Here is a 57,671-nt window from a genome sequence, read left to right on the forward strand (position 1 = left end):
CGGCGAGCAGCGGGAACGGCTCTGGCCGGGCGGCGACGCGTGCTTGTCCGCCGACGAGACCGGGAGGAGAATGTGACCATCACGGCCGTCACCGCCTCGGGGCGGCACGGGGGTGATCGAGCCGGCACCGGATGGGTGCAACGCCTCGACCAGCGGGCCCACCATGACGCGAGTCTCCCTCCTGGGAGAGCAGCAGATGCGTTCGGGGCCGGATGACGCTCCGGTCCCGGTGCCCGGGCGCGCGGGTGCGCTCCTGGCCTTCCTGGTGCTGAACGAGGGGCGACCCCAGGAGCGTGCCCACCTGGCGTCGATGCTCTGGCCCGATTCGTCGGCCGGTCAGGCCAGGACGAACCTGCGCCGGGAACTGCACCGTCTGCGCGCCATGATCGGCACCGTCCCGTCGCTGGTGGTCACCGACTCGGCCCTGACCTGGCACGGCGGGCCGGACTGCCCCGTCGACGTCCTGGACTTCCGGTCGCACCGGCGCGCCGCGCTGGAGGCCGACAGGTCGGGGGACGCTCCTGGTTTCTCCCCCCGTGCCGAGGCGGCCCTCGCTCTGTACCGGGGCGAACTGCTGCCCGGCAGCAGCGACGACTGGCTCGACCACGAACGGGCACAGCTCCGGCGCGAGTACGTGGAGCTGGTGCTGGCCACAGCCGTGGCGCGCCGCGCGGCGGGCGACGGCGACGGTGCGGCCGAACTGGCCCGCGTCCACATCGAGCTGGAGCCCCTGGACGAGGCGGGCTACCAGCTGCTCATGGAGCTGCAGGCGTCCGCCGGCCACCGCACGGAGGCCATGAGCACCTATCACCGGTGCGCGGCCGCACTCGAACAGGACCTGGGGGTAGAGCCGGGCAGCTCGATCACCGGCGCCTTCGAACGGCTCCTCCTGGACGGTCGCACGCCGGCCGGTGGCACGGCGACCCCGGGGCGGACGAGCACGGAGCTCCCGGTGCACACCGCAGCCGGGAGGGGCCCACGACCGGTCCGGCTGTCGGCGCCGCCCCTGGTGGGACGCACGGAGGAGCTGGCCGCCCTGCGGCACGCCTGGGGACGGTGCGCCCGCGGCGGTGCCGGGTTCGTGCTGATCCAGGGAGACCCGGGCGTGGGCAAGAGCCGGCTCGCCGCGGTCCTCGCGCACGAGGCGCAGCGGGACGGTGGGGTGGTCGCCGCCGCCCGCTGCTTCGGGCACTCGGGCCGTGCGCCCCTCGCCCCGGTCGCCGAATGGCTGCGATCGCCCGAACTGGCGGCCGGCGGGCGTCGGCTGGACGAGCTGTGGCGGACCGAGCTCGACCGTCTGCTGCCCGCGGCCACCGACACGGTGGACCGTGATGCCGCGGACGGATTCTCGGGCCCGCGCGATCCCACCGAGGCGTGGGGAAGACAACGCTTCTCCGAAGCACTGGTGCGGGCCGTGCGCTCGCCGGCCAGACCGGTCCTGCTCGTCCTCGACGACGTGCAGTGGTGCGACGCGGAGACCCTGGCCTGGCTCCCCTCCTGCCTCGGACACACCGGTGGCCCAGGTCTGCTGGTCCTGGGCACCGCCCGCCCGCAGGGGTTGGAGAGCCGGCCGGCGGTCGACACGGTGCTGCAGAGCATGCGCACCGCCGGTCTGCTGCAGGACATCGTGCTCGCTCCGCTCGGCCGCCAGGCCACGGTGGACCTGGCCGTCCAGGTGGCGGGGAGGGACCTGTCCCCGGACGAGGCCCGTGTCGTCCACGGAGTGACGGCCGGCTACCCGTTGCACATCGTCGAGGCCGGGCACCAGATGCGGTCGGCCGGTGCCGGTTCCCCAGGGATGCGGCACCACGGCCTCGACGGCGTCCTTGCCCGGCGGTTGCAGGAGCTGTCGCCCGCCGCGCAGGAGACCGCTCGGTTGGCCTCAGCCGTCGGTCGCGAGTTCAGCGTGGACCTGCTGCACGAGGCCGGAGGCCTGGACTCCGATCGCCTGGTGGACGCCGTCGACGAGCTCTGGCGGCTGCGGATCCTCCGAGCCGACGACAACACCTACACCTTCACACACGAACTCCTGCGCGAGGCGGCCTACCGCTCCGTGAGTCCCGCCCACCGGTGGTTGCTGCACCGCCGGCTGGCCCAGGCCCTCGAGCGCGTCCACGCCGGGCGGCTGGACCCGGTGTCGGCTCAGCTGGCGGAGCAGTACGACCGCGGCGGCCGACCGGAGCGGGCCGTGTACTTCTACCAGCGGGCCGCTGCCGTCGCCGCGGACGTCTACGCCTACGCGGAGGCGCTGACCCACCTACGCCGCGCCCTGCGGCTCATCAGGCAGGGCGTTCCCGGACGGGAACGGGACACGGCGGAGCTCGTGGTCTTACGCAGCATGGCGGCCCCGCTGACGACGGTCCAGGGATACGCCTCCGCGGAGCTGCTCGGCACGCTCGAGCGGGCCGAGGCTCTCGCCCGCGCCCAGTACGAGACCGAGGTGGTGGTCTCCTGCCTGGTCGCACAGTTCGCCGTCCGGTTTGTGCAGGGCCGGATGTCCTCCTCATACGCCATCGCCTGCGAAGCCCTCGAGCAGTCCGTCGGCGCACCAGAGCTGGCCGGGCAGGCGCACTTCGCGATGGGCGGGGCGGCACTCGCCCTGGGAAGGCACGCCTCGGCCGTGGAACACTTCGCCGCCGGTTTGGAGTCGTCGCTGGGCGCGCGGACGTACATTCTCGGCACGAATCTGGACGTGCACTGCCGTGCGTGGGCCGCCCACGCACACTGGTTCTTGGGGCAGGAGGCGCAGGCCCTCCAGCTCAGCGAGGACGCCCTCCGGCGCGCGCGGACATCCGATCACCCCTTCAGCCTGACGGTAGCGCTCAGCTATGCCGCCGTGCTGCACCAGCTCCGCGGGGATGTGGCCGCCACTGGTGATGCCGTGGAGCAACTGCGCGAGGTCTGCGGGCGCTACGACATCGCCTACTACGACCAGTGGGCCCTGATCCTCGAAGGGTGGGCCACCCCGGGCCCGGAGGGCATCGCCAAGATCCGGCGGGGCATCGACCGGCTGCGCTCGGACGGCTCCTTCGCCCGCATGCCGTACTGGCTGGTACTGCTGTCCGACGCCCTCGCCCGCGACGGCAGGCTCACGGACGCCGCCGGTGTCCTCGACGCCGCAGCCTCGGCTGTGGCCTCCCACCGAGAGCTCTGCTGGTCGCCTCTTGTCGAGGAACGCCGTGCCCGGCTGGCCGCAGAGCAGCGTTCGGGCAGGCCCCCGCAGGCGAACGGTGGCGGAACGCCGGGTCCGTAGCGTGGGCCCTACCGGCGGGACCAGCAGGCCCTGCCCTGTTCGGGAGAACCGATCATGAACACCACATCCTCACAACAGACCACGTTCGCCGACGTCCCGTTCGACACCCTGGCCACGAGCCTGCGGGGTGCCCTGATCCGAAGCCAGGATGCTGAGTACGACGGTGCACGGGCCGTCTACAACGGGATGGTCGACCGGTACCCGGCCGCCATCGCCCGGTGCGCCGACGCGGACGACGTCGCGTCCTGTATCCGCTTCGGCCGTGAACACGGGATCGACCTGGCCGTGCGCGGCGGCGGGCACGGCGCCGCCGGCCTGAGCGTCGCCGACGACGCCCTGGTCATCGACCTCTCCGCCATGCGCGGCGTCACGGTCGACCCCACCCGGCACGAGGTCGTCGTGGACGGGGGCTGCACCTGGGGCGACGTGGACCGGGTGACCGTCGCCGCGGGCATGGCCACACCCTCCGGGTTCATCGCCAGCACGGGCGTGGGCGGCCTGGCACTGGGCGGGGGCGTGGGGTACCTGACCCGCCGTTTCGGGCTGACTGTGGACAACCTGCTCGCCGCCGACGTCGTCCTGGCCGACGGCAGGAAGGTGGTGGCGGACGCGGAGTCCCACCCTGCCCTGTTCTGGGCGTTGCGTGGGGGCAGCGGCAACTTCGGCGTGGTCACCTCGTTCCGGTTCAGCTGCCACGAGATCGGCGATAACGGCGTGGTCTTCGGCGGTCCGGTCCTCTACGACGAGGCGGATCTCCCCGAGGTCATGCGCTGGTACCGGGAGGTGCTGCCGGGCCTGCCGGAGGAGCTCAACGGCTGGATCGGCATCATGGCCATCCCGCCGGCCCCGCCGTTCCCCGAGGAACTGTGGGGCCGCCACGCCTGCGGCATCGTGTGGTGCTACACCGGGCCGTTGGACCGGGCCGAGGAGGTCACAGCACCCGTGCGCGAGTTCGGCACGCCCCTGGTCGTGGGGATGCAGCAGATGCCCTTCGACGTCCTGCAGTCAGCGTTCGACGGCCTGTACCCGGCAGGACTGCAGTGGTACTGGCGCGCCGACTTCTTCGACGAGATCACCGACGAGGCGATCCGGGTGCACCAGAAGTACCTGGCCGCCCTGCCCACGGGGCACTCCTCGATGCACCTGTACCCGATCGGTGGCGCGGCGGCACGGGTTCCGGAGTCCGAGACCGCCTTCGCCCACCGCGGCGAGGGCTGGACCGGCACCATCGTCGGCGTCGACCCCGACCCAGCGAACGCGCAACGGATCACGGAGTGGACCAAGGCCTACTGGGAGGAGCTGCACCCGACCGGGTCCGGCGCGGTCTACGTCAACTTCCTCATGGAGGAGGGCCGCGACCGGGTCCGGGACGCCTACGGCAGCAGCTATGAGCGGCTCGCCAGGATCAAGGCGGAGTACGACCCCGAGAACGTGTTCCACCTGAACCAGAACATTCGCCCGGCCGGCTCCTGATCTCGACGCGGCACGAGGAGCACCCCTTCCGGGCGCCGGCCGCTGCTCACCGTCCGCCTGCGGCGGAGCGCCGGTCCGGTCAGGCGGGCGCCGCCCGGAGGCGGACCGGGTCCAGGGCGGCGGCGGTCTCCTGGGAGCACCACGGGCCCACGGCCCCGTCGAGGAGCAGGTCCGCGGCGGCGTGGGCCATGGCGGTGCTCGTCTGGAACCCGTAGCCGCCCTGGCCGGCCAGCCACAGGAACCCGGGCACTGCGGTGTCGAAGCCGCACACGGGCACGCCGTCCGGGGCCTCGGTGCGCAGACCGGTCCAGGCCCGCTCGATCCCGGTGGCCCCCAGCGACGTCACGGTGTTGAGCCGCGCCAGGAGGTCCTCGACGTCCTCGAGCACCGGCTGCGCGTCGCAGGGCTCGCTGGGCACGGCCTCGGACGGGGAGACGAGCGCCCCCTCCCCGGCCCGCCGGTAGTACCAGCCGCGGTCCGCGGCGACGACCATGGGGTGGTCGGGGGCCAGCGGCTTCGCGAGCCGCACGAGGGCGGCGGTGCGCCGCAGCGGGCGCAGACCCAGCGGGGCCGCGCCGAACAGGGTGGCCACCTCGTCCGCCCAGGCGCCCGCGGCGACCACGACCTGCCGGGCCCGCAGCCGGTGCGCGCCGAGCGTGACCCGCCAGCCGGCGGCGTCGGGCTCCGCCGCGGTCACCGGGGCGCCGGTGCGCAGCTGCGCGCCCGCCGCCGTGGCGCGGTCGCGGTGCCACGACACCAGGGCCGCGGCGTCGGTGCGCACGGAGGTGCTGTCGAGGCGCCCGGCCTCGACCACGTCCGCCGGGGAGCAGGCCAGCTCGGGGCACAGCTCCACGAGCTCCGCGCGGGACAGCGCCCGCGTTTCCGGAGCGGCCTCGGTCCGCAGCCGCTCCTCGGTCCCCACGAGGACCATGCGACTGGGCCAGGCCAGGAGACGGGACGGTGCGGGGCGGGGGTCGAGCAGCCGGGCGACGGTCGCCCCGGTCAGCTCCCGGACGGGCGCCGGGCCGTAGCTGGGGATGAGCTGCTCTGCCGAGCGCCCGGAGGTGTGGTGGGCCAGGGCGTGCTCGGTCTCCGCGAGCACGATCCCCGCTCCGCTCCCCCGCCGGTCGGCCAGCTCCGAGGCCAGGGACAGTCCGGCGATGCCGCCGCCGATGATGAGCACGTCGCACGCAGGGTCCATGGGCCCATGCTCGCACGCCGCGCGGCGAGGGGTCGCGTCCGGAGCACGCCGCGCGGCGAGGGGTCGCGTCCGGAGCACGCCGCGCGGCGAGGGGTCGCCTCCTGCCGGAATCCTTGACAGATTCCCGCAGGAGGCGACCCCTCGGCGGTCCGCGCCGGCGCACGCGGTCCTGCGCCGGCGCGGGCTGCGGTCAGCCCTGGACGCCGAGCTTCTCCAGGATCAGCTCGCGCACCCGGCCCGCGTCGGCCTGGCCGCGGGTGGCCTTCATGACCGGGCCGATGAGGGCGCCGACGGCCTGGACCTTGCCGGCCTGCACCTTCGCCACGACGTCGGGCATCTGGGCCATGGCGTCGTCGATCGCCGCGGTCAGCACGGAGTCGTCGGAGACCACCGCCAGGCCGCGCCGCTCGACGACCTCCGCGGGCGAGCCCTCGCCGTCCAGCACGTGGGCGAGGACCTTCTTGGCGAGCTTGTCGTTGATCTTGCCGGCGTCGATGAGCCCGTTGAGCTCGACGACGTGCTGCGGGGTGACCCCGAGGTCGGCGATCTCCGTCTCCCGCTGGTTGGCCAGGCGGGCGATCTCGCCCATCCACCACTTGCGGGCCGCCGCCGGGGCGGCGCCGGCGGCGACGGTCTGCTCGATCTCGTCGAGGACCCCCGCGTTGACGACGTCGCGGAACTCCTCGTCGGAGAATCCCCAGTCGGTCCTGAGCCGCCTCCGGCGCTCGGCCGGGGGCTCGGGCAGCTCGGCGCGTAGCCGCTCGATCCACTCGTGGTCGGTCACGACCGGCACGAGGTCGGGCTCGGGGAAGTACCGGTAGTCGTCGGCGTCGGACTTGGGGCGCCCGCTCGTGGTGGAGCGGGTGTCCTCGTGCCAGTGCCGGGTCTCCTGCACGATCGTGCCGCCGGAGTCGAGGACCGCCGCGTGGCGCTGGATCTCGAAGCGCACCGCCCGCTCCACGGCGCGCAGGGAGTTCACGTTCTTGGTCTCGGAGCGGGTGCCGAACGTGGCGCTGCCCTTGGGCATGAGGGACACGTTGGCGTCGCAGCGGACGTTGCCGCGCTCCATCTTCGCGTCCGAGATCCCGAGGTTCTTCACGATCTCCCGGATCATGGCCACGTACACGCGGGCCAGCTCGGGCGCGCGGGAGCCGGCGCCCACGATGGGCTTCGTCACGATCTCGATGAGCGGGACCCCGGCGCGGTTGTAGTCGACCAGGGAGAAGTCGGCGCCCTGGATGCGCCCGGCGGCGCCGCCCATGTGCGTGAGCTTCCCGGCGTCCTCCTCCATGTGGGCGCGCTCGATCTCGACCGTGAACACGGTCCCGTCCTCCAGCTCGACGTCGACGGAGCCGTTCTCGGCGATCGGCTCGTCGTACTGGGAGGTCTGGAAGTTCTTGGGGGTGTCCGGGTAGAAGTAGTTCTTCCGCGCGAAGTGCGAGACCGGGCGGATCTCGCAGCCCAGGGCGAGCCCGAGCTTGATGGCCGACTCCACGGCCACCCGGTTCACCACGGGGAGCACCCCGGGCAGGCCGAGCGAGACCGGGGTGACGTTGGTGTTCGGCTCGTCCCCGAAGACGTTGGGGGCGGCGTCGAACATCTTGGTCCGGGTGTTGAGCTCCACGTGGACCTCGAAGCCCAGCACGGGGTCGTACTTCTCCATGGCCTCGTCGAAGGACAGGACCTCTTCGGTGCTCCGGTTCATCAGCGGGCTCCTCCCCGGACGGGTGCGGACAGATCGGGCGCGGCCGGGTCGCCGGCCAGGTCCCGGACCAGGGCGGCGGTGTCCGGCAGGGCCTGCCAGAGCGGTCCGCCCCAGCGCTGCTCGAGCAGGGCCTCCAGGCCGGCGCCGGCGCGGTAGAGCCGGGCGTCCTGGCGGGCCGGGGCCATGAACTGGATGCCCACGGGCAGCCCGTCCTCGGGCGCGAGGCCGCCGGGGACGGAGATCGCGGGGACCCCGGCCAGGTTGGTGGGGATGGTGGCGATGTCGTTGAGGTACATCTGCATGGGGTCGGCGGACTCGTCCACGGCGCCCCGCTCGAACGCGGTGGTCGGTGCCGTCGGGGAGACCAGCACGTCCACCTGCTCGAACGCGGCCGCGAAGTCCCGCTGCACGAGGGTCCGGACCTTCTGCGCCGAGCCGTAGTAGGCGTCGTAGTAGCCCGCGGACAGCGCGTAGGTGCCCAGGATGATGCGGCGCTTGACCTCCGCGCCGAAGCCCGCGGCCCGCGTGGAGCCCATCACGCGCTCGATGGTCAGGGGGCCGTCCTCGGGCAGCACGCGGTGGCCGAAGCGCACGCCGTCGTACTTGGCGAGGTTGGAGGAGACCTCCGAGGACATGATGAGGTAGTAGGCGCCCAGGGCGTACTTGAAGTTCGGGGTGGAGACCTCCACGACCTCGGCGCCCGCGGAGCGCAGCAGCTCCACGGCCTCCTGGAAGCGCTGCTGGACGCCGGGCTGGAAGCCCTCGCCCGTGAGCTCCTTGACGACGCCCACGCGCAGACCCGCCAGCCCGCCCCCGGCGGCACCGGCCCGGGCCTGGGCGGCGAGGTCGCCGACCGGGTCCGGCAGGGACGTGGAGTCCTGCGGGTCGTGCCCGCCGATCACCTCGTGCAGCAGCGCGGCGTCGAGCACCGTGCGCGACACGGGGCCCACCTGGTCGAGCGAGGAGGCCATGGCGATCACGCCGTAGCGCGAGACCCCTCCGTAGGTCGGCTTGACCCCGACCGAACCGGTGAGGGCCGCCGGCTGGCGGATGGACCCGCCGGTGTCCGTGCCCAGGGCCAGCGGCGTCTGGAACGCGGTCACGGCCGCGGCGGACCCGCCGCCGGACCCGCCCGGGATCCGGGACAGGTCCCACGGGTTGCGGGTGTCGCCGAAGGCGGAGTGCTCGTTGGAGGAGCCCATTGCGAACTCGTCGAGGTTCGTCTTGCCCAGCATCGGCATCCGGGCGGCGCGCAGCTTCCGGGTCACGGTGGCGTCGTACGGGCTCATCCAGCCCTCGAGCATCCGCGACGCGGCGGTGGTGGGCTGGCCCTGGGTGACGATGAGGTCCTTGACCGCGATCGGGACGCCGGCGAGCTCGGGCAGCTCCTCGCCGCGGGCGCGGGCGGCGTCCACCTCGGCGGCCACGGACAGGGCCTCCTCGGCGTTGACGTGCAGGAAGGCGTTGAGCCCGGTCTTGCCGCGGCTGCGGTCGGCCGGGTCGACGGGGGCGCCGTCGGTCTCGCGGATGCGGTCCAGGTGGGCCTGGACGGCGTCGACGGAGGTGAGCTCACCGGCGGCGAGCCGCCGGGCGAGCTCGGCGGCGGAGAGGCCGACGACGCCCTGGGGGGTTCCAGTGCTGGTCATGGGGCTACTCCTCGTCCAGGATGGCGGGCACCTTGAACTTGCCCTCGGCGGCGTCCGGTGCGTTGCGCAGCGACTCCTCGGCGGTGAGGGTCGCCCCCACGACGTCCTCGCGGAAGACGTTCTGCAGCGGGATGGGGTGGCTCGTGGCCGGGACGTCCGGTCCGGCGGCCTCGCTGACGGACGCCACGGAGTCGACGACGAGGTCGAGCTCCTTGGCCATGGACCGCAGCTCCTCCTCGGTCATCTCGATGTGCGCGAGCTTCGCCAGGTGGGCGACCTGCTCGCGGGTGATCGCAGACATGCGCGCTCCTGCTCGTGATCGGGGGTGGTTTCCGGTCCAGTCTAGCCGCGCGGCACTCCCCTCCTTCCCGGCCGGAGGGGGCCCCGCAGGGGCATACCCTGGAGGGACGCACCGACCACCGCACAGGAGCACCCGGACATGGCCAAGAGCACCCCCGCCCGCACGAAGAAGGACCGAGGCGCCAAGAGCGGGCGCCCCGGCGCCCGCTCCGGCAAGGCCGCGCGCGCGACCTCCGCGACGGACGCCGCCAACGCGTGGCGCCAGCGGGTCAGCAAGGACGCCGCCGCGACGATCGACACGGTCATGGCCCACGTCCAGGCCGTGGCCGAGCAGCAGCTGGGGCAGCACGGGGCGTTCCCCGCGTTCCTCGTGACCGCTCGCAAGGACGGCGAGTACGAGCTGGACAGCCTGCCCGCCGAGGACGCGGAGGAGCTGAGCCCGGAGGCCGCCCTGGACGCCCTGCGGGCGAGGGCCGTGGAGGTGCGGGACGACGTCCTCTGCGCCGCGGTCGCCTTCCCCGTGACCCTGCCGGACCGGTCCGGGCAGACCGCCGTGGCCGTGGAGACCCAGCACCGGGAGGGCGAGTCCCTCATGGTGATCCAGCCGTACCGGCTCAAGGGCGCGGAGCGCTCCGTGAGCTTCGGCGACGCCTCGGTCGAGCCCGCCGACCCGTGGCTGTGGACCTGAGCCGACCCGCTGCGCCGCCCCGGCGGTCACCGGGCATGCGAAAGGGCCCCTCCGGTCGGAGGGGCCCTTTCGCGTGCTCTCGCGCGGCGCGGCCGCGCGGTGCCTGTCCGGTGGGGATCAGGCGGGGACGGTCAGCACCTGGCCCGGGAAGATCAGGTTCGGGTCGGCGATGATGTCCGCGTTCGCGGCGTACAGGTCCTCCCAGTTCTCGACGCCGAGCTTGTCGGCGATGGAACCGAGGGTGTCGCCGGCGACCACGGTGTAGGACTCGGCGGAGACCGCGGCCGGGGCCACGGGGGCGGCCGGGGCCACGTACTCGACGACCGGAGCCTTCGCGGCGGCCGGGGCCGGGGCCTGGACGGGAGCCGGGGCCGGCGCGGGGGCGGCAGCCGGAGCAGGGGCCGGGGCCTCGACGGGGGCCGGGGCCTGGACCGACTGCGGGGTCACGGACGCGGAGCCCATGGGGTTCGCGGAGGGGGCGGCGGAGCCGGACAGGCCCAGCTTCGCGGAGCAGGCGGGCCACGCGCCCCAGCCCTGGCCGTCGAGAACGTTCTCGGCCACGGCGATCTGCTGCGCACGGGAGGCGTTCTGCGGAGCACCCTCGCCACCGAAGGCGGCCCAGGTGGAGGGGGTGAACTGCAGGCCACCGGAGAAGCCGTTGCCGGTGTTGGTGTTCCAGTTGCCACCGGACTCGCACTCGGCGAGGGCGTCCCAGGTGGAGGCGGGGGCGGCGTTGGCCGGGAGGGCCATGGCGCCCACGGCGGTTCCGCCGAGGATCAGGGCGGCGGCACCGCGACGGACGTTGCGACGAACAGCGGAGGTGTTGGTCATGATGCTCCCTGAGGCCACCTGCGCTCGTTTCCGTCCCCGGATGTCTTCGCGCCGTCGTCTACCCGTGAAAGTGTTGTGGGTAAGTGCTTACAGGTGTCTGCCCTATAGACGACGTGCGGTGTTACGGCAGCACCTAGCATGATCTGGTGGCGTGCCGGAATTCGGATCCCGGGCACACCGGATCCCCGGAGGAATCCTCGGGGAAGCTGTTTATCACGATAGCGTAACGATTTTCGTTGCGCTACCCCTTTCGGGCCGACGTGAGGTATCACACGTTCGGTCGGTGCGGGGTGCCGATCCGTGATCCAGACCGGCGGGGAGAACTCTCGTTCCGGAAGCGGAGGTCATGACACCTCGGGAAGAACGCTTCGAAGATCACGCTATGGCAACTTTTTGGTCTCGGTCAAGTCACGAGAGGTATCTCACACCGGGGGCGGGCCGCGTCCCGCCCCGCGCTCAGCCCGGGATCCCGCGCTCGCGCGCGGTGATCCAGGCCGCGAGGCGGTCGGCGGCCGGCACCTCTCCCGCCGCCGGAGAGGGCAGCTCCGGCCGGGTCACGAGCGCACCGGCCTCCTCGGCGATGAGCGCGCCGGCGGCCCAGTCGTGCTCGTGCAGGCCCTGCTCGCCGTACCCGTCGAGGGTGCCGTCCGCGACCATGCACAGGTCCAGGGCCGCCGAGCCCAGGCGCCGCAGGTCCGTGTAGTGCCGCATGGTGGCCAGGAAGCCCGGCATCTGGCGCTCGCGCCGGGCGGCGTCGAAGGAGAACCCGGTGCCGTAGATCCGGCCCGGCCGGTCCGGCACGGGACCCTCGAGCCGGCGGGTCGTCCCGTCCGCCTCGACCCACGCCCCGGCGCCGCGCACCGCGAACCAGGTGCGGCGCAGGGCCGGGGCGTTGACGGCCCCCACGAGCCAGTTGCCCTCGGCGTCGGCGGCGGCCACGGACGTGCAGTAGTAGACGATGCCGCGGATGAAGTTGGTGGTGCCGTCGAGCGGGTCCACCGACCAGCGGATCCCGGAGGGGTGCTCCGGGCGGTGCGTGCCCGACTCCTCCCCGGTGACCGTGTCGTGCGGGCGGCGGTCCAGGATCGTGCGCAGCACGGCCTGCTCCGCGGCGACGTCGAAGCGGGTGACCCAGTCCCCCTCGCCGGACTTGCCGGTGACGCCCAGCCGGTCGGCGTCGCGGCCCCGCAGGACCTCCGCCCCGGCCTCGGCGGCCGCCAGGGCCAGCTCCAGCAGCTCCTCCAGGTGGGCGCCGGTGGGGCCGAGGCCCTCCAGCGCGTCGTCGTGCCGTCCCATGCTCAGACCCCGTCCTCGTCGTCCGTACCGTTCTCCGTGCCGCTCTCCGTGCCCTCGGCCGCACCGGCGAAGGCGTCCGGCCCCTCGGCGAGGAGCCGTTCGAACCCCGCCTCGTCGAGCACGGGCACGCCGAGCTGCTCGGCCTTGTCCAGCTTGGTGCCGGCGTTCTCGCCCGCCACCAGGAAGTGCGTCTTCTTCGACACGGAGCCCGAGGCCTTGCCCCCGCGCACCAGCACCGCCTCCTTCGCGGAGTCGCGGCTGAAGCGCTCGAGGGTGCCGGTGATGACCACGGTGGTGCCCTCGAGGGTGCGGGGCACGGACTCGTCCACCTCGTCCTCCATGCGCACGCCCGCCGCCGCCCAGCGCTCCACGATCTCGCGGCGCCAGGGCTCGGCGAACCACTCGGTGAGGGCCGCGGCGATCACGGGCCCCACGCCGTCGGCGTGGGCCAGCGTCTCCTCGTCGGCGTCGCGGATCGCCGGCAGCGAGCCGAACGCGGTGGCCAGGGACCGGGCGGCGGTCGGGCCCACGTGCCGGACGGACAGGGCCACGAGCACGCGCCACAGCGGCTGCGCCTTGGCCTTCTCGAGCTCCTCGAACAGCTTGCGTGTGGTGGCGGTGGGCTCGGACGGCTTCTTGGCCGTGCCCTTCGTCCAGAAGTACGGCACGAGCTCGGTCTCGCCCGTGGGCGTGCCGCGCGACCTCTTCTCCCGCCGGATCCGCACCTCGCGCAGGTCCTCGGGCGTCAGGTCGAACAGGTGCGCCTCGCTGGTCAGCGGCGGGACCTCCGGCTCGTCGGGCCGGGTCAGGGCGAGGGCCGCCTCGTAGCCGAGGGCCTCGATGTCGAAGGCGCCGCGGCCGGCGGCGTGGAAGACCCGCTCCCGCAGCTGGGCCGGGCAGCTGCGGGCGTTGGGGCAGCGGATGTCGACGTCGCCCTCCTTGGCCGGGCGCAGCTCCGTGCCGCAGGACGGGCAGTGGGTGGGCATCACGAACGCGCGCTCCGTGCCGTCCCGCAGCGCCACCACGGGGCCCACGATCTCGGGGATCACGTCCCCCGCCTTGCGCAGCACCACGGTGTCCCCGATGAGCACGCCCTTGGCCTTGACCACGTCCTGGTTGTGCAGCGTGGCCATCTCCACCGTGGACCCGGCGACCCGCACCGGCTCCATGAGCCCGTAGGGGGTGACCCGTCCGGTGCGGCCCACGTTGACCAGGATGTCCTTGAGCCGCGTGTGCACCTCCTCGGGCGGGTACTTGTAGGCCACGGACCAGCGGGGCACCCGGGAGGTGTGCCCCAGCCGGAACTGGGTGCGGCGGTCGTCGACCTTGACCACGATGCCGTCGATCTCGTGGATGAGGTCGTGGCGGCGGCGGCCGAACTCCTCGATGAACGCGAGGACGTCCTCCGTGGAGGGCAGCACCTTGTAGTACGGGCTGACCGGCAGGCCCCACCGCTCGAGCAGCTCGTAGACCCCGGACTGGGTGTCGGCGCGCAGGCCCGTGGCGGCGCCCACCCCGTGCACGTACATGGACAGCCGACGCCGGGCCGTGACCTCCGGGTCCTTCTGCCGCAGCGAGCCCGCCGCGGCGTTGCGGGGGTTGGCGAAGGGCGCGCGCCCCTCGGCCACGATCGCCTCGTTGAGGGAGCGGAAGTCGCGGGTGGAGATGAACACCTCGCCGCGGATCTCGACCTCCTCGGGGACGTCCTCCCCGGTGAGCACGGTGGGGATGGACGCGATGGTGCGCACGTTGTGCGTGACGTCCTCGCCCGTGGTGCCGTCGCCCCGGGTCGCGGCCCGCACCAGCTCGCCGTCGCGGTAGAGCAGGTTCACGGCCAGTCCGTCGATCTTCAGCTCGGTGAGCCACGCGGACTCCGGGGCGTCCGGCAGCGCCGCGATGGAGGCGGTGGTCTTCTCCGTCCAGGCGGTCAGCTCGTCGATCGAGAAGACGTCCTCGAGGGAGTACATCCGCGCGAGGTGGGTCACCGGCGCGAACGCCGCGGAGACCTCGCCGCCGACCTCCTGGGTGGGCGAGTCGTTGGCCACGAGCTCCGGGTTCAGCGCCTCGATCTCCTCGAGCCGCCGGTACAGCTCGTCGTACTCCGCGTCCGGGATGGTGGGCGCGTCCTCGACGTAGTAGGCGGTCCGCGCCGCGCGCACCCGGTCCACGAGCTCCGCGTACTGCTCCTTGAGGTCCTCACTGGGCGGGGCGGGGTTGAGGTCCTGACCGGTGGCGTCGACGGGGCGTGCGTCTGTCCTCTGCTGTGGGCTCACCCGACCATTGTGGCCCACGCGCCGGAGGGGACCCGCGTTCCGCTCCGCGGCGGCGGGTCAGCCCTCTTGCCGCACCACCGTCCCCGTGAAGTGCGGGCGCCGGCGCCGCGGGTCCCACCCGGCGAAGCGCGAGCCCCGCCAGCCGGCGCCCCGCCCGTCGTCGGTGATCGCGACCGCGACCGTTCCGGGCAGGGGGACCGGGGCGGCGAACTCCACCGTCCAGCGGAAGGGCACCCCGGGCGGCACCCCGACCTCGGCCAGGGCGCGCGAGGCGGAGTACATGCCGTGGGCGATGGCCTGCTTCATGCCGAGCGCCCGGGCGGTGGGTCCGGAGAGGTGGATCGGGTTCCAGTCCCCGCTCACCGCGGCGTAGTCCCGTCCGGTGCCGCCCGTCAGCCGCCAGTGCCCGGTCGGCGCCGGCGGCACGAACTCCTCGCGCGGGGACTCCTCGACGGTCCCGGGCACGCGCACGCCCTTGGCGAGGTAGGTGGAGCGGCCCGTCCAGACGGGCTCGCCGTCGCCCCTCGTCAGGCGGGCGACGACGTCGACCTGCGCGCCGGAGCGGTGCGGGCGCAGCCGCTCGGCGTGGGCCGTGACGGTCAGGTCCTCCCCCACGGCCACGGACCCGCGGTGCTCGACCTCGTTGGCCAGGTGCACCATGCCGAGGACCGGCAGCGGGAAGTCCGGGCGGGTCAGCACGCTCATGGCCACGGGGAACGCGAGGGCGTGCAGGTACCCGGAGAAGGCCTCGGTCCCGCCGGCGCCCTCGTGCAGCGGCGCGCCGACCGTGCGGCAGAACGCCTCGTGCCCGGCGGCGTCCACGACCACGGCCTCGACCACGTGCGCCACCGCGGGCAGGTCGCCCGGAGCGCCCCCGGTGCCGCGGCGGCGCCCGGGCGCCCGGCCCGGCAGCCGGTCGGTGAGCGCCCGCGGCAGCAGACCGCCGGCCGCGCCCGCCGCGGCGCGGGCGTAGAGCCCGCCGAGGGAGGGGATGTCGGTGAGGACCACGGGCTCGTACCGGTCGCCGTCCATGCTCACGCCCCCACCAGGTTCTGGCCGCACACGCGCAGCGTCTGCCCGTTGACGCCTCCGGCGGCGTCCGAGGCCAGGAAGAGCACGGCCTGGGCCACGTCCTCCGGCAGCCCGCCCTGCTGCAGGGAGTTCAGCCGGCGGGCGACCTGGCGGCGGGCCGCCGGGATCCGGGCGGTCATCTCCGTCTCGATGAACCCGGGGGCCACGGCGTTGATGCTGCCGCCGCGCCGCGCCAGCAGGGGTGCGGCGGCGGCGACCATCCCGATCACCCCGGCCTTAGAGGCCGCGTAGTTGGTCTGCCCGCGGTTGCCCGCGACACCGCTCGTGGAGGCCAGGGAGACGATCCGCGGGGCCGGACCCAGGCCCTCCCCCGCCAGCAGCTGCTCGTTCATCCGCAGCTGCGACTCGAGGTTCACGGCGAGCACCGAGGACCAGCGGGACTCGTCCATGTTGGCCAGCAGCTTGTCCCGGGTGATCCCGGCGTTGTGCACCACCACGTCCAGGCGGCCGAAGCGCTCCCGGGCGAGCCCGAGGATCCGCTCCCCGGCGTGCTCGTCCGTGATGTCGAGCTGGAGGGCCACGGCGTGGATGTCGTTGGCGAGCGCGGCCAGGGGCTCGCCCGCGGCCGGGACGTCCACGACGACGACGTGGGCGCCGGCGCCGGCGAGCGTGCGGGCGATCTGCGCGCCGATGCCGCGGGCCGCGCCGGTGACGGCGGCGACCTTGCCCCGCAGGGGGGCCTCCCAGTCGGCGGGCAGGGCCCCGGCGTCGTCGCCGACCGTCACGAACTGCCCGGAGACGAAGGCGCTGCGCCCGGAGAGCAGGAAGCGCAGGGTGCCCAGCACGCTCGGGGCCTCGGGGTCGACGCCCTCGGCGAGCAGGACGCCGTTGGCGGTGGCCCCGCCGCGCATCTCCTGGGCGGTGGAGCGCAGGAGGCCGACGACCGCCTGGCGGGCCGCGGCGACGGCCGGTTCGAGGGGCTCCGCCGCCGCGGGCGTCGCCGAGGCCGCGCCCGTGCCGATGCCCGGCGCGGGCCGGGACACGGTGACCACCCGGCCGCCGGGGGCGAGCGAGCGCAGCGCCCCGCCCAGCCCGAGCGCGGGCTCGGCGAGGTCCGCCGGCCGCGCGAGCTCGGTCAGGGCCAGCACGACGGCCCCGAACCGGTGGACGTCCTCGGGGTGGCGCCGGACGTCCAGGTCCCAGCCGAGCAGGGCCGCGGCGATCCTGTCGGCCTCCTCCCCCCGCCCCAGCACGAGGACGGGTCCGGGCACGAGCGGTTCCCCGGCACGGTGGCGGCGCAGCCGGGCGGGCGCGGGCAGCCCGAGCTGCCGGGCGAGCCTGCCGCCGGGGCCGGAGCTGACGAGGTCGAGGTAGGTGTCTGCCATGTCAGTGGGGTCCTTGCTGTGGGGGTCGGTGGGGGCGTCGGCGGGCGCGGGCTCAGCGGGCCTCGAGGACCGCGGTGACGCCCAGGCCGCCGGCGGCGCAGACCGAGATGAGCCCGCGGGCGGGGCGCCCGGTCTCGTCGGCGCGCTCGCGCAGCAGCTTGGCGAGGGTGCCGACGATGCGCCCGCCGGTCGCGGCGAAGGGGTGCCCGGCCGCGAGCGAGGAGCCCGTGACGTTGAGGCGGCTCCGGTCCACGGCGCCGAAGGCGCCGTCCAGGCCCAGCCGCTCGCGGCCGAACTGCTCGTCCTCCCACGCGGCGAGGGTGGAGAGCACGGTCGCGGCGAAGGCCTCGTGGATCTCGACGAAGTCGAAGTCCTCGAGGGCCAGGCCCTGGCGCGCCAGCAGGCGGGGCACGGCGTAGGCGCCGGCCATCAGCAGGCCCTCGTCGCCGTGCACGAAGTCGACGGCGGCCGCCTCGACGTCCACGACGTCGGCGAGCACGGGCAGGGAGTGCTCCGCGGCCCAGTCCTCGGAGGCCAGCAGCACGGTCGAGGCGCCGTCGGTGAGGGGCGTGGAGTTGCCCGCCGTCATCGTGGCCTCGGCGTCGAGGGACTTCCCGAACACCGGCTTGAGCCCGGCGAGCTTCTCGACGGAGCTGTCCGGGCGGAGGTTGTTGTCCCGGGACAGGCCGCGGAAGGGGGTGACGAGGTCGTCGAAGAACCCGCGCTCGTAGGCGGCGGCCAGGTGCTGGTGGCTCGCGGCGGCGAACTCGTCCTGGGCCTCGCGGGAGATGCCCCAGCGGGCGGTGGTGAGGGCCTGGTGCTCGCCCATGGACAGCCCCGTGCGCGGCTCCCCCGTGCCGGGGGCCACCGGCTTGAGGTCGCCCGGGCGCAGCCCCGCGAGGGCCTTGAGCTTCTGCGGGGTGCTCCTGGCCCGGTTGAGCTCGAGCAGGGTCCGGCGCAGCCGTTCGCTCACCACCACGGGGGCGTCCGAGGCGGAGTCGACGCCACCGGCCACGGCCGAGTCGATCTGGCCGAGCCGGATCTTGTTGACCAGCGTGGAGACGGCCTCCATGCCCGTGGCGCAGGCCTGCTGCACGTCGAAGGCGGGGGTGCGCGGATCGAGGACCGAGCCGAGCACGGACTCGCGCGTGAGGTTGAAGTCCTTGGGGTGCTTGAGCACGGCCCCGGCGGCGACCTCGCCGATCCGCTCCCCGGCGAGGCCGTAGCGGGCGGCCAGCCCGTCGAGGGCGGCGGTGAGCATGTCCTGGTTGCCGGCGTTCGCGTAGGCGCCGTGCGCCCGGGCGAAGGGGATGCGGTTGGCGCCGACCACGACGGCCCGGCGGGCCACACCGGTGCGGCCGGCGCCGCTGGGGGTGGTGTGCTCGGCGGTGGGCTCGACGGTCTGCTCGGGGGTGGACTCGCTCACAGGGAACTCCTCGGTGGTGTTGTGATGCTGCTCACGTCACGAACGATAATACCTGATACTCTGGGTATCGTGAAACAGGTCGACGCCACTGACTCCACCGCCCCGGGCGGCACGTCCGCCACGGACGGCCGCTCCTCCCGCTGGGCCCGGCACCGCGCCCAGCGCCGGATCGAGCTCATCCGCACCGCGCGCAGCGCCGTGGACGAGCTCGGCGCCCAGGCGTCCATGGAGGAGATCGCGTCCGCGTGCCAGACGTCCAAGTCCGTCTACTACCGGTACTTCGGGGACAAGGCGGGACTCCAGCGAGCGGTCGGCGAGTACACCGTGACGCGGATGCGCGACCGGCTCGAGGAGGCGGCCCGCGCGGCCGGCTCCTTCGAGGACTCGGTCGAGGCGATGGTCGCGGAGTACCTGCTCAGCATCGAGCGCTCGGCGTCGGTGTACCGCTTCGTCGTGGCCCTCTCGCCCGACCCCGGGCGGTCCCGGCTCGAGCGGCACCGGGCCGAGCGGGCCCGTGGCGAGCAGACCCGCGGCGAGCGCTCCGGCAAGGAGGCCGCCCCCGCCGAGGACGGCGGCGAGCGCTGGCTGATCCAGGAGTTCACCGAGTCCGTCAGCGGGCTGCTCGCGGAGGCGCACGTGCGCCACACCCCCGCCGAGCGCCGGCTGGAGGAGCCGGTGCTCAGCTACTGGGCCGCGTCCACGATCGGCATGGTGCGCGGCGCCGGCGAGGCCTGGATGAACACCCCCGAGGGCACACGGCGCCCGTCCCGCGCGCGGATGACGGAGCTGATCGTGGGCTGGGCCGTCGACGGCCTGCGCCCGCCCGGCGCGCCCGTGCCGGAGCAGCCGCCCGCCTGACCACCACCCGGGCCGGCGCGGACCCCGACCGGCCCCGACCACCCCGTGACCGCACCGGCCACCGCCGGTCACCCACGACAGGAGCGATCATGACCACCACCGTCGACCGACCGACCAGCACCCGGGCCACCGCCGGATCCACCGCCCGATCCACCGCCGGATCCACCGCCGCGGACGACGCCGCGATCCCGGCGCCCGCCGTGGACGTCGCCGCCCTCGGCGAGGTGCTGCTCGGACGCTGGGCCGGGATCCGGCGCGAGACGCGCCGGATGCTGCTCGACGAGCGGCTGCACCAGCAGCCGGACCTCGGCCACCACGAGCAGCGCGAACGCGTGCTGGGCCAGCTGCACCTGCTGGTGGAGCACGGCGCGATGAGCCGCGGGCTGCCCGAGGAGTACGGCGGGCACAACGACCCGGGCGGCAACGTCTCGGGGTTCGAGGAGCTGCTGCTCGGGGACCCCTCCATGCAGATCAAGGCCGGCGTGCAGTGGGGCCTGTTCGGCTCCGCCGTGCTCAACCTCGGCACCGAGGAGCACCACCGCCGCTGGCTCGCCGACATCCGGGACCTGCGGATCCCCGGCGTGTTCGCGATGACCGAGATCGGCCACGGCTCCGACGTCGCCTCGATCGGCACGACCGCGACGTACGACCCCGCCACGGAGGAGTTCGAGATCCACACCCCCTTCAAGGCGGCGTGGAAGGACTACCTCGGCAACGCCGCCGTGCACGGGCGCGCCGCCGTGGTCTTCGCCCAGCTCGTCACGCTCGGCGTGAACCACGGCGTGCACGCCTTCTGGGTGGACCTGCGGGACGAGGAGGGGAACTTCCTGCCCGGCGTGGGCGGCGAGGACGACGGCCACAAGGGCGGGCTCAACGGCATCGACAACGGGCGCCTGCACTTCACCCGGGTGCGGGTCCCGCGCACGCACCTGCTGGACAAGTACGGGGCCGTGGCCGCGGACGGCAGCTACAGCTCGCCCATCGCGAGCCCGGGCCGCCGCTTCTTCACGATGATCGGCACGCTGGTGCAGGGCAGGGTCTCCCTCGACGGCGCGGCCGTCCTGGCGAACAAGGCCGCGCTGAGCATCGCCATCCGCTACGGCAGCGAGCGCCGCCAGTTCAACGCGTCCTCCGACATCCAGGAGGAGGTGCTGATGGACTACCAGCAGCACCAGCGGCGGCTGCTGCCCCGGCTGGCCGAGACGTACGCCATGCACTTCGCCCACCAGGAGCTGCTGCACAAGTACGACGACGTCTTCTCGGGCCGCGAGGACACCGACGAGAACCGGCAGGATCTAGAGACCCTCGCCGCGGCGCTGAAGGCGCTGTCCACCTGGAGCGCCCTGGACACCGTCCAGGAGTGCCGCGAGGCCTGCGGCGGCGCGGGGTTCCTGACGAAGAACCGGCTCACCTCGCTGCGCCACGACCTGGACATCTACGCGACGTTCGAGGGCGACAACACGGTGCTGCTGCAGCTCGTGGCCAAGCGGCTGCTGTCCGACTGGGCGGACGAGTTCAAGCAGGTCGACATGGGCGTGATGGCCCGCTACGTGGCGGGCCGGGCCACCGAGGCCACGTACCACCGGTCCGGGCTGCGCAAGCTCGGCCAGGCGTTCCGGGACACCGGGGACGTGCGCCGCTCCGTCAACGCCCTGCGCGAGGAGTCCGCGCAGCGCGCCCTGCTCACGGACCGGGTGGAGACCATGGTCGCCGAGATCGCGGAGAACCTGCGGCCCAGCGCCAAGCTCCCCCGCGCGGAGGCCGCGGCGCTGTTCAACGAGAACCAGCACAAGCTCATCGCGACGGCCCGCGCCCACGCGGAGCTGCTGCAGTGGGAGGCCTTCACCCGCGGCCTGGAGCAGGTCGGGGACCCGGGCACCCGCAGGGTGCTCACCTGGCTGCGCGACGTCTTCGGGCTGCGGCTCATCGAGAAGAACCTCGCGTGGTACCTCTCCTACGGCCGGCTGTCCATGCGTCGCGGGCGCAGCCTCGACGAGTACATCGACCGGCTGCTCGCCCGCCTGCGCCCGCACGCGCTCGACCTCGTGGCCGCGTTCGAGCTCGAGCCGGGGCACCTGCGGGCCGAGATCGCCACGGGGATCGAGGCCCGCCGCCAGGAGGAGGCCGCCGAGCACTACCGGCGGCTGCGCGCCTCGGGCGGCGCCCCGGTCAAGGAGAAGGCTCCGCGCAGGGACTCCGCCACCCCCGCCGCCGGCGCCCCGGGCGAGAAGGCCCCGGAGGAGACCAAGGAGGAGAAGAAGAAGGAGCGCCGGGCCGAGAAGCAGGCGGAGCGCCGGGCCGAGCGCAAGCACGAGCGCCGGCTCGAGCTCAAGCCCCTGAAGAAGGCGGCGCAGCGGGCCGCGGCGGCCGGGGAACCGGCCGCGGACACCGCCGCGGAGCCGGCCGAGGGCCGTGCCGGAACCGCGGCCCGGCCCGCGGGCACCGGGCCCGGCGCGGACACCGCCGTGCGCCAGGACGCCTGACCCGCGCGCCCCGTCCGGACCGCACGGTCCGGACCACACCGGCCCGACCACACCGGCCGGACACACCGGCCGGACACACCGGCCGGACACACCGACGCCGCCGCCCCGGGAGTCCCGGGGCGGCGGCGTCGTCCGGTCCGGTCCCGGCGGATCGGGGAGTGCTCAGCGGGGAGTCGGGCCGGCGAGGAGGCCGTCGATCTGGCCCATGGCCTCGCGCATGCCCTCCTCCATGCCCATCGCCGACATCTGCGCGAGCTGCTCCGCGCTCTCGAAGGTGGACACCGTGGTCATCCGCGTCCGGCCCTCGAGGGCCTCGAACGTCACGACGCCGTGGGTGGCCCCCAGCGTGGGGTCCGGCTCGCCGTCCTCGCCCGCGAAGCCGTCGTCGAACTCCAGCCGGTGCGGCGGGTCCACGGCGGTGACCGTCCACCAGCCCCGGGCCTTCTCCCCGTCCGGTCCGGTCATGTAGTAGCGGCACCGTCCGCCCTCGGAGAGCTCGTGCTCCTCGAAGGTGGCGGGCCACTCGGGCGGCCCCCACCAGCGCTCCAGCTGGCGCGGGTCCGCCCAGACCTGCCAGACCCGCTCGACGTCCGCGGCGAACTCCGCGACGAACGTCAGGGTCAGTGCCTCCGTGTCCTGGTGCACGTCGATGACCGGCATGTCCTGCTCCCTTCCTACTGCGCCCCCCGGTCGCCGGGGGGCACCTCCTCGGCGAGGAGGTCCTCGATGGCGCGGGCACGCCCGCGCCAGATCTGCTCGTAGTCCTCCAGCAGCCCGGCCGCCCGGCGCAGCGTGGCCACGTTGCCGTGCACCACCTGCTCCCGCCCGCGCCGCCGCTTGGTGACCAGTGCGGCCCGCTCGAGCACGGCCACGTGCTTCTGCACCGCCGCGAAGCTCATCCGGTAGTGCCCCGCCAGCGCGGAGACCGACTGCTCCTGCCGCAGCACCCGCGTCACGATGTCCCGTCGCGTCGTGTCCGCGAGGGCCTGGAAGATGCGGTCGACCTCGTCGTCCGTCAGCTCGTTTTCTACAACCATTTGGTTGTATGTTAGGCCGTTCCGCGGCCCGGGACAAGAGGTCGGCACCCGGGGAACGCCGATGACGCGTCGAGGACGCCCGGGGCGGCTCCGGGAGCCGCTCAGTAGAGCCCGGCCGGTCCGGTCAGGTGGCGGCGCAGGCCGTGGGCCACGATCGTGTTGCCGAGCGCGTTGAGGTGCCGGCGGTCCCCCGCCACGACGGAGCGCGGAGGCAGCCCCAGGGCCAGCCACCGGCGGTCCGCGGCCGAGACGCCGATCCGGTGGCGCCGCAGGCCCGGCAGGGACCACAGCGCGGGATCCCGCAGATCGGCCATCGTGTCGTAGAACCGGTCGCCGTACTCCTCCCGGTGGACCGCGTTCACGCCGCGCACCTGCTCCCACCCGGGCGTGCCGGGCCGGTCGGCCACGGTGTGCCAGTGGCCCATCACCACGGACGTGTCCGGCTCGACCCGCCACGCCGCACGGGTGTCGGAGGTGACCTGGTCCTCGTCCTCGATGTTGTTCTTGCCCGTCCACAGCAGGTGGACGTGGCCGCGGTGGCGCTCCTCCAGCGCGGTGCGCCACCGTGCCGCGGACGCGGGCGCCACGTCGCGCTCCGCCCCGGGCACCTCGCGGCGCAGCACCACGGTGTCCCCGTCCCGCGCCACGGCCCGGATGGTGCACGGGATCCCCGAGACGGTGCCCGGGACCGGCTCGTGCACGCTCGGCACCCGGCCGTCCACGGTGGGCACCACCAGCTCCCCGTGGGCCGGGATCCGGCCGACCCCGTAGCCGGAGCCCAGCCGCGGCAGGTAGGGGTGGGCGCGGCTGCGCATCGCCAGGGTCTGCCACGACCGGTCGCCGCTGACGGCGCGCGAGGTCCCCGGCGCCTCCAGCAGCTGCGACAGCAGGGCGTCGATGCGCACCGCCGGGTAGCCCCGCGGGCGGTCGCGGTGGAGCGCGCTGGCCGCCGAGGAGGAGCCCCACAGCACGAACGGGCGCCGCCCCGCCGACGGCTCGGGCAGCATGCCGCCGAAGGCCCCCGAGGCGGTGAGCACCAGGCCGGTGAGGACGAAGGAGCGGCGCGAGACGACCATGTTCTCAAAGGTAAACAGAGCCGGTGGGGGCGGTCCCGATGTGACGGCTGATGATGTCCCCCACTTCGGGGGACGCCGCGTCCCCGCGGGGCGCGGGGCTCAGAACCCGGGGGCGTACTCCCCCGGCCGCACGGCGTCGGCCACGATCACCGTGACGTTGTCCCGCCCGCCGGTGCGCAGCGCGGCCTGCAGCAGCACGTCGGCCGCCTCCTTGGGGTGGGGCACCGAGGCGAGCACCCGGGCCATGTGGGCGGGGCTCAGCTCGTTGGTCAGCCCGTCCGAGCACAGCATCAGCCGGTCCCCGTGCCGGGCCGGGAGCACCCACACGTCCGGCTCCCAGACCTGGCCGGTGCCCAGGGCACGGGTGATCACGTTGCGGCGCGGGTGCACGAGCGCCTGCGCCGAGGTGAGCTGCCCGATCGACACGAGGTACTGCACCTCGGAGTGGTCCACGGTCAGCTGCTCGATCGCCGGCCCGGCGTCGCCCGGGTCGGCCCCCGGCTCGGGCGCGACCAGCTGATAGGTCCGGGAGTCGCCCGTGTTGAACACGATCCACAGCATGCGCCCGTCGATCCGGTGCAGCCACACGCCCGTGACGGTGGTGCCCGCCCGGCCCTCGACGGCGTGCTGGATGTGCTGGTCCGCCTGCCACAGCACCGAGCGGACGCGGCGGACGGCCTCGATCGAGTCGTCGGGGATCTCCGGGTCCAGGCGCAGCTCCCGCTCCACCGTGGCGCGGAACCGGGCGATGTCCCGGGGCGGCTCCGGCTCGAGGACCTCGAACGAGCGGAAGTCCTCCAGCTGGAACAGGGGGGACGCCCCGAGGGTGCGCACGCACAGGGCGCTCGCCACCTCCCCGGCCTCGTGCCCGCCCATGCCGTCCGCCACGGCGCACATCGTGGCCGTGACCACCAGGGCATCCTCGTTGGACTCCCGGCGCAGGCCGCGGTCCGTGGACGCGCCGGCGCGGATGACGAGGGGTGCGCTCATTCGAAGTCGACCTCCAGCCCGGGGCCGGCGCCCTGGGAGAGCGCTACGGGCTGGACGTCGCCGAAGCCCCGCACGTTGCGGGTGGGCTGCGGCAGGAGGATGAAGCGGTCGTCGCCGGAGAGCACCGCCGCGGTCGAGGCGTCCACGAGCACGGAGCCCGGGTCGGTCAGCGCCACGAGCCGGGAGGCGAGGTTCACCGTGGGCCCGTAGATGTCCCCGAGCCGCGGCAGCACGCGCCCCCACACGAAGGACACGCGCGCCTGCGGGAGCTCGGGGTCGTCCCGGATCGCGCGGGACAGGGCGAGGGAGATCTGCGCCCCGCCCTCGGGGGTCTCCGCGAGGAACATGACCTCGTCCCCGATGGTCTTGATGAGCCGGCCGCCGCCCACGGCGATCACCTCCGCGCAGCGGTTCTCGAAGCGCTGCACGAGGTTGGCCAGGGTCCGTTCGTTCATCTGCCGGGACAGCGACGTGTAGGAGACCAGGTCGGCGAAGCCCACCCCGCGCGCGAGCGGGAGGATGGAGGACGCCCCGTCGTCGTCCGTGGGGCCGGTGGCGGTCGAGCCGTCCGGGCGCTCCACGCGCATCGCCAGCCGCTGCACGGCGGCGTTCATCTGGCGCCGCCAGGAGTAGACCAGGAGGTTCTCGATCGCGTCGATGAGGTCCGGCAGCAGGTGCAGCAGCTGCCGGCGCGCGGCGGCGTCGGTCATGCCCCGGTGGACGACCATGTCCTCGACGAGCGCCTCGACCTGCCACACCACCATGCGGTCGGTCATCTGCCCGATCGAGCGCACCAGGGACAGGGCCGCCTCCTCGGTGACCTTCTCCTCGAGCACCATCGTGGACAGCACCCGCAGGGCCTCGGAGTCCTGCTCGGTGAACCAGAGGTCGTCGTCGGTGAGGTTCGGGAAGCCGAGGGCCCGCCACACCTTCCGCGCGGACAGCAGCGACAGCCCGCCCCGGCGCGCGGCCTCCCGGCGGCGCAGATCGCGCTCCGAGCCCAGGAGGGTCTGCTCGAGGGCCTGCACGGCGGCCTTGGACTCGTCCGAGCGGTAGAGGTTCGCCTGGACGGGGTTGTGCAGGTTCAGGTTCAGCTGCGCCGTCTGGGGGCCGAGCGCCGGCTCGCCCTGGGTCTCCGAGTCCTCACTCGCCACACGTCACTCCTCTTCCTGGTGGACGGCCCGTCGGTTCCACGGTCGGCGCGGGGCGACGGACGGGCCCGGGCGTGGTGCCACGACCGCGTCGCGGTCCACTCTAGTGGGAGGGAGCCCCGGCGCACCCCCGCCGGTGCCGGGATCTCCGGCCCGTCCGGCGTCACCGCCCGGCGCCCACTGGTCCTCGGCGGCCCGGCGGATGAGCCCGGCCAGGCGCTGCGCCTCCGGGGCGTGCTCGAGGCGCAGCCCGCCGAGCGGCCCGAAGTCGGCCACCACGCGCCCGTCGCGCCGGCCGAGGGCGGGGCTGCGCCGGCGCTCCACGGAGACCCGGCGCAGCTGGTGCAGGGGCAGCGACACGGTCCTGCGGGCCCCGCCGGGGCGCAGCAGGACGAGGTGGCGGCTGGTGAGCACGTAGCGGGTGCGCCACCAGCGCAGGAGCGGGCGCAGGCAGCTGCGGAGCACGACCCAGCCGGCCGCGACGAGCAGGGTGAGCTCCACCCCGGCGTGCACCGTGGTCCACGGCTCCGCCACGGGGCGCCAGCGCAGCTCGAGGGCCCGCTGGGCGGTCGAGAGCGCGAACACCGTCAGCAGCAGCACCAGGAAGGGCCGGGTCAGCCGCGCGCCGTGCGCGCGCGTGGACACGAGCACGCGCTCCCCCGGCTGCAGGGCGGGACGGGCGGGCACGCTCAGGCCGTCCCGGGGGCGTCCGGGGCGGGGCGCAGGTGCACCACGTCCCCGGCCGTCACCTCGCGCTGCGCGCCGCCGGCCTCGCGCACCAGCAGCCCCCCGTGCTCGCCGAGGCCCGTCGCGGTGCCCGTGACGGGGGCGGCCCCGCCGGGGAGCTCGGCGCGCACCGTGCGGCCGAGGGTCTCCATCCGCTCGGTGATCCGGGCGCGCAGCGGGCCGCCGGGCCGCACGGCGGCGGCCGGGTCGGCGCAGAACTGCCGGTAGAGCGGGACGAACCCGCCCAGCACGGCCCCCAGGACGGCGGCGCGCTCGACCTCGCGGCCGGTGGCGTGCCGGACGGACGTGGCCGTGGCCACGGGCGGCTCCGCCTGGGCGACGTTGATCCCGGTGCCCAGCACCACCGCCGGCGAGCGCTGCTCGTCCAGCACGAGGCCCGCGAGCAGACCGGCGATCTTGCGCCCGTCCACCAGGACGTCGTTGGGCCACTTGATCCGCGCGCCCGCCGCCGCGAGTCCCTCCAGGGCGTCCACCACGGCCGAGGCCATCAGCAGGGTCAGCCACGGGAAGTGCTGGGTGGGCAGCGCCCGGCCGCGGTCGTCGGCCGGGCGCAGCAGGACGCTGAAGGTCAGCGCGGTGCCGGGCTCGGTGGTCCACACCCGGTCCAGCCGGCCGCGCCCCGCGCTCTGGTGCCCGGTGACCACGAGGGACAGGTCGGTCCACGGCCGGTCCGGGCGGGGCCCGCGCGCCTGCCGGGTGACGGCGGCCGTCAGGTGCTCGTTCGTGGAGCCGACCTCGTCGAGGACGTCGATCCGCCCCAGGCCGAGGTCCGCCAGGGCCGCGAGCACGGCGGGGGCGCGCAGGTCGGCGGCGCGGGGGTCGGGCACGGTTCTCCTCGGGTGGGTCGTCGCGGGTCGGTCGTCGCCGGTCGGTCGTCGCGGTGCCGGGCGGACGGTGCTGTCCGGCCGGGCGCCGTCCGCGTAGTCTTCGGACCACATCCACAGTAGTAGCCCGGTTCCCCGGGAAGCGGCTGGACGGTCCCGTCCCGCCGGCGGGGCCGCGGCACGACCCGAAGGAGCCACCGTGAGCGCAGCCGAGAACCGCACGACGTTCGCCGTCACCTACGTCTACGGGGGCCCCGCCGACGTCCTGGCCGCCCGCCGCCCCGAGCACCGGGAGTACCTCGGCGGGCTCGTGGAGCAGGGCCACCTGCTCGCGTCCGGGCCGTTCGAGGACGACGGCGCGCCCGGCGCGCTGCTGGTCTTCGCCGCCGAGGACGCCGGGGCGGTCGAGCGGCTCACCGACGAGGACCCGCTGGTGCGCCACGGGGTGGTCACCGAGCGGACCGTCCGGCCCTGGAAGGTGGTCCTCGGCCGCGTCGGCTGAGCCCTGCCCGGGCGCCCCGGCCCGGGGCACGGAATTTGTAGGAGTTCTACAACGGAGGCCCCGGCGGCCGCGGACTAGAGTGAGCAGGTCCCCAGACCACCCCGGACCGGACCGCTCGGCCCGCCGGGCCGGCCGCGTACCAGACCACGAGGTGCTTGTGACCCACGACCTGACGACCACCGCCGGCAAGATCGCCGACTTCCACGACCGCAGGGCCCGCTCCGAGGCCCCTGCGGGTCGGGCGGCGATCGAGAAGCAGCACGCCCGCGGGAAGAACACCGCCCGGGAGCGCGTGGAGATGCTCCTGGACGAGGACTCCTTCGTGGAGTTCGACGCCCTCGCGACCCACCGCTCGACCGCCTTCGGGATGGCGTCCAAGAAGCTGCCCGGCGACGGCGTGGTCAGCGGCTACGGCACGGTGGACGGGCGCCTGGTGGCGGTCTACTCCCAGGACTTCGCGGTGTTCGGCGGGTCGCTGTCCCAGGCCAACGGGGAGAAGATCGTCAAGGTGCAGAAGTTCGCCCTGCGCAACGGCTGCCCGGTCGTCGGGATCAACGACGGCGGCGGGGCGCGGATCCAGGAGGGCGTGGCCTCCCTGGCGATGTTCGCGGACATCTTCAACATGAACGTCCGCTCCTCCGGGGTGGTCCCGCAGATCTCGCTCATCATGGGCCCGTGCGCGGGCGGGGCGGCCTACTCCCCGGCCCTGACCGACTACATCGTGATGGTCGACAAGACCTCGCACATGTTCATCACCGGCCCGGACGTCATCAAGACGGTCACGGGCGAGTCGGTGGACATGGAGACCCTCGGCGGGGCGCGCCAGCACAACGCGACCACGGGCACGGCCACGTACCTCGCCGAGGACGAGCAGGACGCCTTCGACTTCGTGCACGAGCTGCTCGAGTTCCTCCCGGCCAACAACCTGCAGGAGGCGCCCCTGCTGGACCACGACCAGGAGGACGAGGTCACGGACGTGGACCTCGCCCTGGACACGCTGGTCCCGGACTCCGCGAACCAGCCGTACGACATGCGCGCGGTGGTCGAGGCGATCGTCGACGACGGGCACTTCCTGGAGATGCAGGCGCTCTACGCCCCCAACGTGATGATCGGCTACGCCCGGGTCGAGGGGCACACCGTGGGCGTCGTGGCGAACCAGCCCATGCAGTTCGCCGGCACGCTGGATATCGCGGCCTCCGAGAAGGCGGCCCGGTTCGTGCGGCACTGCGACGCGTTCAACGTCCCGATCCTGACCCTCGTGGACGTGCCCGGCTTCCTGCCCGGCACCGACCAGGAGTTCAACGGCATCATCCGGCGCGGCGCCAAGCTGCTCTACGCCTACGCCGAGGCGACCGTCCCGCTGGTCACCCTGATCACCCGCAAGGCCTACGGCGGGGCCTACATCGTGATGGGCTCGAAGAAGCTCGGCGCGGACATCAACCTGGCCTGGCCCACCGCGCAGATCGGCGTGATGGGCGCCCAGGGCGCCGTGGAGATCCTCTACCGCCGGGACCTCAAGGCCGCCGCCGACAACGACGAGGACGTCGAGGCGCTGCGCGCCGACCTGGTGCGCAAGTACGAGGAGAGCCTGCTCAACCCGTACCAGGCCGCGGAGCTGGGCTACGTGGACGCGGTGATCCCCCCGTCCGAGACCCGGGTCCAGGTGCTCAAGGCCCTGCGGGCGCTGCGCGACAAGCGCGCGACGACGCCCACCAAGAAGCACGGGAACATCCCGCTGTGACGCCCCGCGAGCCCGTCGAGGGCGTCCCGTCCCTGCGCTTCACGGCCGGCAACCCCACCCCGGAGGAGATCGCCGCCGTCACCGCCGTCCTGCTCGCGCGCCCGGACGGGGGCGAGGCCTCCGCGAAGGGCGCCCCGGGGCGGCGGGACCAGTTCCGCCGGATGCGGCTGGGCCTGCGGCTGCGCCCGGGCCGCGGCGCGTGGCGGCGGACCCGCCCGGAGGAGTGAGCCGGCAGGAATGAGCAGGGAGCGGTGAGCCCGGGACGAGTGAGCCCGGAGGAGTGAGTCCTGAGGAGTGAGCTCCGAGCGGTGGGCCCGGAGGGCCCCGCCGGCAGGAGCGGCCTCCCGCTCCCGGGGGCGAACAGCCGGCGTGCCCGGCCCGGGCCCTTCGGGGCCGGCCGGTGACCGTTCACGGCTCCCGGGGGATCCGCCGCGAGGCCACGAGCGCCACCGCGAGGCCCGCGAGGGCGAGCACGGCCGTCACGGCCCACGTCAGGTCCCAGGTGCCCGTCACCTGCGCGACCGACGCGACCGCGGGCGGGCCGGCGAACTGGCCCAGGGCGTTGAACTGCTGGCCCAGCCCCAGCGTGGTGGCCACCGTGGTGGGGGTCGGGGCGACCCGCATGAGACTCGCGATCGCCGTGGTCGGCACCACTCCCCCCACGGCGGAGAAGACCAGGACCGCGCCGTACCGGGCGCCGAAGCGCGCCCCCTCGTCCAGCAGCGGCGCCAGCCCGAACGCGACCACGGCGGCCAGCCCCAGCACGGCGAAGCCCGTGCACCACAGCACCACGGGACGCACTCCGCGCTGCAGGGCCCGGCCCGCGCCCAGGTTGCCCACCACGTTGACCCCCGCGGCGAGCGCGCTGAGCCCCGCCGCGGCGGCCGCCTCGATCCCGGCCTCGGCGTACATGGAGGGCAGGAACTGCACCACCCCGTTCCACTGGGCGGTGTAGAGCCCGAAGACCGCGGCCACCAGCCACGGCCCGGGCGCGCGCAGGGTCAGCCCGAGGCGCTGCCGCACCCCGTGCACCACCACGTGGGCGGGGTCCGGCGGCAGCACGGCGAGCACGAGCAGGGCCAGGAGCGCGGAGCCGGCCGCGGCGGCCGCCCACCAGGTGCGCCAGCCGAGGGTCTCGCTGAGCAGGCCGCCGAGCAGCAGGGACAGCGCCGCGGCGACCGGGATGTGGCAGCCCCACAGCCCCACCAGCAGCGACACCCGGGCCGGGGCCACGGTGCGCCGGATCAGCGCCGGGGCGCAGATCGACACGAGCATGAACCCCACGCCCTCCAGCACCCGGGAGCCCAGCAGCGGGCCGTACCCGGTGGAGAGCAGACCCGTCACGGAGCCCGCGGTGAGCAGGCCCAGCCCGAGGACCAGCCCCCGGCGCAGCCCGATGCGGTCCCCGAACAGGCCGACCACCACGCCGAGCAGCATGCCCGCCACCTGCACGGTGGAGAGCAGGAACCCTCCCTGCACCAGGCTCAGGCCGAGCTCGGCGGAGAGCACGGGCAGCGCCGGGGCGAGCTTCCACACGTGCAGGGCGCCCACCACGCCGGCGACCACCACGAGCAGGGCGGGCGCGGTCCCGGCGGCGCCCGTGGGTCCGTCCGGGACGGCAGGAGGGGCGGAGCTCGCGCGCGGCGCAGGGGCGGTCATGGTCCGCAGTCTAGGGAGCGCCCGGCGCTAGGGTGACGTGCATGACCGTTCATCGGCCCGACCTTCCGTCCACCCCCGGCCGCGGGCCGGCGCCCCTCGGCACCGGGCGGCGCGAGCCCACGGCCGTCGACGCCGTGGCCGAGCGCTGGTTCGCGCGGTCCATGGAGCTGGACCCGGCCCAGGCGACCGTGCACGGCTTCCCCGGGCACGAGAGCGAGTACCGGGACTTCGGGCCCGAGGGGCTCGAGGCCCGGGCCGACGCGGCCCGCCGGACGCTGGCCGAGCTCGGGCGCGCGGACCCGGCCGACGACGTCGACCGGATCACCGGCCACGCCCTGCGCGAGCGCCTCGGCCTGGACCTGCTCCTGCTCGACGAGGGGCTGCGGGGCTGGGAGGTCAACAACATCTCCTCCCCGGTGCAGGAGATCCGGGAGGTCTTCGACGACCTGCCGCGGCGCACCGCCGAGGACTGGGCGCACGTCGCCGGGCGGCTGCGCGCCGTGCCCGCCGCCGTGGACTCCTACGTCCTGGGCCTGCGGCACGCCCGCTCCCTCGGCCGCTCGGCCTCCGCCGCGCAGCTGCGCAACGCGTCCCGGCAGTGCACCGGCTACGCGGCCCGGCACGGCTTCTTCGACCGGCTGGGGCGCAGCCCCCGCGTCCCGGAGGCCCTGCGGCAGGAGGTCGCGGAGGCGGCCGAGGCGGCGCGGCGCGCCTACCGGGGCCTCGCCGCCGTGCTGGGCAAGGAGCTCGCCGTGGACGCGCCCCGCACGGACGCGGTGGGCCCCGACGTGTACACGCTGCGCCTGCAGGAGTTCCTGGGCGCCGTCCTGGACCCGGCCACGGTCTACGCCTGGGGGGTCGAGCAGCTGCGCACGATCGTGGCGGAGCAGGAGGTCCTCGCCCACCGCATCGCCCCCGGCGCCACGGTCGCCCAGGCCATGGCGGCCCTGGACGCGGACCCGGCGCGGCAGCTGCACGGCACCGACGCGCTGCAGGCGTGGATGCAGGACCTCTCCGACGCCGCCGTGGACGCCCTCGCGGACACGCACTTCGAGCTGACGGCGCCCATGCGCCGGCTCGAGTGCCGCATCGCCCCGACCCACGACGGCGGGATCTGGTACTCGATGCCCAGCGCCGACTTCTCCCGCCCCGGGCGGATGTGGTGGTCCGTGCCCGAGGGCACTGCGACGTTCACCACGTGGGAGGAGACCACCACCGTGTACCACGAGGGCGTTCCCGGCCACCACCTGCAGTTCTCCACCGCCCTCGCCAACTCGGGGGAGCTCAACCGGTGGCGGCGGATGGGCGTGTGGGTCTCGGGCCACGGGGAGGGCTGGGCGCTGTACGCCGAGCGGCTCATGGACGAGCTGGGCCATCTGCAGGACCCCGGGGACCGGATGGGGATGCTGGACTCCCAGCGGCTGCGGGCGGCGCGGGTGGTCTTCGACGTCGGCTTCCACTGCGGCTACCGCGTCCCCGCGGAGCTCGGGGCCGCCCTCGGCGGGGCCCGTCCCGGCGAGGTCTGGACCCCCGAGGACGGGTGGCGGTTCCTGCGCTCGAACATCGTGATGGCGGACCCGATGCTGCGCTTCGAGTGGATGCGCTACATGGGCTGGCCCGGGCAGGCGCCGTCCTACAAGGTGGGCCAGCAGCTGTGGGAGCAGGCGCGGGAGGCCGCCCGCGCCGCGGCGGGACCGGGTTTCCTGCTCAAGGACTTCCACTCGCGTGCGCTGCGCCTCGGCTCGGTGGGCCTGGACACCCTGGAGTACGCGCTCGCCCTGTGATCCGCGTCATATCCGCGTCACATTTCGTCACCGTCATTCGGTGATGTATATTTCCGCGCCCTATCGTGGGCACATGATTTCCGCAGAAAGCAATCGACGTCTGCCCCGGTGGATGACCTCCTTCGGCACGCAGATCGTGCTGGCCCTCCTCCTGGGCGTGGCCCTGGGCACCGTCGCCGACACCCTCGGCGGCGACCCCGACACGGACCCGAACTGGCTGATGACCGCGCTGGACACCATCGGCACCAGCTACGTCAGCCTGCTCAAGGCCGCCGTGGTCCCGCTCGTGGTGACCGCGGTGATCTCCTCGATCGCCAACCTGCGGGAGGTCTCCGACGCCGCCCGGCTCGCCTGGAAGACGCTGCTGTGGTTCGGGATCACCGCGCTGATCGCCGTGACGGTCGGGCTCGTGCTCGGGCTGGTCGTCCAGCCCGGGGCGGGCAGCGGCGCCGCCGCGCCCGCCGAGGCGTACACCGGCACGCAGGGCTCGTGGCTGGGCTTCCTCACCGGCATCGTCCCCGCCAACTTCCTGGGCCTGGAGGTCTCCTCCTCGGTGGTGGACCCGGAGACCGTCCGGACCTCCCTCGGCTTCAACGTGCTGCAGGTGCTCGTGGTCTCGGCCGCCGTCGGCATCGCGGCGCTCAAGGTCGGCGCTCCGGCCGAGCCCTTCCTGGCCGTGGTGCGCTCCGCGCTGGCCGTGGTGCAGAAGGTCGTCTGGTGGATCATCCGCCTCGCCCCGCTGGGCACGCTCGGGCTGATCGGCCGGGCCGTGTTCGAGTACGGCTGGACCTCGATGGGCGGGCTCGTGGCGTTCGTCGCGACCGTCTACGCCGGCCTGCTGGTCGTGGCCCTCGTGGTCTACCCGGTGCTGGTGAAGGCGCACGGGCTCTCCGTCAAGCAGTACTTCTCCGGGGTCTGGCCGGCCGTGCAGCTGGGCTTCGTCTCCCGGTCCTCGGTGGGCACCATGCCGCTGACCCAGCGCGTCACCGAGCGCAGCCTCGGCGTGCCCCGCGCCTACGCGTCCTTCGCCGTGCCGCTCGGCGCGACCACCAAGATGGACGGCTGCGCCGCGGTCTACCCCGCGATCGCCGCCCTGTTCGTCGCGCAGTTCTACGGGATCGACCTGGACGTCACCCACTACGTGCTCATCGCGCTCGTGTCCGTGCTGGGCTCCGCGGCGACCGCCGGCACCACGGGCGCCACCGTGATGCTCACCCTGACGCTGTCCACGCTGGGCCTGCCGCTCGACGGCGTGGGGCTCCTGCTGGCCGTGGACCCGATCATCGACATGGGCCGCACCGCGCTCAACGTGGCGGGCCAGGCCCTGGTGCCCACCATCGTCGCCCACCGCGAGGGGCTGCTGGACCGCGGGCTCTACGACGCCCCGCGCTCCGGCGACCCGTTCGCACCCGAGGACGCCGCACCTGAGCACGCCGTCCCCGCCGGTGCCGGCCCCGAGGACGCCGCACCCGAGGACGCGGAGCCCGGCACCGGGTCCCGCACCGCCGGCGCGGCAGGCGGCGCGGAGCCGCACCCGGAGGAGGCTCCGGCGGCGGCCCGCTGACGCCCGGCACCGCAGGGCGTCCCGACCGCGAGGGGCGGGGAACTGGGGGAATGCTCGACGCATTCCGGCAGTTCCCCGCCCCTCGCTGGTGCCGGACGCGTCCCGGGCTACGCTGAGGAGCGGCATGAGAGCTGGGTCACAGCATCGAGCAGGGGGTGGCGCGTGGGCGTACCGACGGACGGACCGAGGACGACGGACCCGCAGCTGCGCCTGTCCTGGGCCCGTTCGCTGGGCCATCTCGCCGCACCCGAGCGCTGCACCCCGCAGGTGGTGCTGGACCACACCGACGTCCGGGAGGCCCGCGCCCCGCTGCGACTGCTGATGCCCGTGCTCGACGAACTGCTCACCCCCCTGGCCGAGGACACCGGACTGGTCGTGGCCGTGACGGACCCCCGCGGGGTGCTCCTGCGGGTCCGGGGCAGCGCCGCGACGCGGCGGCGTGCCGAGGCGATGGGCTTCGTCGAGGGCGCCGACTGGTCCGAGACGGCCGTGGGCACCAACGCCCCCGGCACGGCACTGGTCCTGCGCCGGCCGGTGACCGTGCACCGCGACCAGCACTTCTATCCCGAGGCCCGGCCGTGGTCCTGCACGGCGGCCCCGCTGCTGCACCCCGTCACGGGGGCGCTGCTCGGGGCGGTGGACCTCACCGGCGGGGACGCCGCCGCCGACCCCGCCACGCGGGCGCTGGTCGGTGCGGCGGTGCGCGCCGCCCGGGCCGAGCTGGCCCTCGCCCTGCGCTCCGCGGCGCAGACCCGGGGACCGTCCCCCGCGGCGGGCCGCGGCGCCGCCCCCGCCTCCGGCGCGTTCCTGCGCGTGCTGGGCGACGCCCCGCCCGCGCTGCTCCTGGACGGGCGCCCCCTGGAGCTGACCGAACGCCACGCCGAGATCCTCCTGGCGCTCTCCCGCGCCCCGGCCGGGCTGAGCACCGCGGAGCTGTCCGTGCAGCTGTGGGCCGGCCGGGCGCAGGAGACCACGGTGCGGGCCGAGGTGCTGCGGCTGCGCCGGCTGCTCGAGCCCCGGGGCGGCCCGGCGATCGCCTCGCGCCCCTACCGGCTCGAGGCGCCCCTGGCCTCGGACGCGGGCCGGGTGCTCGAACTGCTCGCCCGGGGCTCGCACCGGCGGGCCCTGCGGGAGTACACCGGGGCCCTGCTGCCGCACTCCGAGGCCCCGTCCGTGGTGGCGCTGCGCCACCGCGTCACCGGGCTCCTGCGCGAGGCCGTCCTGGCCGACGGCTCGGCCGAGGCCGTGCGCGAGTACCTGACGCTGCCGGAGGCCGCCGACGACGCCGAGGCGTGGGAGCTGCTGCTGCGCCTCCTGCCGGCCCGCTCCCCCGCCCGCGCCGGGGCGGTGCTCGAGCTGGAGCGGCTGCGCCGCTGACCTGGCCCGGGACCCGGTGCATCGTGCGTGCAACGTGCGTGCAACGTGGCCCCGCGTAGCGTGAGCTGCATCACACAGCGGCGCGGACGAGACGGTCCGCGCCCGTGCCACTCGCACCGTCACGCACCAGGAGCAGGTCACCATGAGCGTCGAAACCCAGTCCCTCACCACCGTCTACGCGCAGCCCGGCACCGAGGGCTCCAAGGTCACCTTCAAGCCCCGCTACGAGCACTGGATCGGCGGGCAGTGGGTGCCGCCCGTGCAGGGCCGCTACTTCGAGAACATCTCCCCGGTCAACGGCAAGCCCTTCACCGAAGTGGCCCGCGGCACCGCCGAGGACATCGACGCCGCGCTCGACGCCGCGTGGGCCGCCGCCCCGGCTTGGGGCAAGACCCCGGTCGCGGAGCGGGCGCTGGTGCTGCACCGGGTCGCCGACCGGATGGAGCAGAACCTCGAGATGCTCGCCGTGGCCGAGACCTGGGACAACGGCAAGCCGGTGCGCGAGACCATCAACGCCGACATCGCCCTGGCCATCGACCACTTCCGCTACTTCGCCGGGGCGATCCGCGCCCAGGAGGGCACCCTCTCCCAGCTCGACGACAACACCACGTCCTACCACTTCCACGAGCCCCTCGGCGTGGTCGGGCAGATCATTCCCTGGAACTTCCCGATCCTCATGGGCGTGTGGAAGCTCGCCCCGGCCCTGGCCGCGGGCAACGCCGTGGTGCTCAAGCCCGCCGAGCAGACCCCTGCCTCGATCATGGTGCTCATGGAGCTGCTCGCGGACATCCTGCCCCCGGGCGTGGTCAACGTGGTCAACGGCTTCGGCGTGGAGGCCGGCAAGCCGCTGGCCTCGAGCCCGCGGATCCGCAAGATCGCCTTCACGGGCGAGACCACCACGGGCCGGCTCATCATGCAGTACGCCTCCCAGAACATCATCCCCGTGACCCTGGAGCTGGGCGGGAAGTCCCCGAACATCTTCTTCGAGGACGTGGCCGCGGCCCAGGACTCCTTCTACGACAAGGCCCTGGAGGGCTTCGCGTTCTTCGCCCTCAACCAGGGCGAGGTCTGCACCTGCCCCTCGCGCGCCCTCATCCAGGGCTCGATCTACGACCGGCTGCTCGCGGACGGCGTCGAACGGGTCAAGGGCATGGTCCAGGGCAACCCGCTGGACCTCGACACCCAGGTCGGCGCGCAGGCCTCCAACGACCAGCTGCAGAAGATCCTGTCCTACATCGACATCGGCAAGCAGGAGGGCGCCAAGGTCCTCGCGGGCGGCGAGCGCAACGTCCTGGACGGAGACCTCGCCGAGGGCTTCTACGTCTCCCCCACGGTGTTCGAGGGCGAGAACTCGATGCGCATCTTCCAGGAGGAGATCTTCGGACCCGTCCTGTCCGTGACCCGCTTCACCGACTACGCCGACGCCATGGCCACCGCCAACGACACCCTCTACGGCCTCGGCGCCGGGGTCTGGGCCCGCAACGGCAACCTGGCCTACCGCGCCGGCCGCGACATCCAGGCCGGGCGCGTGTGGGTGAACCAGTACCACAACTACCCCGCGCACTCCGCGTTCGGCGGCTACAAGTCCTCGGGCATCGGCCGCGAGAACCACCTGATGATGCTGGACCACTACCAGCAGACCAAGAACCTGCTGGTCTCCTACTCCGAGGACGCCCAGGGCTTCTTCTAGGCCGCAGCGGCCTCTCGCCGCCCACCGCCACCGCCCGTCCGTCCGCCCCGTTCCAGGAGGAGCACCATGAACGCCCAGCAAGCCCCGACCGTCCAGGAGTCCGCCACCACCGTCCCCGCAACGATGACCGCCGCCGTGGTCACCGCCTTCGGGCAGCCCCTCGAGGTCAAGGACCTCCCCGTCCCCGAGCCCGGCCCCGGCCAGGTCCTCGTCAAGCTGATCTCGACCGGCGTGTGCCACACCGACCTGCACGCCGCCCAGGGCGACTGGCCGGTCCAGCCCACCCCGCCGTTCGTCCCGGGCCACGAGGGCGTGGGCACGGTCGTGGCCCTCGGCCCCGGCGTCACGGACCTGCAGGAGGGCGACCTCGTGGGCAACGCCTGGCTGGCCTCGGCGTGCGGGCACTGCCGCAACTGCCGCACCGGCTGGGAGACGCTCTGCGAGGAGCAGGTCAACGGCGGCTACAGCATCGACGGGTCCTTCGGCCAGTACATGCTGGTGGACGCCCGCTTCGCCGCGCACATCCCCGAGGGCTCCGACCCGTACGAGGTGGCGCCGGTGCTGTGCGCCGGGGTCACCGTCTACAAGGGCCTGAAGATGACCGAGGCGCGGCCCGGGGAGTGGGTGGTGATCTCCGGCATCGGAGGCCTGGGACACCTCGCCGTGCAGTACGCGGTGGCCATGGGTCTGCGGGTCGCGGCGGTCGACGTCGCCGACGACAAGCTGGCGCTGGCCCGCAAGCACGGGGCGGAGATCACCGTCAACGCGTTCGCGGAGGACCCGGCCGAGGCCGTGCTCGCGCAGATCCCGGGCGGCGCGGACGCCGTGCTGGTGACCGCCGTGCACCCGGCCGCGTTCGGCCAGGCGATCGGCATGGTCCGCCGCGGCGGGACGATCGTGTTCAACGGCCTGCCGCCCGGGGACTTCCCCGCGCCGATCTTCGACATCGTGCTCAAGGGCCTGACCATCCGCGGGTCGATCGTGGGCACGCGCCAGGACATGGTCGAGGCCCTGGACTTCTACGCCCGCGGCCTGATCCACCCGACCTACAGCACCCGTCCGCTCGAGGACGTCAACGCCATCCTCGACGAGATGGAGAAGGGCAAGATCGAGGGCCGCGTGGTCGTCGGGTACTGAGCCCGGGCGCGCCCGAGGGGCCGCGTCCCGGCGGCGGGGAGACGTCCCGCCGCCGGGACGCGGCCCCTCGCGCGTGGACAGGGGCGCCGCGCGGCCCCTCGCGCGCGGCCTGCGTATCCTGGGACGGTGACTCCCCGCCTCGTCCTCGCCTCCCGCTCCCCCGCCCGCACCAAGCTCCTGGCCGACGCCGGGATCGGCCACGACCGGCTGGTCTCGGACGTGGACGAGGACGCCGTGGTCCGGGAGCGCGGGGTGACCGGCGCCGAGGAGACCGCGATGGTCCTGGCCCGGGCGAAGGCGGAGGCCGTGGCGGCGCTGCCCGAGGCGGCCGGCGCCCTCGTGGTGGGCTGCGACTCGGTCTTCGAGCTCGACGGCGAGGTGCACGGCAAGCCCCTGGACGCCGAGACGGCGACCGCCCGGATCCGGGCCATGCGCGGGCGCTCGGGAGTCCTCCACACGGGCCACTGGCTCGTGGACACCCGGAGCCCGGCGGACGGCGGCACCGGCTACAGCGGCGGCGCGCCCGCCCGCGCCGAGGTGTTCTTCGCGCAGATGTCCGACGCCGAGGTCGCGGCCTACGTGGCCACCGGCGAGCCCCTGGAGGTGGCCGGGTCCTTCACCATCGACTCCCTCGGCGCCGCGTTCGTGGAGCGGGTGGAGGGGGACGTGCACGCCGTCGTCGGCCTGTCCCTGAGCACCCTGCGGACGCTGCTCGCCCGGGCGGGGGTGGGCGTGCCCCAGCTGTGGACGGCCCACCGCTGAGACCCCGCACCGCCGGGACCGCCCGGGGCCGGGCGGACCCCGCCGCAGTTGTAGGACTCCTACAGAAACGGCGTCGCATTTCCGGAGCGCCGCCGGGTGGTTGGGCGATTGCTCGCGGCGGGGAATACAGTGCATCGGAGGATTCGACAAGGAGTGAGACGTGACCGGTAAGAACCCCGCGGACGGCGCCATCCGCCCCATCACCAAGGTGCTCGTCGCCAACCGCGGAGAGATCGCGGTGCGGGTGATCCGCGCCGCCCGCGACGAGGGCATCGCCTCCGTGGCCGTGTACGCCGACCCGGACCGGGACGCCCTGCACGCGCGCATGGCGGACGAGGCGTACGGGCTCGGCGGGTCCACCGCCGCGGACTCGTACCTGGTGGCCGAGAAGATCCTCGACGTCGCCGCCCGCTCGGGCGCCGACGCCGTGCACCCCGGCTACGGCTTCCTGTCCGAGAACGCGGAGTTCGCGCTGGCCGTGCTCGAGGCCGGCCTGACCTGGATCGGGCCCCCGCCCGCGGCCATCGCCAAGCTCGGCGACAAGGTGGCTGCCCGCCACATCGCGGAGAAGGTCGACGCCCCGCAGGTCCCGGGCACCACCGACCCGGTCACCTCGGCCGAGGAGGTCCTCGCGTTCGCCGACGAGCACGGGCTGCCCCTGGCCGTCAAGGCCGCCTTCGGCGGCGGCGGCCGCGGCATCAAGGTGGTCCGCGACCGCGAGGACATCCCGGAGCTCTACGAGTCCGCCGTGCGCGAGGCCACCGCGGCGTTCGGCCGCGGCGAGTGCTTCGTGGAGCGCTTCCTGGACGCCCCGCGCCACGTGGAGACCCAGTGCCTCGCCGACGCCCACGGCAACGTGGTGGTCGTCTCCACCCGCGACTGCTCCCTGCAGCGGCGCAACCAGAAGCTCGTGGAGGAGGCGCCGGCGCCGTTCCTGTCCGAGGAGCAGAACCGCCTGCTCTACGAGTCCTCGAAGGCGATCCTGCGCGAGGCCGGCTACCAGGGCGCGGGCACGTGCGAGTTCCTGGTGGGCCAGGACGGGACGATCACGTTCCTCGAGGTCAACACCCGCCTGCAGGTCGAGCACCCCGTCTCCGAGGAGGTCACGGGCATCGACCTGGTGCGCGAGCAGTTCCGGCTGGCCCGCGGCGAGGTCCTCGGCTACGACGACCCGCAGATCCGGGGCCACTCGATCGAGTTCCGCATCAACGGCGAGGACCCCGGCCGGCACTTCATGCCCTCCCCCGGCACCATCGCCGCCCTGGACCTGCCCGGCGGGCCCGGCGTGCGCGTAGACTCCGGCGTGCAGGCCGGGGAGACCGTGGGCGGGAACTTCGACTCCATGCTCGCCAAACTGATCGTCACCGGGGCCACCCGGCAGCAGGCGCTCGAGCGCTCCCGCCGAGCGCTGGACGAGCTGCGCATCGAGGGCATGCCCACCGTGGTCCCCTTCCACCGCGCGGTGGTCACCGACCCCGCCTTCGCCCCCGCGGACGGCTCCCCGTTCACCGTGCACACGCGCTGGATCGAGACCGAGTTCGACAACACCATCCCGCCCTTCGAGGGCGTCCCGCAGGCCGCGCCCGAGGCCGAGGAGCGCCAGGCCATCGTCGTCGAGGTCGCCGGCAAGCGCCTCGAGGTCGTGCTGCCCGCCCTGCCCGGCGCGGCCAAGCCCAACGGGACCGCGGCCAAGCCCCGCAAGTCCCGCTCGGCGCGCGGCGGCGGCGCCGCCGCGGCGAGCGGCGACAGCCTGAGCTCCCCGATGCAGGGGACCATCGTGAAGATCGCGGTGGACAACGGCGACGAGGTGGCCGAGGGCGATCTCGTGCTCGTGCTCGAGGCCATGAAGATGGAGCAGCCGCTGACGGCGCACAAGTCCGGCACGGTCTCGGGGCTCTCCGTGAGCCCCGGGGACACCGTCTCCGCCGGCGCCGTCCTGGCGACCATCTCCTGACGCGGGGAGCCCGGACCCGATGAGCACCCGCCCCGCCGGAGCCCCGGCGCGCTGCCTCGTGGACCTCTCCGCGCAGGACCGGCTGCGCAGCGGCGCGCCCGCCCGGGCGCCGCGGCTGCGGGTGCTCTGCTGCCCGCCCTCGGGCGCGGCCGCCGGCTACTGGCGGTTCCTGGTCCGCGAGGACGTGCACGTGCTCGGCGTCCAGTACCCCGGCCGGGAGAACCGCTTCCGGGAGCCGGCGGCCCCCTCGGTCGCGGCCCTCGCCGCGGAGGCTGCCGAGGCCGTGACCGCCGCCGCCTGGAGTTCCGTGCCGGGGTCCCCGGACGTCCCGCTCGTGGTCCTGGGCCACAGCATGGGCGCCTCCGTCGCGGCCGAGCTCGCTTCGCTCCTCGAGCACCGGGAGGGAGTCCCCGTGGCGCTGCTCGCGCTGTCCGCGAAGACCGCCCCGGGGGCGGTGGACGTCGAGGACGAGGACCTGCGGGCCGGGCTCGCCGCGCCGGACCCGGCCGCGGACGAGGCGCTCGCCCGGTGGCTGCGACGACTCGGCGGCACCCCCGAGGCCGTGCTGGAGAACCCCGAGCTGCTGGCCCTGCAGCTGCCCGCCCTGCGCGCGGACCTGCGGCTCTCGATGGCCCACGACCGGCTCCCCGCCCCGGTCGGGGCGCCCCTGCTGCTGCTGCGCGGCACGGAGGACGAGACCGTGGACGCCGCCGGCATGGACGCCTGGCGCCCGGTCAGCACCGGGCCCGTGCAGCGGCGGGAGTACCCCGGCGGCCACCACCCGCTCGCCGGGAACCGGGACCGGCTGCTCGCGGACCTCGCGGCGTGCGCCGGGCCCGGCGGGCCCCGGTGAGCCCCGGCCCGTGAGCGCCCCGCCGTGACGGCTCCTCCGGACCCGCTCTGGGCCCCGTTCCCCGCGCCCCGCCGGGCCGGGGACGTGACCCTGGTCCGGGCGCACGTGCCCGATCTCGTGCCGTGGGCGCGCACCGTGCAGGCGTCCTGGCTGGACCCGGCGGAGCGGGTCCGCCGGGACGGGTTCCTGCGCGAGGAGGACCGCGAGGCGTTCCTCGCCCGCCGCTGCCTGCTGCGGGCCGTGCTGGCCGAGCGGCTCGGGACCGAGCCGGCCGCGGTGCCGCTGGGGCCCGCCCCCGGAGCGGCCGGACGGCGCGGCAAGCCCGCCGTGCCCGGCCTGCACTTCTCGCTCTCCTCCAGCGGCGGGCACGTCCTGCTCGCCACGGGACCGCGGGAGCTCGGGATCGACGTGGAGCGCATCCCGGACCTCGCCGGCGCCGAGCAGATGTCCCTGGTCCTGCACCCGGCCGAGCGGCGCCGCCTCGCCTGGACCCGCCGGCGGCGCCGGCCGGCCGCCGTCGCGCGGGTGTGGGCCCGCAAGGAGTCCCTGCTCAAGGCCCTGGGCGCGGGTCTCTCCCGCGATCCCGCCGTGGACCGCGTGGGCGCCGGCCGGCTCCCCGGCCACCCGCTGCCCGGCTGGCGGATCCTGGACGTCCCCCTTGCCCCCGGCGGCGAGGAGGCCCGGGCGGCCCTCACCGTCCGCGAGCCCTGGACCGATCGGCGTCCCAGGATGTGAGACAGGGGACCCGGCATGCGGACGCCGCGGCGTACCATCGTGATCTTGTCCCCGCCCACTGCTACGACCGAGGTTTCCCCATGTCCTCTTCGGTGACCGGGCAGGACGCCACCGGTGCGTCCGCCCCCTCCCTCCCCCTGTCCGACCGCGTGCCCCGCAGCCGGGTGATCCTCGCGTCCCTCGTGGGCACGACGATCGAGTTCTACGACTTCTACGTCTACGCCACCGCGGCCGTTGCCGTGTTCCCCGCGCTGTTCTTCGCGGGCGAGGACGAGACGGCCAAGCTGCTCGCCTCCATGGCGACCTTCGCCGCGGCCTTCGTGGCCCGCCCGATCGGCTCCGTGATCTTCGGGCACTTCGGCGACCGGATCGGCCGCAAGGCCACGCTGATCGGCGCGCTGCTGACCATGGGCGTCGCCACGTTCCTCATCGGCCTGCTGCCCACCTACTACTCGATCGGCATCTGGGCCCCGCTCATCCTGACGATCCTGCGCTTCTGCCAGGGCTTGGGCCTGGGCGGCGAGTGGTCCGGCGCGGCCCTGCTGGCCACCGAGTACGCCGAGGAGGGCAAGCGGGCGCGCGCCGCCATGTGGCCCCAGCTCGGCGCCCCGTTCGGCTTCATCCTGGCCAACGGCTTCTTCCTGGTGCTGACCCTCGTGATGGGCTTCGTCTCGGTCGCCGACCAGGGCACCGACCACCCGTTCCTCACGTGGGGCTGGCGCATCCCGTTCCTGGCCTCCGTGGTCATGGTGGTCCTCGGCCTGTGGGTGCGGTTCAAGCTCGAGGAGACCCCGGTCTTCCAGAAGGCCCTGGACCAGGGCGAGAAGGTCCAGGCCCCGATCGTGGAGGCCTTCCGGAGCTCCTGGCTGCAGATCGTGCAGGGCACGTTCATCATGCTGGCCACCTACATGCTCTTCTACCTGATGACCGCCTGGATCCTCTCCTACGGCATCGGCAGCCCCGAGAACGGCGGCCTGGGCATCCCCTACCGGGACTTCCTCGTGCTGCAGCTGCTCTCCGTGCTCCTGTTCGCCGCGATGGTCCCCGTCTCCGGGTGGGTGGCCGACCGCTACGGCCGGCGCAGCTCGCAGCTGGTCATCACCTCGGTGATCCTGCTCTTCGGGCTCAGCTTCGGGATGCTCATGAACCCGGCCGCGGTCGGCACCGGCGAGGACGTCAGCATGGTCCGCGTGCTGTTCTTCCTCACGGTCGGCATGACCCTGATGGGCCTGACCTTCGGCTCGATGTCCGCGATCCTGCCCGAGCTGTTCCCCACGAACGTGCGCTACACCGGCTCCGGCGTCGCGTACAACGTGGCCTCGATCCTCGGCGCGGCCATCACCCCGTACGTCGCCGTCACCCTCAACGCCAGCTACGGCGTGGGCTCCGTCGGCCTCTACCTCGCGTTCGGCGCCGTGCTGACCCTCGTGGCGCTCTGGTTCTCCCCGGAGACGAAGGACGTCGACATGGCGCACGTCGTCACCCGCCGCTGAGCTGCGGGCAGCACGAGAACGGCCGCATCCCCGTCGGGGATGCGGCCGTTCTCGTGCGGTGCGGGACTCAGACGTGCACGTGCAGGCGGCGGGCGGCCTCCGAGATCGAGCCCGTGAGGGACGGGTAGATCGTGAAGGTGTCGGCGAGGTCGTCGACGTGCAGCTTGTGGGTGACGGCCAGCGCGATCGGGAAGATCAGCTCGGAGGCGCGGGGGCCCACCACCACGCCGCCGATCACCGTGCCGGAGCCCTTGCGGGAGAAGATCTTCACGAAGCCGTCCTCGACCGCCATCATCTTGGCGCGGGGATTGGTGGACAGCTTCAGCATGATGGTGTCCGCCTGGTAGGTGCCGTCCTCGATGGACTTCTCGCTCACGCCCACGGAGGCGATCTCCGGCGAGGTGAAGATGTTGGAGGCGACCAGGTGGGTGCGCAGCGGCTTCACGGCGTCGCCCATGAGGTGCGCCACGGCGATCCGGCCCTGCATGGCCGCCACCGAGGCGAGCGGGAGCACGCCCGTGCAGTCGCCCACGGCGTAGACGCCCGGCACGGTGGTGCGGGAGACGCCGTCCACCTTGATGTGCCCGGAGTCGGCGCGGGCCACCCCGACCTCCTCGAGGCCGAGGTCGTCGGTGGCGGGGATCGCGCCGACCGCCACGAGGCAGTGCGAGCCGGCGATCTTGCGCCCGTCGGAGAGGGTCGCGATCACCCCGTTCTCGGTGCGCTCGACGGAGTCGGCGCGGGAGCGGTTGAGCACGTTCATGCCGCGGCGCTCGAACACGTTCTCGAGGACCGCCGCCGCGTCCTCGTCCTCGCCGGGCAGCACCTGGTCCCGGGAGGACACGAGGGTGACCTCGGCCCCGAGGCCCCGGTAGGCCGAGGCGAACTCCGCCCCGGTGACGCCGGATCCGACCACGATCATGTGCTCGGGGACCTCGGTGAGGTGGTAGACCTGCTTCCAGTTGAAGATCCGCTCCCCGTCCGGCTTCGCGGAGGGCAGCTCGCGCGGGAGGGAGCCGACGGCGAGCAGCACGGCCTGCGCGTCCAGGGTGTACTCCAGCCCGTCCTCGGTGGTGACCTGCACGCTGGTGGGGCTCAGCAGCCGGCCGGTGCCCGCGATCACCTTCACCCCCACCCGCTCGAGCCCGCGCTTGATGTCCCGGGACTGGGACGCCGCGAGGCGCAGCAGACGGGTGTTGACCTTCTCCAGGTCCACGCCGAGGTGGTTGATCTCGTCGCCGTCCATGCTGCCGCCGCGCACGTGCACCCCCAGGTCCGCGGCCTCGGCGAAGCGGGTCATGGCGTCGGCGGAGGCGATGAGCGTCTTGGAGGGGACCACGTCAGTCAGCACCGCCGACCCGCCCAGGCCCTGCTGCTCGACGATGGTCACGTCCGCGCCGAGGCTGGCCGCGACGAGGGCGGCCTCGTAGCCGCCCGGACCGCCGCCGATGATGACGAGCTTCTGGATGGAGAATTCGCTGTGTGCAGTCACCCGGCCATTCTTGCAGGTGCCGCTGCGCGAGAGGAACCGGCCCGGCCGCACCTCGCCGCTCCGGACCATGCGGTAGCTTGTGGCGGGTGGACACAGAGCACAGCACCGACCGGGACGACCCCTTCGAGCTCGCGCAGGAGGCCGCGGACGCCCTCCGCCGCGCCACCGGGGTCGACACGCACGAGATCGCCCTGACCCTCGGCTCCGGCTGGGGCCAGGCCGCGGAGCTCATCGGCGAGACCGTCGCCGAGATCCCGGCCGCGGAGATCCCCGGGTTCACCCCGCCCGCCCTCGAGGGCCACGTCGGCACGCTGCGCTCCGTGCGCACCGCCGCGGGCCGGCACGCACTGGTGATCGGCGCCCGCACCCACTACTACGAGGGCCGGGGCGTGCGCCCCGTGGTCCACGGCGTGCGCACCGCGGCCGCCGCCGGGGCGCGCACCATGATCCTGACCAACGGCTGCGGCGGGCTGAACCCGTCCTGGGGTCCCGGCACCCCGGTGCTCATCAGCGATCACCTCAACCTCACGGGCCGGTCCCCGCTCGAGGGCGCCACGTTCGTGGACCTCACGGACCTGTACTCGCCGCGGCTGCGGGAGCTGGCCCGCGGGGTGGACCCCGCCCTCGACGAGGGGGTCTACGCGCAGTTCCCCGGCCCCCACTACGAGACGCCGGCCGAGGTCCGGATGGCGGGGGTGCTGGGCGCCGACCTCGTCGGCATGTCCACCGCCCTGGAGGCCATCGCCGCCCGGCACGCGGGGATGGAGGTCTTCGGGATCTCCCTCGTGACCAACCAGGCGGCCGGGATCTCCGCGACCCCGCTCTCCCACGAGGAGGTCCTCGAGGCCGGGCGGGCCGCGGGCGCCCGGATCTCCGGGCTCCTCGCCCGCATCGTCGCCCAGCTCTGACCGGCCCCGGGCCGGGACGGACTCCCGGCCCGGCGCCCCGCGCACCCGATCACCGCCAGGAGGCCGCGCCATGACCACCGACTCCCGCACCGAGCCGCAGCTCCTCGACGCCGCGCGCGCGTGGGGCGCCGCCGACCCGGACCCCGTCACCCGCGCCGAGCTGGCGGGCCTCGTCGAGGCCGCCGGGACCGGCGACGCCGCGGCGCGGGCGGAGCTCGCGGACCGCTTCTCGGGCACCCTCCAGTTCGGCACCGCGGGGCTGCGGGCGGCCATGGGGGCCGGGCCCATGCGAATGAACCGGGTGGTGGTGCTGCGCGCCGCCGCAGGGCTGGCCGCCCACGTCCTGGCCGTGCAGACCCCGGCGGACGCCACCGCGGACGCCGCCGCGGTGGCGTCCGCCCGGCGACCCCGCGCGGTGGTCGGCTACGACGCCCGGCACCGCTCCGACGTCTTCGCCCGGGACACCGCCGCGGTGTTCACGGCCGCCGGGATCGAGACGCTGCTGATGCCCTCGGCGCTGCCCACCCCCGTGCTCGCGTGGGCGGTGCGGGCCCTCGGGGCCGAGGTGGGCGTCATGGTCACGGCCAGCCACAACCCGCCGGCGGACAACGGCTACAAGGTCTACCTGGGCGGGCGGGCCGTGGAGCCCGAGGCCCGCGGCTGCCAGATCGTGGCCCCGCAGGACCGGCTGATCGCCGAGCGGATCGCGGCCGTCGGCCCCGTCGGGGAGATCCCGCGGGCGCGCGAGGGGTGGACCGTCCTGCCGCGCAGCGTCGAGCAGGACTACCTCGACGCCGTCGTCCCCGCCGCCCCGGGCGCGGAGCGGTCCCTGCGGATCGTCCTCACCGCGATGCACGGGGTGGGCGGGCGCACGACGACGGAGGCCCTGCGGCGGGCCGGTCTCGCCGACGTCCACCCTGTCCCCGAGCAGGCGGAGCCGGACCCGGACTTCCCCACTGTCGCGTTCCCCAATCCCGAGGAGCCCGGCGCCCTCGACCTGGCCCTGGCCGCCGCCCGCGCGGAGGGCGCGGACCTCGTCCTCGCCAACGACCCCGACGCGGACCGGGTGGCCGTGGCCGTCCCGGTGCCCGGGGCCGGGAGCACAGCGGGCGGGAGCGCGGACCAGGACTGGCGGATGCTGCGCGGCGACGAGGTCGGCGCGCTGCTCGGCCACGCCGCCGCGGCGCGCTGGGCGGGCCGCGCCGGCGCTGTGTTCGCCAACTCGATCGTCTCCTCCCGGCTGCTGGGCCGGATCGCCGCCGCGGCCGGGATCGAGCACCGGGAGACGCTGACCGGGTTCAAGTGGATCGCCCGCGTCCCGGGGCTGGTGTACGGCTACGAGGAGGCGCTGGGCTACTGCGTGGCCCCCGAGGTCGTCAGGGACAAGGACGGGATCAGCGCCGCCGTGGCCGTGGCGGTGCTCGCCGACGAGCTGCGCGCGCAGGGCCGGACCCTGCTCGACGTCCTGGACGACCTCGCCGTCGCCCACGGGCTGCACGCGACCGACCAGCTGAGCATCCGGGTGGCGGACCTGGCCCGCATCCCGGTCATGACGGCCGCCCTGCGGGACGACCCTCCGGCCGCGCTGGGCGGCTCCGAGGTCGTGGAGGTCGTGGACCTCGCCGCCCCGGGCACCGGGCTGCCGCCCACGGAGGGCCTGCGCCTGCTCACCGCGGACGGCGCACGGGTGATCGTGCGCCCGTCCGGGACGGAGCCGAAGCTCAAGTGCTACCTCGAGGTGGTCTCCCCGGTGGTGGGCCGGGCGGGGCTGCCGGCTGCCCTGGCCGAGGCGCAGGAGCGGCTGGCCCGGATCCGCGCCGAGCTCGAGTCCGCCCTGGGCCTCTGACGGCGCCGGGTCCTACCTCCGGCCCGGCCCGCGCGGGGCGCTCCAAGGCGCCGGCCGCTGCGTCCCGTCGCCGCCCCGGGCGAGGACCCCCCGGGAGATGGCCCGGGTGAAGCGCGTGACCACCTTCTCCAGCGGTCCCTGGCCCAGGGCCCGCTTCCACAGCAGGGCGAACACCGTGAACGTCACGATCTGGCCCCAGGTCCAGGCCATGGGGGCGAGGTCGTAGTACTCCGGCCACAGGATCAGCAGGTGGGCCGTGTAGAGCGTGAACGTCATCGCGCCCGCCGCGGCGATCGGTGCGAGGACCCGGCCGGCCACCCGCTCCAGGAGCAGGCAGATGCCGAGGACGGACAGTGCGAGGCCCACATTGAGCACCAGGAACACCGGTGTGTTCGAGTGCGGAGTGGGGATCAGCAGCCACCACAGGGTGTCGGTGGGCAAGGAGGGGTCCCCGCCGAAGACCATCACCTCGTCGATCGCCGACCGGTCCATCCAGGGCGTGCCCTGGACGATCGCCTCGTAGCCGCCGAGCACCCGCAGCGCGAGGACGGAGAACCCCCACGTGAGCAGGGCCACGGCGGCCCCGGCCCCCGCGAGGAGGATCTGCACCCTCCGGCTCGTCAGGTCGGTGCGTCCAATGGCCAGTCCGGCCAGCAGGAACGCCATCCAGGGCAGGGCGGGATAGACGCCGGTCAGCAGCAGCTGGGAGAGGACGGTGCCCGGGTCGACGACCAGGTCCACGAGACTGGGGTTCGCGTATTCGAGCCCCGGCAGCACGTCGAGGGACCACTGCATGAGGAAGGGCGCGGCGAGGGCGAAGAGCGCGGCCCACAGCAGGAGTGACCGTGTCCGGAGGCGCAGGAAGGGCACGGCCAGCAGGAACAGCAGTCCGTAGTAGATGAGGATGTTGCTCACGGGCAGCGCCAGGAAGCCCAGCAGGAAGCCGACGAGGGCGATCACGCCCGCCCGTCCGGCCAGCGCCCACCGGGTGGCCGTCATCCGCCGTCCCGTGCGGGGCGTGCGCCCGCCCGACGCGAAGGCCAGGCTGACACCTGCGAGCGTGGCGAACAGGGCGGCGGAGTGGCCGGCGAACAGGGTCCAGGACAGGTTCGCCGCGCCGGTCTGCTCGTCCCAGGACGGCAGCGTGTGCACGGCGACCATGCCGAACAGGGCGAGGCCCCGGGCGGCGTCGACGCCGAGCAGACGCCGACCCGGGCGGGCGCCTCCGGCGGCGTCGCCCCCCGGGTCCCCGCTCAGGACCTGGGTGGTGGCAGCCGTCCCCGGCGGCGGCGTGCGGTGTGCGGACATTCGGTCCCCCATGGATCGATCGGTGCGTGCCCCCCGGCACGGCGCCCGGTGCCCGCTCGAGTGTCCTGGCGGACGGACTCACGGCGCGCCGGTGCATCACCAAGCTTACTCGAGCAAACGCCGGTCGGCGCTCGTGCTAGGAATCATCTTGGGCCGCGGCGCGCTCCTCGGCGGCGCCCAGCTGGCGCGCGAGGATGCGGGCGTACGGGAGTCCGAAGTGGTCCACACCATCCCGGATCCGGATCCGGGCGTGGTCGTAGCCCTGCTCCTCGTACCAGTGCTGCCCGTCCCAGGCCGCGGCCAGGGCGTTGAACCGGGCCTGCGGGTCGGTGCCGTCGTCCTCCGCGCCCACGTCCCAGCGCAGGCGCAGCTCCTCGCGCTGCTCGCGGGTGGGCTCCGCGGAGGGCGAGTCCGGGGCCTGCCCGCCGCCCATCATGATCGCGCCGCCGCCGGGCACGAGGTCGACGTGGTCCGCCAGCAGCTCCTGACTGATGAACTGGGCCCCGCCGGAGTACCCGGTCAGCCAGGTCCGGGAGCGGTCGATGTCGTACTCCGGCTCGAGACGCTCCTCGACGAGCGCCCGGAACCACCGCCCGTTGTGGTCCCGCTCCTCCCACCAGGTGGTGTCCCCCGAACGGTCGGGGGTCCGCGGGACCACCAGCAGCATGTTGTGCTCCCGGGCGACCTCGGCCAGGCAGGAGGAGGTGTACTCGGGGCTCTCGTACTCGAAGGCCCCGTCCCCGTGGAAGTGGTACACGACGCCCACCGGCCGGTCCCAGTCCAGGCCCTCGGCGAAGACGTGGTAGGAGCTCGTGATGCCCTCGTGCTCGAACTCTTGCTGGAAGCGGTCCTGCCGATCCTGCCCGGGGCCGAACACGCGGGCGTCCAGCACCGCCGCGTCCGTGGGCCCGCCGGGTCCGCGGGCCGTCACGCGGACGCCGTCGAGGCCGTAGCGGGCGCAGGAGACGGTCTCGGGGGCCGCGGCCTCCGGGGGCTCCTCGGTGCCCCGGCCGACGAGCAGGGCCACCGTCGCGACGAGCAGGACCACCAGCGCCAGGGCGCCCGCCGCGAGCAGGCCCAGCCGCCGCCGGGAGCGCCGGGACGTCTCGCCGCGGTGGCGGTGCTGGTGCCACGGCCACCGCAGACCGCGCCAGGGGTGTTGTCGTGTCACCCGGTCATCTTACGGAGAGGCTCCTGGGAGAACGCCGACGACGTGCCGTCAGCCGGGCAGACCGATGTGCACCCGTCCGTCCCGCACCTCGACCGGGTGCACCGGCAGGGCGGGTCCGTCGCCGGTGAGGCACCGGCCGGTCGCGAGGTCGTAGACCTCCTTGTGCAGCGGCGAGGCGACCGTGACGGCCGGGCCGCGGGAGCCGAGGATGCCGCGGGCCATCACGCAGGCCCCGGTGCGCGGGTCGCGGTGGTCGGCCGCGAGCACCGTCTCGGCGTCCACCCGGTACAGGGCCACCTGGCGCCCGGCCACCCGGGCGGCCTCGCCCCACAGGGGCTCGAGGTCGGCCAGCGCGCACACGTCGTGCCACGCGGTCCCGGCGGCACGGGCCGGGGCGTCCGGCGCCGTGGCGGCCGCGGTCACGGCCGTCATCCCCAGCGCCGGAGCCGGCGTCGGAATCGGGGTCGGAATCGGGGTCAGGGTCGTGCTCACGGGGGCCTCCTGCGGCTCGGCGGATCATCGGGGCGGATCGTCGGGCTCGACGCGTCGTGCTCGACGCTAGGCGGGGCGGATGACCGGCACGCGCCGGCGCCGTTTCGCGCCGGTCAAAGCCCGCTCACACGGGGCGGGCGCCGTGGTGAGGAAGCCGAAAGGCGACCGGAACGGAGGGGCAACGGCGGGGCAATCCCCCGCTCCTAGAGTCGGCAGCGACGCCCCAGCCCCTCACCGTTCCCGGAGGTCCCCGTGCCGCGCTCCCCCTTCTCACCGCAGTCCCCGCAGCACGTCGTCGTGGTCGGCGGCGGGCCCGCCGCCCACCGCTTCGCGGAGGCGGTGCTCTCCGCGCAGGACCACCACGTGCGCCTGACCGTGTTCGCCGACGAGCCGTGGACCCCCTACGACCGCGTCCAGCTGTCCAAGGCGCTCACGGGTCCCGACGGCGCGGTCGACCTGACCCTGGGCGGCGGCACCGTGTGGCAGGACCCCCGGGTGGAGCTCCGCCAGGGCGTGAAGGCCCGGGAGATCGACCCCGCGGCGCGCACGGTCACGGCGGCCGACGGCACCGTCACCGGCTACGACGAGCTCGTCCTGGCCACCGGCTCCGACGCCGCCCGCCTGGACGTCCCCGGCGCCCACCACGCGTTCGTCTTCCGCACCCTCGACGACGTCGCGGGGATCCGCGCCGAGGTCGAGCGGCTGCGCGCCCGCTACGGGCGCACCCCGCACGGCGTGGTGATCGGCGGGGGCCTGCTGGGTCTCGAGGCCGCGGGCGGGCTCCAGGAGCTCGGCGCGGAGGCCACGGTGGTGCACTCCCGCAAGTGGCTCATGAACGCCCAGCTGGACGAGGGCGCCGGCCGCTCCCTCAACGCCCTCATCTCCGCGCGCGGCGTGCGCCTGCACCTGGGCGAGCGCCCCTCCGGCGTGGGGCTGCGCAAGTCCGACGGCGAGGTGTGCGCCGTCGAGTTCCGGGACTCCCCCGACCTCGAGGCGGACCTGGTGATCGTGGCCACCGGCATCCGGGCCCGGGACCGGCTGGCCTTCAACGCGGGCCTGGAGACCGCCCCGCGCGGCGGCGTGGTGATCGACGAGGCCTGCCGCACCTCCGCGGAGCACGTGTGGGCGATCGGCGAGGTCGCCTCCTGGAACGGGGAGTGCCTCGGGCTCGTGGCCCCCGCGAACACCATGGCGGAGATCGTCGCGGACCGGCTCGCGGGCGGGCGCTCCAGCTTCGACGGGTTCGACACCGCGACCAAGCTCAAGCTCTCCGGCGTGGACGTCGCGTCCTTCGGCGACGCCTACGGCGAGACCGAGGACTGCCTCGAGGTCGTCTACGCGGACCCCGCCCGCGGGATGTACCAGAAGGTCGTCACGACCCAGGACGCGAAGACCCTGCTGGGCGGGGTGTTCGTGGGCGACGCCGAGCCGTACAACGCGCTGCGCCCGCTGCTGGGCCGGGAGCTGCCCGGCGAGCCCGGTGCCTACCTCTCGGCGTCCGGCGGGGACGCCCCGGCCGGGGACCTGCCCGACGACGCCGTCATCTGCTCCTGCAACAACGTCACGACCGGTTCCGTGCGGGAGCAGATCTCCTGCGGCGTGCACGAGATCGGTGAGCTGAAGACGTGCTCGCGGGCCGGCACGCAGTGCGGGTCCTGCGTCCCGATGCTCAAGAAGACCCTGGACCGGGAGCTGGCCAAGGCCGGCGTGGAGATCTCGAAGGCCCTGTGCGAGCACTTCGAGCTCTCCCGCGCCGAGCTCTTCGAGGCCGTGCGCGCCCTCGACCTGTCCTCCTGGGACGAGGTCGTCGCCCGCTTCGGCACCGGTCTGGGCTGCGACATCTGCAAGCCCGTGGTCGCCTCCGTGCTCGCCTCCCAGCGGGACGAGTACGTGCTCGACGCCGGCCGCGGCGCCCTGCAGGACACCAACGACCGGGCGCTGGCCAACATGCAGAAGGACGGCACCTACTCCGTGGTCCCGCGCGTGCCGGCCGGGGAGATCACCCCGGAGAAGCTCATCGTGCTCGGCGAGGTGGCCCGCAAGCACGGCCTGTACACGAAGATCACCGGAGCCCTGCGCGTGGACATGTTCGGGGCCCGGCTCGAGCAGCTGCCCGAGATCTGGCGGGAGCTCGTGGACGCCGGCTTCGAGTCCGGGCAGGCCTACGGCAAGGCCCTGCGCAACGTGAAGTCCTGCGTGGGCTCCACATGGTGCCGCTACGGGGTGCAGGACTCCGTGGGCATGGCCGTGCGGCTGGAGCTGCGCTACCGGGGGCTGCGCTCGCCGCACAAGTTCAAGATGGGCGTCTCGGGCTGCGCCCGCGAGTGCGCCGAGGCCCGCGGCAAGGACGTGGGCATCATCTCCACGACCGACGGCTGGAACCTCTACACCGGCGGCAACGGCGGCGCGAACCCCGCCCACGCCCAGCTGCTGGCCCAGGGCCTGGACGACGAGACCCTGGTCCGGTACATCGACCGGTACCTCATGTACTACATCCGCACCGCGGACCGGATGCAGCGCACCGCCCGGTGGCAGGAGGAGCTCGACGGCGGGATCGACCACGCGCGCGCCGTCGTCGTCGAGGACTCCCTGGGCATCGGCGAGGAGCTCGAGGCCGCCATGGCCCGGCACGTGGACCGCTACGAGGACGAGTGGGCCGCGACGCTGGCAGACCCCGAGCGGCTGCGCCGCTTCCGCTCCTTCGTCAACGACGCCGCCCCGGACGACTCCCAGGACTACGTGCTGGAGCGCGGTCAGCGCCGGCCCGCGACCGACGCCGAGCGCGCCGCCGCCGAGGTGGGCGAGGGCCCCGTGCTGCTGACCGGCCCGAGCATCCCCGTGCGCGAGGGCGCCGACGCCGCCGCGGCCGCCGAGTGAGACGACCGGGGGTCAGACGGCCGGCACGGCGCTGATCCCGCCCTCCCGGAACGCGTCGACGAACAGGGCGTGGTCGTGCCGGACCGTGGCGGCGTAGTCCTCGGCGAAGTCGACGAGGTCCTCGACGAACTCCTCCTCCCGGCCCTCCAGCACGTCCATGATGGCGGTCTCCGTGCGGAACGGCACGAGGTCGTGGTCGCCGTCCTCGTCCGTGGAGCAGTGGATCTTGGCCGTGGCCTGCCCGAGGTCCCGCAGGACGGGGGCGATCTGGTCGGGTTCGGTGAGGTCGCCCCACTCCAGGTCCAGCGTGTAGGGGGAGAGCTCGGAGACGACGAAGGCCTGGCCCTCCAGCACGGTGTGGCCCAGGAGCGGGTCGGTGTGGGTCTGCAGCGACCGCTGGCTCACCACGGCGCGGTGGCCGTCGTCGGCGAAGAACTGCCGCACCCTTTCGTCGGTCACGATCCGGCTGGGGGCGGCTGTCTTGGCCTGCTTCATGGTGAGCACGATGTCGTTCTCCTGCGCCTCGTCGAAGCCCTCGATGAGGAGGTTGTAGGCCGGCAGCCCCGCGCTGCCGATGCCGAAGCCCTTCTTCCCCACGATGGCCTTGACCTTGTAGAACACCCGGCGCCGGGCCCGGTCGTCCTCCGGGACGGTGCCCAGGTAGTCCTCGAAGGCCGCCTCGACCCTCTGCTGCTCGGCCTCGTCCAGGTGCCGGGTGGAGCCGTCCTCGGCGAAGTGCCGCTCGTAGGCGTCGATGACGGTCATCGACTCCAGGAACCGGGTCCGGCGGGCGGTGCGCGCGGCGTGCAGCACGTCGAGGACGGGCCCCTCGGCGTTGTCGAGGTGGAAGGCGAAGTCGGCGCTGCCGTCGGCCACGTAGTCGCGGACGCGGTCGAGATAGGCCCGCAGATAGGTCCGTGCGAGGTCGCGGGCGACCTCGGAGGGAAGCGCCTTCTGCCAGCACAGCAGGGACAGCGAGGCCACGAAGCGGCGCAGGTCCCAGGAGAAGTGCCCCACGTAGGCCTCGTCGAAGTCGTTGACGTCGAAGGTCAGCCGGCCCTCGCTGCTCATGTAGGTGCCGAAGTTCTCCGCGTGCAGGTCCCCCTGGATCCAGACCCGGCTCGTGCGCTCGTCCGCCCAGGCGTCCTCCAGCTGCCCCATGTCGGCGTAGAACAGGGCCGCGCTGCCGCGGTAGAACGCGTACGGGTCCGCGGCCATCTTCCGGAACCGCGTCCGGAACGCGAGCGGGTTCGCGTGCATGAGGTCCTCCAGGGCCTCCACGAGGGTGTCCACGATGTGCTGCTGACGCTCGGCCGACTCAATCATCCGGCGACCCTAGCGGGATCCCCTGGGAGCCGGGGCGACAGAGTCAGGGTGCTTCCCGGACGCCGGATCCGGCTCACGGAGGGGATGCGGTACCGGCAGACCGTGCGCCGCCGGCGCCGTGTTGGCGGTCCTCAGGTCCCGGGCCGTAGCGTGAGCGGATGAGCACGAGAAGCAGAGCGGGATCGTGGGTGTTCCTCACGGCGGTGGCCGTGGCCGTGGCCAGTGCCCTGGGGCTGGGGCTGATGCAGCGCTGGGACGGGATGCTGCGCTTCGCGGCGGTGACGGTGGTGCTGCTGCTGACCCGGCGGGCGAAGGTGCCCACCGGCTTCGTGGCGGCCTTCGCGGTATTGGTGCTGCTGGCGATGTGGGGGTCCGTGCAGCACTGGTATGCAGAAATCCCGCACTTCGACACGGTCGTCCACGTCCTGACCCCCGGCAGCCTGGCGGCGGTGTCCTACTTCCTGCTGGTCGACGCCGGCCTGCTGCCCGATGCCCGCCGGCCCGGGGGCTCGGTCCGGGGGTGGGCGCCGGTGCTGTGGGTGACCCTGGTCGGATCGGCCGCGGCGGTGCTGTGGGAGTACTACGAGTGGGTCGTCGAGCAGATCAGCCCGCAGGGCATGCTGGTGGGCTACACGGACACGGTCGTGGACCTGTTCGCCGGGATGTGCGGCTCCCTGGTCGCCGGTCTTTTCGTGCTCCGCTGGGCGCGCCGGCACACCGGGAGCTGAATCCCCCAGCATCGACCCCGAGCCGATCGGGTCCTGCGGTCCTTGGGCGGCTTGACCCGCCGGCCGGACCGGCGCCTGACCGTGACCGCCCGGGCGCATGGCTGTTCCTTGTCCCTTCCCTTGCCGCGAGCCGTGCCGGTCCCTCTAGGGTGGGGCATGGCCACGGGCGAGGCAGCCCGCACCGATCCGAGGAGCAGTGCAGCGATGACCGACGTGACATCCTTCGACGGGACCCGGCTGGCGTTGCACATCTGGGGGCCCGCCGACGCCCCCATCGTCGTGCTGGTGCACGGCCTCGGTCTCTCCAGCGACTCCTGGGGGACGGTCCCGGACCTGCTCGCCGCGGAGCACCTCGTGGTGGCCTACGACCTGCGCGGGCACGCCCAGAGCGGTGACGCCCGCAGCGGCGACTACTCCATGGAAGCCCATGCGAAGGACCTCGACGCGGTGCTGCGCGCCGTCGTCCCCGACGGTTCGGCCGCCGTGGTGGTCGGCAACAGCCTCGGCGGGGGGATCGTCGTCGCCCGCGCCCACCACTGCGGCAACGACCGTGTCGCCGGGGCCGTGTTCGCCGGCTCCGGCGGATCCACCGTCACC

At 74.2% G+C, this 57,671-nt stretch carries 46 protein-coding genes (1 of these 46 cut by a window edge); 23 read left to right on the forward strand and 23 right to left on the reverse strand.

Translation table 11 applies throughout. The features are described from left to right. Positions 1-163: 163 nt before the first annotated feature. Together Q0817_RS00270 and Q0817_RS00275 are read left to right on the forward strand one after the other, a co-directional pair. Positions 164-3,253: an AAA family ATPase gene (locus tag Q0817_RS00270; protein ID WP_298582493.1), complete on the forward strand. Its 3,090-nt coding sequence runs from the start codon at positions 164-166 to the stop codon at positions 3,251-3,253. A gap of 54 nt (positions 3,254-3,307) precedes the next feature. Further along, complete coding sequence (locus tag Q0817_RS00275; RefSeq protein WP_298582495.1) at positions 3,308-4,726, forward strand: FAD-binding oxidoreductase; 1,419 nt, start codon at positions 3,308-3,310, stop codon at positions 4,724-4,726. A gap of 79 nt (positions 4,727-4,805) precedes the next feature. On the opposite strand, the gene Q0817_RS00280 is transcribed toward Q0817_RS00275, so the two are convergent. The 4 genes from Q0817_RS00280 to gatC all read right to left on the reverse strand — a co-directional run bounded on the left by Q0817_RS00280 (position 4,806) and on the right by gatC (position 9,579). Beyond that, positions 4,806-5,927 carry an FAD-binding oxidoreductase gene (locus tag Q0817_RS00280; RefSeq protein ID WP_298582498.1) on the reverse strand — a complete coding sequence of 374 codons (1,122 nt, stop codon included), beginning with the start codon at positions 5,925-5,927 and terminating at the stop codon, positions 4,806-4,808. Between the two features lie 190 nt (positions 5,928-6,117). Then, a complete protein-coding gene (gatB, locus tag Q0817_RS00285; protein ID WP_298582501.1) occupies positions 6,118-7,632 on the reverse strand; it encodes an Asp-tRNA(Asn)/Glu-tRNA(Gln) amidotransferase subunit GatB in 1,515 nt (504 codons plus the stop codon). Then, positions 7,632-9,278 (reverse strand): Asp-tRNA(Asn)/Glu-tRNA(Gln) amidotransferase subunit GatA, encoded by a 1,647-nt coding sequence (gene gatA / locus Q0817_RS00290; RefSeq protein ID WP_298582504.1) that lies wholly within the window; start codon positions 9,276-9,278, stop codon positions 7,632-7,634. Before gatA ends, gatB begins: the two co-directional genes overlap by 1 nt. A gap of 4 nt (positions 9,279-9,282) precedes the next feature. After that, positions 9,283-9,579: an Asp-tRNA(Asn)/Glu-tRNA(Gln) amidotransferase subunit GatC gene (gene gatC / locus Q0817_RS00295; RefSeq protein ID WP_298582507.1), complete on the reverse strand. Its 297-nt coding sequence runs from the start codon at positions 9,577-9,579 to the stop codon at positions 9,283-9,285. 138 nt (positions 9,580-9,717) lie between these two features. Between gatC and Q0817_RS00300 the strand changes: the two genes are divergently transcribed. Further along, positions 9,718-10,266, forward strand: a complete 549-nt coding sequence (locus Q0817_RS00300) for a hypothetical protein (protein WP_298582510.1) — start codon at positions 9,718-9,720, stop codon at positions 10,264-10,266. A gap of 117 nt (positions 10,267-10,383) precedes the next feature. Here Q0817_RS00300 and Q0817_RS00305 read toward each other — a convergent pair whose 3' ends face one another. The 6 genes from Q0817_RS00305 to Q0817_RS00330 all read right to left on the reverse strand — a co-directional run bounded on the left by Q0817_RS00305 (position 10,384) and on the right by Q0817_RS00330 (position 18,431). Then, positions 10,384-11,097 carry a transglycosylase family protein gene (locus Q0817_RS00305; RefSeq protein ID WP_298582513.1) on the reverse strand — a complete coding sequence of 238 codons (714 nt, stop codon included), beginning with the start codon at positions 11,095-11,097 and terminating at the stop codon, positions 10,384-10,386. Between the two features lie 456 nt (positions 11,098-11,553). Next, positions 11,554-12,393: an inositol monophosphatase family protein gene (locus Q0817_RS00310; RefSeq protein ID WP_298582515.1), complete on the reverse strand. Its 840-nt coding sequence runs from the start codon at positions 12,391-12,393 to the stop codon at positions 11,554-11,556. A gap of 2 nt (positions 12,394-12,395) precedes the next feature. After that, complete coding sequence (gene ligA / locus Q0817_RS00315; protein ID WP_298582518.1) at positions 12,396-14,666, reverse strand: NAD-dependent DNA ligase LigA; 2,271 nt, start codon at positions 14,664-14,666, stop codon at positions 12,396-12,398. Between the two features lie 57 nt (positions 14,667-14,723). Continuing rightward, a complete protein-coding gene (locus Q0817_RS00320) occupies positions 14,724-15,698 on the reverse strand; it encodes a MaoC/PaaZ C-terminal domain-containing protein (protein ID WP_298583036.1) in 975 nt (324 codons plus the stop codon). Positions 15,699-15,700: 2 nt separating this feature from the next. Beyond that, a complete protein-coding gene (locus tag Q0817_RS00325; RefSeq protein ID WP_298582521.1) occupies positions 15,701-17,083 on the reverse strand; it encodes a 3-oxoacyl-ACP reductase in 1,383 nt (460 codons plus the stop codon). Between the two features lie 52 nt (positions 17,084-17,135). After that, positions 17,136-18,431, reverse strand: coding sequence for an acetyl-CoA C-acetyltransferase (locus tag Q0817_RS00330; protein WP_298583038.1), 1,296 nt, complete (start codon positions 18,429-18,431; stop codon positions 17,136-17,138). 147 nt (positions 18,432-18,578) lie between these two features. Between Q0817_RS00330 and Q0817_RS00335 the strand changes: the two genes are divergently transcribed. Together Q0817_RS00335 and Q0817_RS00340 are read left to right on the forward strand one after the other, a co-directional pair. Further along, the gene (locus Q0817_RS00335) at positions 18,579-19,367 is read left to right on the forward strand and encodes a TetR/AcrR family transcriptional regulator (protein ID WP_298582524.1); all 789 of its coding nucleotides are present in this window, start codon (positions 18,579-18,581) and stop codon (positions 19,365-19,367) included. An 89-nt stretch (positions 19,368-19,456) separates the two neighbouring features. Beyond that, complete coding sequence (locus Q0817_RS00340) at positions 19,457-21,850, forward strand: acyl-CoA dehydrogenase (RefSeq protein ID WP_298582527.1); 2,394 nt, start codon at positions 19,457-19,459, stop codon at positions 21,848-21,850. 162 nt (positions 21,851-22,012) lie between these two features. On the opposite strand, the gene Q0817_RS00345 is transcribed toward Q0817_RS00340, so the two are convergent. From Q0817_RS00345 to Q0817_RS00375, 7 genes are all read right to left on the reverse strand, one after another. Next, positions 22,013-22,510: an SRPBCC domain-containing protein gene (locus Q0817_RS00345; protein WP_298582531.1), complete on the reverse strand. Its 498-nt coding sequence runs from the start codon at positions 22,508-22,510 to the stop codon at positions 22,013-22,015. A gap of 14 nt (positions 22,511-22,524) precedes the next feature. After that, positions 22,525-22,887 (reverse strand): helix-turn-helix domain-containing protein, encoded by a 363-nt coding sequence (locus Q0817_RS00350; protein ID WP_298582534.1) that lies wholly within the window; start codon positions 22,885-22,887, stop codon positions 22,525-22,527. 101 nt (positions 22,888-22,988) lie between these two features. Further along, on the reverse strand, positions 22,989-23,963 hold the full coding sequence (locus tag Q0817_RS00355; protein WP_298582537.1) for a hypothetical protein: 975 nt from the start codon (positions 23,961-23,963) through the stop codon (positions 22,989-22,991). A gap of 99 nt (positions 23,964-24,062) precedes the next feature. Then, positions 24,063-24,953 carry a PP2C family serine/threonine-protein phosphatase gene (locus Q0817_RS00360; RefSeq protein ID WP_298582539.1) on the reverse strand — a complete coding sequence of 297 codons (891 nt, stop codon included), beginning with the start codon at positions 24,951-24,953 and terminating at the stop codon, positions 24,063-24,065. Beyond that, positions 24,950-26,107 carry an adenylate/guanylate cyclase domain-containing protein gene (locus tag Q0817_RS00365; protein ID WP_298582542.1) on the reverse strand — a complete coding sequence of 386 codons (1,158 nt, stop codon included), beginning with the start codon at positions 26,105-26,107 and terminating at the stop codon, positions 24,950-24,952. Before Q0817_RS00365 ends, Q0817_RS00360 begins: the two co-directional genes overlap by 4 nt. 3 nt (positions 26,108-26,110) lie before the next feature. Next, positions 26,111-26,791, reverse strand: a complete 681-nt coding sequence (locus Q0817_RS00370) for a hypothetical protein (protein ID WP_298582545.1) — start codon at positions 26,789-26,791, stop codon at positions 26,111-26,113. Positions 26,792-26,793: 2 nt separating this feature from the next. Further along, positions 26,794-27,678: a biotin--[acetyl-CoA-carboxylase] ligase gene (locus Q0817_RS00375; RefSeq protein WP_298582548.1), complete on the reverse strand. Its 885-nt coding sequence runs from the start codon at positions 27,676-27,678 to the stop codon at positions 26,794-26,796. Between the two features lie 196 nt (positions 27,679-27,874). On the opposite strand from Q0817_RS00375, the gene Q0817_RS00380 reads away from it, so the two are divergent. From Q0817_RS00380 to Q0817_RS00390, 3 genes are all read left to right on the forward strand, one after another. Further along, entirely contained in the window at positions 27,875-28,177 is a 303-nt protein-coding gene (locus Q0817_RS00380; RefSeq protein WP_298582552.1) for a YciI family protein, read from the forward strand. 157 nt (positions 28,178-28,334) lie between these two features. Then, positions 28,335-29,918 carry an acyl-CoA carboxylase subunit beta gene (locus Q0817_RS00385; protein WP_298582555.1) on the forward strand — a complete coding sequence of 528 codons (1,584 nt, stop codon included), beginning with the start codon at positions 28,335-28,337 and terminating at the stop codon, positions 29,916-29,918. Next, positions 29,915-30,145, forward strand: coding sequence for an acyl-CoA carboxylase subunit epsilon (locus Q0817_RS00390; RefSeq protein WP_298582558.1), 231 nt, complete (start codon positions 29,915-29,917; stop codon positions 30,143-30,145). The genes Q0817_RS00385 and Q0817_RS00390 overlap by 4 nt, the downstream gene beginning before the upstream one ends. 181 nt (positions 30,146-30,326) lie before the next feature. On the opposite strand, the gene Q0817_RS00395 is transcribed toward Q0817_RS00390, so the two are convergent. Then, the gene (locus Q0817_RS00395; RefSeq protein WP_298582561.1) at positions 30,327-31,577 is read right to left on the reverse strand and encodes a CynX/NimT family MFS transporter; all 1,251 of its coding nucleotides are present in this window, start codon (positions 31,575-31,577) and stop codon (positions 30,327-30,329) included. Between the two features lie 41 nt (positions 31,578-31,618). Between Q0817_RS00395 and Q0817_RS00400 the strand changes: the two genes are divergently transcribed. The 10 genes from Q0817_RS00400 (at position 31,619) to Q0817_RS00445 (ending at position 44,926) form a co-directional block, all read left to right on the forward strand. Further along, positions 31,619-33,361 carry a DUF885 domain-containing protein gene (locus Q0817_RS00400; RefSeq protein WP_298582564.1) on the forward strand — a complete coding sequence of 581 codons (1,743 nt, stop codon included), beginning with the start codon at positions 31,619-31,621 and terminating at the stop codon, positions 33,359-33,361. Between the two features lie 73 nt (positions 33,362-33,434). Further along, entirely contained in the window at positions 33,435-34,925 is a 1,491-nt protein-coding gene (locus tag Q0817_RS00405) for a dicarboxylate/amino acid:cation symporter (protein ID WP_298582567.1), read from the forward strand. A gap of 162 nt (positions 34,926-35,087) precedes the next feature. Then, entirely contained in the window at positions 35,088-36,302 is a 1,215-nt protein-coding gene (locus Q0817_RS00410; RefSeq protein ID WP_298582569.1) for a GAF domain-containing protein, read from the forward strand. A gap of 142 nt (positions 36,303-36,444) precedes the next feature. Further along, positions 36,445-37,992, forward strand: coding sequence for an aldehyde dehydrogenase family protein (locus tag Q0817_RS00415; protein WP_298582572.1), 1,548 nt, complete (start codon positions 36,445-36,447; stop codon positions 37,990-37,992). 66 nt (positions 37,993-38,058) lie between these two features. Continuing rightward, positions 38,059-39,129 (forward strand): alcohol dehydrogenase AdhP, encoded by a 1,071-nt coding sequence (gene adhP / locus Q0817_RS00420; RefSeq protein WP_298582575.1) that lies wholly within the window; start codon positions 38,059-38,061, stop codon positions 39,127-39,129. A gap of 126 nt (positions 39,130-39,255) precedes the next feature. Then, positions 39,256-39,891, forward strand: a complete 636-nt coding sequence (locus Q0817_RS00425) for a nucleoside triphosphate pyrophosphatase (RefSeq protein ID WP_298582580.1) — start codon at positions 39,256-39,258, stop codon at positions 39,889-39,891. A gap of 160 nt (positions 39,892-40,051) precedes the next feature. Continuing rightward, positions 40,052-41,845, forward strand: a complete 1,794-nt coding sequence (locus Q0817_RS00430) for a biotin carboxylase N-terminal domain-containing protein (RefSeq protein ID WP_298582583.1) — start codon at positions 40,052-40,054, stop codon at positions 41,843-41,845. A gap of 19 nt (positions 41,846-41,864) precedes the next feature. Beyond that, the gene (locus Q0817_RS00435; RefSeq protein ID WP_298582586.1) at positions 41,865-42,698 is read left to right on the forward strand and encodes a thioesterase II family protein; all 834 of its coding nucleotides are present in this window, start codon (positions 41,865-41,867) and stop codon (positions 42,696-42,698) included. A 24-nt stretch (positions 42,699-42,722) separates the two neighbouring features. Continuing rightward, positions 42,723-43,433, forward strand: coding sequence for a 4'-phosphopantetheinyl transferase superfamily protein (locus tag Q0817_RS00440; protein WP_298582589.1), 711 nt, complete (start codon positions 42,723-42,725; stop codon positions 43,431-43,433). Positions 43,434-43,513: 80 nt separating this feature from the next. Next, a complete protein-coding gene (locus Q0817_RS00445; RefSeq protein WP_298582591.1) occupies positions 43,514-44,926 on the forward strand; it encodes an MFS transporter in 1,413 nt (470 codons plus the stop codon). 67 nt (positions 44,927-44,993) lie between these two features. Here Q0817_RS00445 and Q0817_RS00450 read toward each other — a convergent pair whose 3' ends face one another. After that, on the reverse strand, positions 44,994-46,418 hold the full coding sequence (locus Q0817_RS00450; RefSeq protein WP_298582596.1) for an NAD(P)H-quinone dehydrogenase: 1,425 nt from the start codon (positions 46,416-46,418) through the stop codon (positions 44,994-44,996). An 86-nt stretch (positions 46,419-46,504) separates the two neighbouring features. Between Q0817_RS00450 and Q0817_RS00455 the strand changes: the two genes are divergently transcribed. Both Q0817_RS00455 and Q0817_RS00460 read left to right on the forward strand, forming a co-directional pair. Beyond that, entirely contained in the window at positions 46,505-47,326 is an 822-nt protein-coding gene (locus Q0817_RS00455; RefSeq protein ID WP_298582599.1) for a purine-nucleoside phosphorylase, read from the forward strand. 70 nt (positions 47,327-47,396) lie between these two features. Further along, positions 47,397-49,172, forward strand: a complete 1,776-nt coding sequence (locus Q0817_RS00460; RefSeq protein ID WP_298582602.1) for a phospho-sugar mutase — start codon at positions 47,397-47,399, stop codon at positions 49,170-49,172. Between the two features lie 12 nt (positions 49,173-49,184). Here Q0817_RS00460 and Q0817_RS00465 read toward each other — a convergent pair whose 3' ends face one another. The 3 genes from Q0817_RS00465 to nirD form a co-directional block, all read right to left on the reverse strand. Then, positions 49,185-50,480: a heparan-alpha-glucosaminide N-acetyltransferase domain-containing protein gene (locus tag Q0817_RS00465; protein WP_298582605.1), complete on the reverse strand. Its 1,296-nt coding sequence runs from the start codon at positions 50,478-50,480 to the stop codon at positions 49,185-49,187. Positions 50,481-50,616: 136 nt separating this feature from the next. After that, entirely contained in the window at positions 50,617-51,651 is a 1,035-nt protein-coding gene (locus Q0817_RS00470; RefSeq protein WP_298582607.1) for a hypothetical protein, read from the reverse strand. A gap of 48 nt (positions 51,652-51,699) precedes the next feature. Then, complete coding sequence (nirD, locus tag Q0817_RS00475; RefSeq protein ID WP_298583039.1) at positions 51,700-52,083, reverse strand: nitrite reductase small subunit NirD; 384 nt, start codon at positions 52,081-52,083, stop codon at positions 51,700-51,702. Between the two features lie 312 nt (positions 52,084-52,395). On the opposite strand from nirD, the gene nirB reads away from it, so the two are divergent. Then, the gene (gene nirB, locus Q0817_RS00480) at positions 52,396-55,020 is read left to right on the forward strand and encodes a nitrite reductase large subunit NirB (RefSeq protein WP_298582611.1); all 2,625 of its coding nucleotides are present in this window, start codon (positions 52,396-52,398) and stop codon (positions 55,018-55,020) included. Positions 55,021-55,032: 12 nt separating this feature from the next. On the opposite strand, the gene Q0817_RS00485 is transcribed toward nirB, so the two are convergent. Next, the gene (locus Q0817_RS00485) at positions 55,033-56,346 is read right to left on the reverse strand and encodes a DUF2252 domain-containing protein (protein ID WP_298582614.1); all 1,314 of its coding nucleotides are present in this window, start codon (positions 56,344-56,346) and stop codon (positions 55,033-55,035) included. 158 nt (positions 56,347-56,504) lie between these two features. On the opposite strand from Q0817_RS00485, the gene Q0817_RS00490 reads away from it, so the two are divergent. Then, positions 56,505-57,074, forward strand: a complete 570-nt coding sequence (locus tag Q0817_RS00490) for a hypothetical protein (RefSeq protein ID WP_298582617.1) — start codon at positions 56,505-56,507, stop codon at positions 57,072-57,074. A gap of 204 nt (positions 57,075-57,278) precedes the next feature. Then, positions 57,279-57,671, forward strand: the 5' end (the start) of a protein-coding gene (locus Q0817_RS00495; RefSeq protein WP_298582620.1) for an alpha/beta fold hydrolase. 495 nt of this gene lie beyond the right edge of the window; only the first 393 of its 888 coding nucleotides appear in the window; its start codon is at positions 57,279-57,281; its stop codon lies beyond the right edge, outside the window.

The sequence above is a fragment of the uncultured Kocuria sp. genome (assembly GCF_947500125.1).
GTDB lineage: Bacteria > Actinomycetota > Actinomycetes > Actinomycetales > Micrococcaceae > Kocuria.

Excerpts from the sequence above, each read along its gene's own strand:
- Q0817_RS00270 (WP_298582493.1), top strand. The coding sequence starts at position 164 with ATGACGCGAGTCTCCCTCCTGGGAGAGCAGCAGATGCGTTCGGGGCCG.
- Q0817_RS00275 (WP_298582495.1), top strand. The coding sequence starts at position 3,308 with ATGAACACCACATCCTCACAACAGACCACGTTCGCCGACGTCCCGTTC.
- Q0817_RS00280 (WP_298582498.1), bottom strand. The coding sequence starts at position 5,927 with ATGGACCCTGCGTGCGACGTGCTCATCATCGGCGGCGGCATCGCCGGA.
- gatB (WP_298582501.1), bottom strand. The coding sequence starts at position 7,632 with ATGAACCGGAGCACCGAAGAGGTCCTGTCCTTCGACGAGGCCATGGAG.
- gatA (WP_298582504.1), bottom strand. The coding sequence starts at position 9,278 with ATGACCAGCACTGGAACCCCCCAGGGCGTCGTCGGCCTCTCCGCCGCC.
- gatC (WP_298582507.1), bottom strand. The coding sequence starts at position 9,579 with ATGTCTGCGATCACCCGCGAGCAGGTCGCCCACCTGGCGAAGCTCGCG.
- Q0817_RS00300 (WP_298582510.1), top strand. The coding sequence starts at position 9,718 with ATGGCCAAGAGCACCCCCGCCCGCACGAAGAAGGACCGAGGCGCCAAG.
- Q0817_RS00305 (WP_298582513.1), bottom strand. The coding sequence starts at position 11,097 with ATGACCAACACCTCCGCTGTTCGTCGCAACGTCCGTCGCGGTGCCGCC.
- Q0817_RS00310 (WP_298582515.1), bottom strand. The coding sequence starts at position 12,393 with ATGGGACGGCACGACGACGCGCTGGAGGGCCTCGGCCCCACCGGCGCC.
- Q0817_RS00320 (WP_298583036.1), bottom strand. The coding sequence starts at position 15,698 with ATGGACGGCGACCGGTACGAGCCCGTGGTCCTCACCGACATCCCCTCC.
- Q0817_RS00325 (WP_298582521.1), bottom strand. The coding sequence starts at position 17,083 with ATGGCAGACACCTACCTCGACCTCGTCAGCTCCGGCCCCGGCGGCAGG.
- Q0817_RS00340 (WP_298582527.1), top strand. The coding sequence starts at position 19,457 with ATGACCACCACCGTCGACCGACCGACCAGCACCCGGGCCACCGCCGGA.
- Q0817_RS00345 (WP_298582531.1), bottom strand. The coding sequence starts at position 22,510 with ATGCCGGTCATCGACGTGCACCAGGACACGGAGGCACTGACCCTGACG.
- Q0817_RS00350 (WP_298582534.1), bottom strand. The coding sequence starts at position 22,887 with ATGGTTGTAGAAAACGAGCTGACGGACGACGAGGTCGACCGCATCTTC.
- Q0817_RS00355 (WP_298582537.1), bottom strand. The coding sequence starts at position 23,963 with ATGGTCGTCTCGCGCCGCTCCTTCGTCCTCACCGGCCTGGTGCTCACC.
- Q0817_RS00360 (WP_298582539.1), bottom strand. The coding sequence starts at position 24,953 with ATGAGCGCACCCCTCGTCATCCGCGCCGGCGCGTCCACGGACCGCGGC.
- Q0817_RS00395 (WP_298582561.1), bottom strand. The coding sequence starts at position 31,577 with ATGACCGCCCCTGCGCCGCGCGCGAGCTCCGCCCCTCCTGCCGTCCCG.
- Q0817_RS00400 (WP_298582564.1), top strand. The coding sequence starts at position 31,619 with ATGACCGTTCATCGGCCCGACCTTCCGTCCACCCCCGGCCGCGGGCCG.
- Q0817_RS00405 (WP_298582567.1), top strand. The coding sequence starts at position 33,435 with ATGATTTCCGCAGAAAGCAATCGACGTCTGCCCCGGTGGATGACCTCC.
- Q0817_RS00415 (WP_298582572.1), top strand. The coding sequence starts at position 36,445 with ATGAGCGTCGAAACCCAGTCCCTCACCACCGTCTACGCGCAGCCCGGC.
- adhP (WP_298582575.1), top strand. The coding sequence starts at position 38,059 with ATGAACGCCCAGCAAGCCCCGACCGTCCAGGAGTCCGCCACCACCGTC.
- Q0817_RS00435 (WP_298582586.1), top strand. The coding sequence starts at position 41,865 with ATGAGCACCCGCCCCGCCGGAGCCCCGGCGCGCTGCCTCGTGGACCTC.
- Q0817_RS00445 (WP_298582591.1), top strand. The coding sequence starts at position 43,514 with ATGTCCTCTTCGGTGACCGGGCAGGACGCCACCGGTGCGTCCGCCCCC.
- Q0817_RS00460 (WP_298582602.1), top strand. The coding sequence starts at position 47,397 with ATGACCACCGACTCCCGCACCGAGCCGCAGCTCCTCGACGCCGCGCGC.
- Q0817_RS00465 (WP_298582605.1), bottom strand. The coding sequence starts at position 50,480 with ATGTCCGCACACCGCACGCCGCCGCCGGGGACGGCTGCCACCACCCAG.
- nirD (WP_298583039.1), bottom strand. The coding sequence starts at position 52,083 with ATGACGGCCGTGACCGCGGCCGCCACGGCGCCGGACGCCCCGGCCCGT.
- Q0817_RS00485 (WP_298582614.1), bottom strand. The coding sequence starts at position 56,346 with ATGATTGAGTCGGCCGAGCGTCAGCAGCACATCGTGGACACCCTCGTG.
- Q0817_RS00490 (WP_298582617.1), top strand. The coding sequence starts at position 56,505 with ATGAGCACGAGAAGCAGAGCGGGATCGTGGGTGTTCCTCACGGCGGTG.